The sequence below is a fragment of the Nostoc sp. JL33 genome (assembly GCF_017114985.1).
Classification (GTDB): domain Bacteria; phylum Cyanobacteriota; class Cyanobacteriia; order Cyanobacteriales; family Nostocaceae; genus Nostoc.
In genome coordinates this window covers 1-57,671 of the sequence record NZ_JABXKP010000049.1, presented here as the reverse complement: position 1 = coordinate 57,671, position 57,671 = coordinate 1, and the positions used below count along the sequence as shown (strand labels likewise).

Genomic DNA, 57,671 nt, shown 5'->3' with positions numbered 1-57,671 from the left:
AAATTGATTTAACTTAATTGTGTTGTCTCTGATTTTCTTCATAGTAAATAAAGGTACTTGATCTTAATTGTATCGTGGCGTTATCAAGCCAAAGCTTAAATCTGTTGCACCACATGATCAGCTAAGTACAGCATCTGATAAATTCGTAGCAAATTAAATTTGGCAATACTCTGCAATGGCAATGCGTCTCTGTGCATTTAAAAATGCTACGCTTTTAGGCACTTCCAAATAAAAAAATACTCAACTACTTCTTGTGGGGTGGGCCGAAAAGCCCGCCTTTCTATACGGGCGGGCTTTTCGGCCCACCCCACAATATTGGGTAATTTATTTGTTGGAAGTCCCTTACGCAAAACTTTACTAACGAATGTGAATTTAGAGGAGTTTTTATTTAATTGAATCTCATGTGTTGTAGAGAACATTGCTCATGGGTGTCAACTTAAGCTAAAACTCCTTTAAAACTTCGTTTCTCAGAACTTGCACCAGTCCCCACGGCCGCCTCAAAATGAATTCACCAGGCTTATAGCTAAAGTCTGTCTATTGAAGACTAAGTAAGGGTTGTAGTCCACGCTTAGTGGACTTGGGCTATAAGAAAAGAGAATTTATTCTCAGGCGGGATAGGCAGGTGCAAGATATAACGTTTCCAGTCAGAGGCTGGAAATGCTGCTTATTGGGCTGCTGCGAGTAAGGGAGGCGGAGCCTCAATGAGGAGCGTTCCCAGCCAAAGACTCTTGAGAAAATGATGAGTAGGAGGTGTAGCTTGCTGAGGTAAACTTTTAGAACGAAAATCAACCTTTGGGCTGATTTTACTAATTGGCTGTGGTGGAGCCGCAGCTACGCCCATCGTAGACATCGCCATAACAAAAACTGTAATACCAATTTATTATCTATAATATTGATCGACAAAACTGCCAGATATAGGTGAAGAAACTAGTCTGGAAGGTTCTTTTAGTGTGTTCAGGGGACTGGTTCTATGATTAAGCTCGGTTTATTAGTACAGTCCCAGAATAACTATTTGGGTATAGGAAAAGTTACGGAAATATCTGATACTAATGCGAACGTTGAGTATTTCTGCTCCATAGGCCAACGTCTGCAAAAAACTTTACCTTTAAATTCGCTCTCTCAAGTCAGGCTTGAACCACAAGCTCGATGCTATATCAAGTCCCAAACCCAGGATAAATGGATAGTTGGCAGAATTTTCATCTGGGATGAAGATACAGAAATGTATCAAATTGATTTGCCAGATAAGAAAACTGCGATCGCTACTGAAGAAGACATTTACGTTCGTTGCAATTTACCCAACACAAACCCCATCGAAACTCTGGCGATGAAGGGTCACGAAACGCCTTACTTCCACGACAAAAGGCTGGCTTTCGTGAAATCCTTGATTCAGCAACGCGCTGTCAGTCGCGGGATGACGGGACTGATTTCAGCAAATATTAATCTTTATCCTCACCAAGTTGAAGTAGTGCGGCGGGTACTGGAAGATCCAATTCAACGCTACTTGCTAGCAGACGAGGTGGGACTTGGAAAAACCATCGAAGCGGGTACGATTCTGCGTCAATTTCTTCTCGATGAACCGAAAAAAGGTGCGGTGATCATAGTTCCGCAATATTTGCTCAAACAATGGCAAACTGAGTTAGAAAACAAGTTTTACATCTCCCATTTTCCCAAACGGGTAGCGGTGCTGGCGGTTGAAGATATTCATAAAATTAACCTGAAAGCGAGGATAGGCTGCTTAATTTTAGATGAAGCCCATCACATTGCAGCAATGGCAACCTCTAAGGATGCAGCAGTGCGCCAGCGTTTTGAGACTTGCAAAAATATTGCTCATAAAAGCGATCGCTTACTTTTATTATCTGCCACTCCTGTTCTCAATCATGAGCAGGATTTTCTGGCAATGTTGCACTTGCTCGACCCGACAACCTATAAACTTGATGATTTAGCAGGTTTTCGCGCCAAAGTTGAAAGCCGTCAGCAAATTGGTAAACTTTTACTTTCTTTTAAAGAAGGTGCAGAACCTCTTGTTCTCAAAAGTAACTTGCAGCAATTGCGAAACCTCTTTGCTGAGGATAAGTATTTACTGAAGCTGGCGGATGATTTAGAAAATTGTTTACAAGCAAATTCTACTGAGCAAGAGCAAATCGTCCAAGCGATTCGCGTCCACGTCAGCGATATCTATCGACTACACCGCCGAATGCTTCGCAACCGTCGCGCTGCTGTGGAAGATGTGATATTTGACCGTAATTTTACGCCGAAAGAAGAGTATGATTTAGACGAGCGATCGCCTGATATCCACGAACTCCTCAATCAATGGCGTAGTGTCGCTCCTGGTGAAAAACAATATCAGCGAATCTTTCTGCTGTTATTTCTAGCTTCTGGTACTTGGTTAGGCATTTTAGAGCAGGTAATTGCCGCACGTTTAAGTGGTAAACCTAATACTAAGCTCATCCAGGAGTTTAAAGAAGATGATATTCGCCTATTAACTACAACCCCCAAATTCTCAGGCGAAGAAGAGATTCTGCAATCCTTACTAAAAATTATTCGTCAACCTCAAGAGGACGGTGAACGGACGGAAAATTTGAAAACAGTGCTGCTGAATCAGCTAGGTATATACTTCAAAATTCCCGCAAACGTCCGCAAGAATCAAAACGAATTCATTACGAGAATACAGCAGAGAATCAAGAGACCAATTTCTGGTGATATTCTGCCCAAATTTATTGTATTTACCAGTTTTGTGCAAACTTGTGCAGAAGTTGTCCGGTATTTGTCTAATATCTTTGGTACAGAGACAGTAGCTAGCCATCAATTTGGAGAATCACCAGACAAAGTTGAGGAAGGCTTAAATAGGTTCAAGAATAACCCAAACTGCTTTATTCTAGTATGCGATCGCTCTGGAGAAGAAGGGCGTAACCTCCAGTTTGCCGATTGGTTAATTCATTTTGACCTTCCTTGGTCGCCTAATCAATTAGAACAGAGAATTGGCAGACTTGACCGCATTGGCAGCAAAATTGGCATCCAATCTAGTGCCTTAATTGGCCCCTACTTGGAAGATAGCCCTCACAATGCTTGGTATAAAGTATTGAAAGATGGGTTTGGTATTTTCCAACAATCAATTGCCAGTCTCCAGTTTTATGTGGATGAGAAACTTGCCGAATTAGAAACAGTTTTGTTTGAATCAAGTGCGGCTGGATTATTAGAGATGATTGAGCCAATTCAGTCGCAAATTGAAACGGAAATAGTGAAAATTAGCGAACAAAATACTCTAGATGAAATTGATGCTAACGATGAAATTGCCACCGAATATTTTCAAGATTTAGATAATTACGATGCTCGTCATCTAGAAATTAAACGAGCAATTGAAGGCTGGATTTGTGACGCGCTGGGATTCAGGGGACAAAATAATCCAGATTCATCAGAGATGCGACGTTATCAACCGACAACGCGGACATTGGTTCCCATAAATGAGTTAAAAAACCGTTTTGCTGATAGTTCTTTAGACCAATTTGGTACTTATAATCGCCGGGTAGCAAATCAGAATTCTGGTGTTAAACTTTTTCGGATTGGGGAAGGATTTGTAGAAGCACTCTTAAACTATATAAACTGGGATGACCGAGGTGAAGCCTTTGCGATGTGGCGCACTGATGCATCTTGGGATGCGAAAGAAGGGAAGGAGTGGTTCGGTTTCCAATGTAATTATGTAGTCGAAACAAATTTAAAAAATGTCAAACAAGTTTTAACCGATTACAAACTAGATAATTCTCAATTCAAAATCTTGCAGCGACGTGTTGATGCTCTATTTCCGCCAATTATAGAAACTATCTATGTTGATGGTCGCAACGAGCAAATACGTGTTGTTGAGGATAAAGCAATCTTAAGTATTTTGCAACGTTCATATAAAGATAAAAACAATAATCAAGGAAGAGATTACAATCTGGCAAAAGAGCGCTTAGGAATTATTGACGATTTTGTTGACTCTAGTAAATGGCAAAATTTTTGTTATCAAGTGCGTAACACTTCTTCGGAATTACTCTCAAATCGTCCCGATTTTATTGAGTTATGCCAAAGTTGCGCTACTGTTGCCGAAAAGAAATTAGACAATAGAGTAGAACAATTACGCCTACGTCTAAACCAGCAAAGTTGGGATAATGCACTAGCTGAAGAATTGAAGATAGAAACTGCTTTAAATGCAGCCATTCTAGAGGGAATTCGCCAGCCCCTTCTGAGGCTTGATTCTGTCGGTTTCATTATTGTATCGGGGCGATCGCTTGTGCAATTTGAGTGATATTATGTGCGGTTAAATAGCCATAATATCCTCGTTAAACCTGCCTGCAAAAAGGGGTTAGGTAGGTTTTTATTCTCGTTGTTGTTTTCATGTTCAGCATGGAAATGACAACGAGTTTAATCTTGTTTATTACCGAGAATGATCATTTGCTCTGCCCTTGGTAATGTGTCAGCGATCGCCAGGGTTTACAATAAAATTGTACTAGTGTGAAGCGATCGCTTCAGAATGCTTATGCTAATCCAGTTTCGGTTTCATCCTGAGAAAGCCGTTGAAGCCGCAGCAGTACTCTTAAAGCTGCATGGTAAGCCTATGAAGTATTTAAGCTTACTTAAGATGCTTTACATAGCTGACCGTGTTGCATTGAAACGCATGGAACAACCGATTACTGGTGATCATTATGTGTCGATGGATTACGGCCCTGTACTTAGCGGCGTTTATGACTTAATCAAGGGGAAGCCGGTTGATGATGCCTTACCTCTCTGGTCTAAATTCATTTCTCCTCGTGATGAAAATCATGTTTCCTTATTGCATGATCCAGGAGACGAAGACCTTTGTGAAGAGGAAGAGGAAATCATTCAGCAGGTTTATGAAACTTTTGGGCATCTTGACCCTTTTGAAGTTGCTGAGTGGACTCATGACCTTCCAGAGTGGAAAAACCCTCATGGCTCTGCCATTCCGATTTCGGTAGAGGATATCCTCAAAAATGTGGGCAAGAGTGACGAGGAAATCGAGGAAATTCAGCAAGAAGCTATTCGAGAAGCATATCTAGATGGGGTTTTGAATGGTTAGCATCACCATTAATTTGGGAGATGCGTTTTTGCTGGATACGCCTCCCAACAATGAACACCTCTACATCGCAATTGCACAAACTTCTGAAAGCAACTATCTATTCGTCAATGTCACTACCCGCAGACCCAATTCTGAAACTTCCTGTGTTCTCCTACCAGGTTCAGGTACACCAAGCTTTATAGTCCATGAGTCGGTAATAGCTTATCAGTTTGCTCGTGAGATGGATGCTACTCAACTAGCTGGTTTGATTACCATTGGTAGCCCTATTCCGAAAGGGACTTGTTCGATGGCTGTTATTACACAGATTCAGCAAGGTGGTTTAGTCTCCAAGCGGTTGAAGAAGAGGTATAAAACTGCTCTGAAAGCTTTCTTGGGAATACCGTAATATCTCATAGTTCGCAGTCATATATAGAGAGCGCGTAGTGCTGGGAAACTGAAATAAGATTAATTATATTTTTGACTTTACCTGAAAAATAAGTAAGTATTAACGCTAGTGATACTGAAACAAAGTGATTATAGTGATACTCAAACGCAATGAAACGTTCAAATCGCCTTGCTTGGATAGGAGCGATCGCACTAGGTGCGATCGTTTTACTGAGTTTGTTTGCGGCTCCCAATAATACTAAAATTAACACTGGCTCTACCTATAATCGCGCCTCCGATGGCTATGGTGCTTGGTATGCTTTTATGCAACAGCAGGGAATTTCTATCAAACGCTGGCAAAAGCCTTTTAGTGACATTCAGCCAGATAACAACCCTGTTACCTTGCTACAGGTAAGCGGATATCCAAGGCAGACGACGCTGGATAGTCAAGAGCGTGAATGGGTAGAAAAAGGAAATACTTTGGTAATTTTGGGTGCGGGGGCGCGGGTTACAGAAGCGGAGTTTAGCACCATGCAAAAATCTCCCCAAGGTGATATTAAAATTGATACACGTAGACGATATAAAAAAGCTAACCAAAAGCAAGTTGATTTAGGCGATCGCTTTGGTGCTGTTGTCTGGGAAGAAAATTACAAAAAAGGAAAGGTGATTTTTTCTACAACTCCTTATTTAGCCGCCAACGCCTACCAAGATTATTTAAGTAATTTCAAGTATCTAGCCAGTTTAGTAACTGAAAAAGGTAACACAGTATTTGTCGATGAATACATCCACGGCTATAAAGATGCCGATGTCAGGAAGAAAGAAAGCGAAGGAGATTTATCTAGTTTTTTTGCTAAAACTCCTTTATTTCCAATATTACTGCAAGTAGGTATCCTGCTATTGCTGCTAATTTGGGCGCAGAATCGCCGTTTTGGCAAGCCAGTAGCTTTAAATACAGCAGTTGTAGATAATAGCGAGGCATACATCCAAGCTTTAGCGGGAGTGTTGCAGAAAGCTGATACCGCCGACTTTGTTGTTGAGATGGTGGGTAAACAAGAACAACTACAACTCCAAAAAGCCTTGGGATTAGGGCAAATACTTTTAGAACGTGAAGCCTTGATCAATTTTTGGATAGAAAAAACAGGCGCAAGTGCAGCAGAACTAGATGCAGTTTTAAAGCTACAATCTCGCAAACAACCCATCAGTGAACGAGAACTGTTAAGCTGGTTGGGGAAATGGAGAAACATTAGGGAAATTCATAATTCATAATTCATAATTCATAATTCAAAATTAATTTTTGGAATTATGCATAATATTTGTGCGTTGGTTATTTAAGGACTTCTAAATAAAAAAAATATCCCAAAACCGACGCAAAAATCCTCTCTATTTCTCCTCTCTCTGTGTTCTCTGCGTCTCTGTGGTAGCCTGCGGCAAGCCGCTCCGCGTCTACGTTTATTTGGAAATCCCTTATCAATAAAAAAATATGAGCGAAACCCATCCTATCTTAATTCGCCTTGCTCAAGGTCTTAATCAAGTAGTTGTCGGACAATCTAGCCTAATACAACAAGTCTTAGTAGCGCTGCTAGCGGGTGGACACGTAATTTTGGAAGGAGTACCGGGAACTGGTAAAACCCTACTAGTAAAAGTGTTGGCGCAGTTAATCCAAGGGGAGTTTCGCCGGATTCAACTAACACCAGATGTTTTACCTTCAGATATTACTGGTACAAATATTTTTGACTTGAATAGCCGCAATTTCACTTTGAAAAAAGGGCCAATATTTACCGAAGTGCTGCTAGCAGACGAAATCAACCGTACTCCTCCCAAGACACAAGCGGCGCTACTAGAAGCGATGGAAGAGATGCAGGTAACGCTAGATGGTGAAAGTTTGCCATTACCAGATTTATTTTGGGTAATTGCAACCCAAAATCCTCTGGAATTTGAGGGGACTTATCCCTTACCAGAAGCACAGTTAGACAGATTTTTATTTAAGCTGGTGGTAGATTACCCCGATCAAGCTGCCGAAAAGCAAATGTTGCTCAATCGTCAGGCGGGTTTTGCAGCACGGCGTTTAGATATTAGCCGTTTGAAACCAATCGCAACAGTAGCGGACATTTTGCAAGCACGACAAGCAGTCAAAGAAGTTAAAGTATCAGAAGCGATCGTTGATTATTTGTTGGCGTTGGTGAGAACATCGCGTCAATATCCCGATTTAACTTTGGGTGCATCGCCTCGCGCCGCCGGTGCTTGGTTGCAGACATCTCAAGCCCTAGCGTGGTTAGGTGGAAGGGATTTTGTAACACCAGATCATGTTAAAGCAGTTGCATCGCCACTGCTACGTCATCGTCTCATTTTGAAACCAGAAGCGATGCTGGATGGTTTACAAATGGATGCGGTAATTGCGTCGGTAATTAATCAAGTACCAGTTCCCAGGTGAAAAAATTCCTACGGCTATATGGGCATTTGGGAAGTAGCCGCAAAAGTAAGCTTAAACTAACTGCCTCCAGAAGTTATAAAGTATGTGTAGATCAAACAGTCAGTATGTTGAGAAAAAATCTGTATGACAAGCCCCCAAGAAACCCTAACTAGTAACGAATCCATTAATGAGCTAATCGCCGAGAGGGCAAGCATCAACCATGTGGAGGTAATTGAAAATGTCATCGACTCTCTGGAACAAGATGACAGTGCGATGGTTAGCCACACTCCAGAGAATGGTTATCTCTGGAAATTTAAGTACGGAAGTGTGCAAGTATTTGTCCAACTCAACGGGACAAGCGATGAAAACACTATAACGGTTTGGTCTGCGGTGCTAAATTTACCTGCCAAAGATGAACCTAAGCTGATGCGTTATCTGTTGGAGTTGAACTGCTCCAGTACTTTTGAAGCGCGTTTTGGTATTATTGAAAACCGCGTGGTTGTGATATCAACACGCACCTTAGCGGAGTTATCTCCTGGCGAAGTGTCTCGGCTGATTACCGTTGTGGCAACGATCGCTGATAATAACGATGAAGCTTTACAAACTGAATTTGGTGCGACTTAAGGAATTTTGGATTTTGGACTTTCCTGCGGAACGCTACGCGAACGGCTACGCTCAGTCGAACGATTTTGAATTTTGGACTTTCCTGCGGAACGCTACGCGAACGGCTACGCTCAGTCGAACGATTTTAGATTCGGCTTTTGCTGCATCGGATGCATAGCAATCAGGTTTGGCGACTAATTCCTTTGCTAGAAGCAGACGGCAATGTGCAGATGGCGATTGACCACTGGTTACTAGAACAGCACCAGTCTGGAAAGCATCCGCCAACTCTGCGGTTTTATACCTGGTCGCCACCTGCCATTTCTCTCGGCTATCATCAACGCCAATACCCTGAATATTGGCAACATTTAACTTGGCTTGGGCAAAAACTGGATTTAGTGCGGCGTCCTAGCGGTGGACGGGCGGTGCTACACCAAGGTGATTTAACTTACGCTGTAATCACATCTGGGCTGACGGGTAGTCGCCTCCAGGTGTACGAAAAAATTTGTGAGTTTTTGATTCAAGGGTGGCGATCGCTTGGCGTAGAATTAGATTACGGTACGGCTGGGCGAGGTTACATCCACAACCCTAACTGTTTTGGCACAGCAACTAGTGCAGATTTAGTTTTGCCAGATGGTGCCAAACTCATTGGTAGCGCTCAACTGCGACGTGGTGGGGTAATTTTGCAACATGGTTCAATCCGTTTGCAACCCGATGCTGAACTGTTCAAGCAAGTATTTGGTGCAGAATCTTTTACGAATGTACAACTACCCCAAAACCTGAGTATTGAAAAGATTATTGCAGCTTTGGTTGTCGCAGCTAGTAATTGTTTTGATATCCAGATAGAGGTAAAACCCCTCTCCTCATCTGAGTGGAAGGAAATTTTGACGAAACCGATTTCGGAGGCTGGTTCTCAGTCCATTTGATGGGATAGAAATAGAACAGAATTTCAGCGCGAAAATCTTAAGTAATTAGGGCAGTATCATCTTTCAAATATCCTGCGGCGACAAAACCATCAATTACTTGCAAAACAAACGGCCAAAGTTCCGGCGCACCCGTTTCTACAGGTGCTAATCGTTTCATCACCTGGTCACGTCTAATGCTATGAATATGCAAAGTTCCACCCCCATTTTGCTGATTTTGCAACAAAGGTTGTATACGGTCTAGGGCTACGGCAAACTTGGCGGTGGGTGTTTCTCCTGCTTCAAACTCATCCCAAAGTAAACGCAACTCCCTACCTTGATCTGCTGGCAAAAGGCCGAATAAGCGCAACGCTGCTTGTGCTTCTCGTTCTGCCTTACTCTCATTACCCTGCACATCGTAACAGAAGGTGTCACCTGCATCAATTTCTACCAAATCGTGAATTAGCAGCATTTTGATCGCATGGAATATATCAACACCCTCTGGGGCATATTCTGCTAATGCGATCGCCATCACTGCTAAATGCCAAGAGTGTTCCGCACTATTTTCCCGGCGTGACCCATCAGTGAGTAGGGTTTGGCGCATCACTTGCTTCAATCGATCAATCTCAATGATGAACTGAATTTGTTGAGTCAGGCGATTGATTTGCACCTAGATTTCTGATTGTGGGTGGGGTTGACTGGATTTCTAACTGTAGGTGATTATCTCAATAATTCTGGCGAATCTGCAAGAACTTTTTTCTGCATACCAATTAAAAAGCGCCTGGGAGTGTTGCCGTGTTTCCACCCCAGACGCTTTTTATTTTTAACTTGCTCCTCACACAAATAAATAGTATCACTGCTTCTATCAAAAGGTGGGTATAGTGAGTGACACTTTCAAAACTGCACCGCCAATTTAAGCAATTTCTGGTACAAACACGTTGATAGGCGCATACATTTGTCATTGGTGTCAACTTAACGTAAAAGCCATGTCCCGCAAGGAACTTTAGTTCCTTGCTAATAGCTCAAGTCATCTTCATATGACTGAAATATACCCAATAATCTTTAGTCTACTTCAGTAGACTTTAGCTAAAAGCCAAAGAACTTTAGTTCCAGGCGGGTAAGTCAAGCCTTCAGTTAAGCTACTTTTTGCTTAAGTTGACCAAATAATTATTAATTCATAAGTAAGTCGGTGAGAATAAATCAAACTAGATTAAGTAATGTAAAAAATCTTGAGATTAGTTCGTAGTGAGGACTTTAGTCCTCAAATGATGGCTGAAGCCCTCACTACAAACCTTGAATTATTCACACCGCTCTACTTAATTCATAATTCATAAATTTTATGGCTTGGGAGCCAACAATGAAATTTTTGAATGAGCGTGGTCTACAATCGGTGGTGGGTTCAGAGCCAACTTTTGATAGCGTAGCGTCTCGTAGAGAGCGTCTTGCAATTATGAATTAGTAATTATTAATTATGAATTAGATTGACACCGATGTACATTTGTACGCTCCTACAGCCGATTTTTTTATTGCCAAAATTTTTGTAACTAGTATGGCAAGGAATCCAATTTCTCTGTGCAAATTAAAAAATGCCTGGGAGTGTTGCCGTGTTTCCACCCCAGACATTTCTTATTCTCAACTTGCTCCTCACACACAAATAAACAATATCACTACTTCTATCAAAGGGCAAGTAAATTCTGTGACACTTTCAAAACTGTACAAGCAATCCAATTTCTGACAAATTAAAAAGCGCTTGGGAGTGTTGCCGTGTTTCCACCCCAGGCGCTTTTAATTTTTAACTTGCTCCTCACACACGACTAAAACATATCACTACTTCTATCAGAAAGCAAGTAAATTATGTGACACTTTCTAAACTGCACACCTCACGGTCAATAATTTAGTGTAAAAAATGACGTACACCAGTTAAGACCATAACTAAACCGAGTTCGTTAGCAGCAATGATAGAATCTTTATCGCGCAAACTTCCCCCTGGTTGGACAATGGCTGTAATTCCTGCTGCTGCGGCTGTTTTCACAGAATCATCGAAGGGGAAGAATCCATCGCTGGCGAGAGTTGCGCCTTTGGCTTTATCTCCAGCTTGTTCTAGGGCAATTTTAACTGAGCCGACGCGGTTCATTTGACCAGCACCTACTCCTAGTGTAGTGCGATCGCTCGTCACAACAATCGCATTAGATTTAACATGTTTGCAAACTTTCCAAGCAAACAGCAATTCGGCTAATTCGTCGGGTGTGGGTTGACCGCTGACTATTTGCCATTGACTGCTATCAGCAATCACGTCATCGCTAGCTTGGACAAGAAAACCACCTGCGATCGCTTTCACTGTATCTTTAGGGCCACTGCTCAAATCTGGTAGAGTCAAAACCCGCACGTTGGATTTTTTGGCTAGAATTTCTTGAGCTTCTGGATCACAACTTGGTGCAACCACACATTCTAAAAATGTTTTAGTTAACTCGCTAGCTGTAGCCGCATCAATTGGGCGGTTGAGTGCGACAATTCCACCAAAGGCAGAAGTAGAGTCAGCATTGAAAGCTTTTTGATACGCTTCGGAAATACTGCTTCCCAATGCCGTACCACAGGGATTTGTATGTTTGATAATCGTTGCTGCTGGCGTATCAGTGAATTCAGCAATAATTCGGCGTGCGGCTTCTAAATCAACTAAGTTATTGTAACTAAGTTCTTTGCCTTGTAGTTTTGTCGCGGCTGTCCATCCCGTTGGCGTAGTACCAGTTTGATACCAGATGGCGGGTTGATGGGGGTTCTCGCCGTAACGCAGAGATTGCAATTGTGTACCGCTAAGGGTGTACTGTTGTGTTCCTGCAAGGTAAGATGCGATCGCTTGATCATAGCTAGCAGTATGTGAAAATCCTTTTAATGCCGCCTTTTGGCGAAACTCTAGGGATGCTTCGCCGTTATTTTGGCGCAATTCTTGTAAATACTCGTCATACTGTGCTGGATCGCATAATACAGCCAGATGGGCGAAGTTTTTCGATGATGCCCTTAACATAGCAGGGCCACCGATATCAATTTGTTCAACCGCTTCTAATAATGTCACCCCTGGTTTAGCGATCGTTTCCTCGAAAGGATATAGATTCACCACTACTAAATCAATCGCGCGAATTTGGTTATTTTCTAAATCTGTAATATCTTCGGGAACATCTCGCCGCGCCAAAATCCCGCCATGAATTCGGGGATGTAGGGTTTTGACTCGACCACCTAAAATTTCTGGTGAACCTGTATAATCTGCAACCTTCGTAACAGGGAGTCCCGCATCTTTGAGGGCTTGGGCTGTTCCCCCACTGCTGATTAAATCAAAGTCGAATTCTTCAACCAAGCTACGGGCTAGGTCAATTATACCAGTTTTATTAGATACACTCAGCAGGGCTAGACGCGCCATTGATCAATTCCTTAAAAGTAGGCTAGAAGCGAAGGATCTCAAGTTTTGCATAAGCCTTGGTTTACTTCAAGACCATGAGGAATAATAGCGTTAATTATCATCTAGCCATCACTTTTATCAATTAAGACTGCTACAGATGGCAGGCATTCTGCCAGTGCGACATCTATTCCTCCTCTTCTTCTTGCTCTTCCATAATATCTAATTGACTCTTATAATTAATATATTCTTCATGATATTCGCGTTGTTCTAGTAGCTTGTCTACTCCATCAATATTGATTTTTTGTAAAATCTCTCTTGCCGCTTTCATAGCTTTTTTATTCATTGTCAGAGTTTTTTTAGTTGTTGATAGTTCTAATAATCCTTCTGCCTCTAAAGCATTAATTATCTCAAAATTAAATCCATTCCAACAGTCAACGCCAGTAAAATTTTCTTTAGAGTTTTCACGACTATTGTTAAGGTACTCATTATGTTGACCTCCACTTGAAAGGTATATAATCATTAAATATAAAGGTTTCATAACTGCGTAATGCTCCATAAAAATCCTTAAATTTTCTTGTTGGACTTCAAATTCATCTGCAAGATTACAAGCTTTACGATAGGCTTCTTCTTGATTCTTGTAAAACCAAGTAGTTTTTATTAAGTCTGGTTCTTTAGTACACTCTGCTAGAAAATTTTTGCCAAAAATATCTGATTCTGGAAGTTCAAAAACAGTAATTTTCCAATCTTTTCTGTTTTTACTAAAGATTTCTTTTTTATTTGTCAGCAATCTTTGTGTTTCTGCTTGCTCTTTAGCTTTATTTTCTAACAACAGTTGTTCGCGTTCTGCTTGTTCTCTAGCCTGTTTAATTTCATAAGCATCATCACAAATATTTAGCTTCTTATTAACCTCTTCCCAGAATTCACTATCTTTTGCATATAGACCTTTTTGAGTCAAGCTATCAATAAATTCTTGACCACAGAGTTGAATAGCATTTTTTTTCAATGCTGGTAAGTTAGTAAATGCTTCAAAATTATTTTTATCCATTTTTGCTTTTTAGAAAAAATTAAAATTTACATTAGTTCTGCTTGTAAATTTATACTCATTAATTTTCCCCTTAACTTTTCAAAGATACACATTATCATGTAAAAAATTATTTGTGTAAAAAATCTTAAAAAAAGTATTAGAAACGTAAAACATATTTATCTTGACAGATTAGACACATTTAAGATATTAAAAATACAGAGTCCATTTGCTGAGACTGTAAAGTTCAGACAGATGAAGCAGTCGTAATACTGAAAATTACAAAGGAAATAATTATGCCTTCACAAGGTACTGGCGCTAACGTTGACCCGCGATCGCTTAAGCCGTCTATTGACCTCGCTACAGTCATAGAGCTACTTGCTCAAGCTATTTCTCCTAGCAGTAATCAGGCAAATCCCAACCGGCTGAATCCCAAAGAGATGCAGCTGTTTGAATTTGATGACAAACAAAATAAACGTCTGAGAATATGTACTTCAGCCGTTATGTATCGGCTATTTTTCACACAACAATTTCAAAAAGCTTTTAATCCTGCTCAAGGCGGTGGGTTTATTCAAAACTTATCGATGCCAGCAAATGGGAATAGGTCACGCGTTGGTGGCTGTTTGAGTGATGGCAATGCTACAAAGTTACCGAGTACGATAGACAGATTAATGACTGCTATTGATCAAGCACTGAATACTGCTGTGCCTTCCGATGGCTTATTATCAACATTGCTGTTAGATGACGCTGAGAAGCAACTCGAACAACTTGGCAAAAAAGTAGGTACGTCTTTCCGAAATATGCCCAATACTGCCAACCTCGTACCCATAGCATTTCAAGCTGGAGATACTAAGGCTAACAAGTCGGTGGCGACAGTTATTTCTGCACGCGAACGAGTTGAAAATACTGATTATTTTGAGCAAATGTGCAGTGCTGCCGCAAAATATTTAGAAAACGAACTTGGCAACGATGAAGATGAAGTTAATTCATCGATCGCAACTTTGAAAGAAGAAAAAAATCGATACGATAGCCAAATCCAGCGTTTTTTAAATTTCATAGACGACGAAGCATTGTCACGAGTCCGATTGACAATTAGCTTTCGGATTATGGAAACGATCGCAGACGATGCTCGATCGAGTAACGACGCAGATTACCAACTTTTAGTAGAGTATGTCAATCGAATACGCATTTTAGTTGAATCTGCTAAAGAAGAAGACTATACGTTTGATTTAACGGCTCATTTCGGTAGCGCAGCTGAGTTCGACTTGGCCGATGAACTTAGCAAAGCAACCTTTTATTATTGTCTAGCTGTTTGGCCTGAGTGGACAACTCAAATTTTTGAGAAAAAGACTGAAAATCAAGTTGAGCGTGAAGTCAGCTATCGTTTTCGAGTCAATGGAGACAACCCAGAATTAGGCAAACCTGCTTTTGAAGTACGAATTGAGAAAATTAAAAAATATTTACTCAGTGACGATCAATCTTCCTTACAAAAACCTTGGGAACTTTGTCGTCGTTTAGCTCAACTCATCTTTTTGGCAGTCGTCATTCCTAAACAGGATGAAGTCTCGCTAACTAAAGAATCACTAACCGATGTGGTGAATCAACTCCGAACAAATTTTCAATCGCAGGGTAAGGAAGCTATTAGCCAGACTTTAGACGAATTACAGGAACGCTCCCAGTCAATGAAATCTATTGCTAAGGCTTTGACGAAAGTACTGCGCGACAAGAGCCAAAAAGTCATACTTCAAGCTCAGGATCGCTCCTCAGAACAATTCATCTGTGTTAAAAGCAGTATCATTAATTGGGATCGGCTAGAAGGTGCAACACCAGACGTAAGAAAGTTGCTTGTAGAGCGACAAGAAAATTCCAGCGAACAGGTTGAATGGTTTAAACATATTGAAATTTGTGAGCAACCAGCAACATCAGGACTTCTATTTTCAGTTAAGGTTACTGCCGAGCTTTCGGAATACGACTTAATAACTAAAGGCACACGTAGTCAAATACGGGCAAAGCGTTTATTGCCACAGAAACTCCTCCAAGTTTGTTGGGTTCCTCGTTCTTGGCAAAAGGGACAAGATGGTAAATTGACTTATGAGCTTTCTAACAATGCTTCTCAAGCAGAAACAGAATGGTTATTACCAGCCGCCATCATAGTGGAATACGATGTTGAAACAGTAAAGCGGCGAGCCAATACAAGAGGCTCTGAGGAAAATAAGCAGTATCATGCAGCCGCAGTTACCGCCTTTGCTGTACTAGTTTACTGCTGTTTGTGGAAACTCATTACACGATTGCAAAAACGTGGTCAGAAGGAAAAATCGGTTGATTTTACAACCTTAATGCTGCGACTGCAAGAAACAGGAAAAGAACTAGATGATGAAGATAAGGACAAGAGCGGCGATGCTTATATTTATGCAGCTGCCCAAACCTTGGAAGCCATACTAGGTGAAGATACCCCTATCCGAATGCAGGGACTTATTCTAGAAAATCTGGCGAACCAACCTAAAAAGACACAAGAATTTATTAAATCTGGTACTTTTAATGCATTGTTGAGTGCATTCCAACTTTGCATCAGTAGGCGATATATCCATTCAGCGCCCAAGATTGGTTTAATTTCCTACGCCAGCCGTCCCTGTAACGAAGGGAATTCTCTAAATGATGCTGAAAAGGCTTATCTTTTTCTCACTCAAAGTTATATTGCTACAGCTGTTAGTGAACCGTTCATAGGTTATGAACTCAAGAGAGAACAGATGCAGTCTGATGTGCTTGATTCTCAAGAACAACTGAAAACGCAACGCTCAGTCAAAGAAGAAATTCGTCACCTCAGAGCTAAAGGATGTCAGCACATTATTTTATTAGCTCATGCTTATGGCGATCGCCGCATTAATCGAGCCGCAACTTACAATTCTTCTTTAATACCTACAGAATTTTTAGAAGAAGTCTTTCAAACTTTTCCTGATATCAACATTTACCCAATGGTGCGGGATGTATTTCCTGCTACACGCTTGCGCGATCGCGGATACAATGAAGCAGCATTTGAAATTTTGCAAGCTGGAGATTATTCAGATTTTCAGCGCTCCGTTAGGGCCGACTACTTTCGTGATTTAATTCCGGTTTATACTTTTGCCACACTTTATGCTATTCAACCAGAAGAGCGCCTACAATCTGGTTTCTGCATCTATTTTCTATTATCGGATGCAAAAGTTAGCGATATCAACTGGACTGAACGCGCTCGTCTGCATTTGATAAATCCAGAAGGGAAGTCTCCTATTCATGACTGCTTACTAGATGTGCTGCGGGGCTTGCATTTTCTCGAAGCTGAACGAGGTGTGCAAAAAGGTCAGCTGATCCCAGTACTAGACCCATTTAGTTGGATAGCGCCTACTACAGTTGAAGGGGCTGGCGAAGTGAAAGTTCTCCACACCCGCCGCAAAGGACAGGTATTCCTTAATTATCGCGCTGTACTTACCCACGTTTCTCAAGTTCTGCACAGGAAGTAATGGAATCATCCCTTCTACAACAAGCCTCTATTTGGGGGCAGGTATTTGAAATTGCTGTTAAACGCGGTGTTTTACAACAGTTGATTCACAGAAACTTACTGTTGAACGATCATCCTGTTCTCCAGCCTTGGCAATCTCACAAAAATGCAGATGTCTCCCAGCAACTAGTGAAAGCATTCAAAATAACAGATCCCAATAACAAAGAATGGGTGGAAACAATGCTGCGTCATCTGCTGGTACTCGGCTATGGTTTAGGTTGGACAGCAATGCGTGAGTGTCTCAACCACAGTCAAATTAGACAACCTAAACTAGAAGCAATTTGGTGTCCGTTGACATTGCCAGGACAGCAAATGCAACGGGATGAAGAAAAAGAAGAGACAGCAAAAGCATTTCAAGAAGCTTTCAACCTACCAGGAAAACCAGACGAGAACTTAGTCAAGCGTGGACAACCAGCCAGAGCCGATTTTATTTTATGGCTGTCCAACGAATTTAGCCCTTCCAAAGATGAGAAAACTGCCTCCTCTCAGCCACAAAATCCAAAACACAAAAAAATTGAGAATTTAATTATCTGCCTGGAATTTTCGTATAACGCACCCCTCAAATTTGCAGATTTTCAAAAAGAAGCTCCTCATAGAGAAGAAATTAGTCGCTATGCCCGTTACATTGAATCACGAGGGGTTTTCTCTAGAGTTTGTGCAGAGGTCGAGGGTGAAGATTTTTCACTCTCTAAAAGGTTGGAAAACTTTCTTTCAGCATTTAGTGGTCAAGATAAACCATTATTTAAGCTCTGTCAGGCATCATCATATACCGATCGCCTGATTCATCTGTTGCGCGTGCATAAGCGATTAGAAGGAAGTTGTAACGCTAGAGCGATCGCTGTCACATCCAATGGTATTGAAAGTCTTGCTGCTCAATTCTGGGGGGTGGAACCAGAACCAGATACTAGAGCCAAGTTAATGCAATCATTGGGACAAGCATATCGCCAGGCTAAACATTCAGAGGATGATGTGCCACTCGATCTAGATGCAGAAATTCGTTTGGTGTTCAGAAAGTTAGTGCGATCGCTACCGTCTGCTTTTAAAGAACAAGCACAACATCTAGCTGAAAACCCAACTCTAGGTCAATACTCTCACTTTCTCTTTCAGGAGAATGTGACGGACTTCTACAACCCAATGGGTGAAATTAGCAAGGCTGAGGCGATCGCATCTATTGAAGACAACGACGCATTACTTGAGTTCTTTGGAGGCAACCCTGTTGCACGAATTGCCGATTGTGTCAATGAAATGAATCCCGATAAGGCAACAATTCCTCTGCGACAAGTACACGAGGCAGCAGTATTTGCTGGTATAAGTGCTGCTCAAGTCGGTAAAATTAACGTACTAGCTTTGGAAGGGAATCCAGGTATTGGTAAAACAACTGCTGTGATGAAATTTCTCAAGCAGCAGACTCAAGGTTTCTTATTTTTGTATCTCAGTCCGCGAGTTGTCATTAATCGAGATGTCACCGACAAACTTGCTAGAGACAACAATCGTCCCACTGGGATATTAACCATCACCAGCAATAAAAATTTGATTGTTGCAGCTCCCGAATGGTATACAAAACAGGTTCAGGAAAACAATTTTCCATCTCGCTGTATCGACAGTGCCGTTGTTGTCGATGGTATTGAAAAACTCACACTTCCTGATAGCAATATCTTCTTTCTCAATCCAGAACAAGAACATGACATTGATTGCAATATAGTCGGCTCGACTCGATTTAAACGCCGTCTTAACGAAAGGGATTACAGCGTAGAATCTCTTTACAGTCCTGGTGTATTGGGTACCATAGCAAAGTCAGCCCGAAAATTGCTCGAAGCCAATCCCAAGGTTAATCAACTGGTGATGACTGCTGCTATCCAAGGTTACCGGACGCTTAACGATCAATCAACCACAGTTAATGCCTTCAATAATTTGTTTGCAAAAAAAGCTGATACTAAGCCGGGAAAAAAGGAACGTTCAGCATTTGCAGCGCGGATTCCCACTATAGTTGTCATGGTAGATGAACTCGCTGGTGATGGTGCAGGTGCGCCCTTTGTCCGTAAGTTAGCAGAATGGTTGGAACAGCAATTTATTAAACCGTTTGATACAAATCAATCTCCGTTTAAAATTGTCCTGATTCTGGCTGATGCCTCACTCAGCAATGAAGTTGTGTTGGATAGCTTTTTGAACTCAGGCAATCGCGCTCCTGATAAAATTCTAATAAGTCAAAGTCGAGGTGAAGCAGCGTTTCGGGTAACAGGGACTTGTACAAAAATTGGCCCCAAAAAACACCCAACGCTACACGTCATGACAAATAGCTATCCCGCCAGTAAACTCAGTATTGACTACAGTATTAGGCTGTCACCCATTAAACCAGGTCAAAACAGTGACGGCACAGAGCAGACAATTAGACAAGCAATTCGAGAAAAATCAGAAGAGGAATCGCTAACAAATGCCTACTTAGAAATCAAGGCTGGGTTACAACAGGGAGCAGAACAGTTAATTTTCTTTGCTCAGGATAAAGCTTTTCTACGTCAGTTGCAGGAAAAATTAACCACTGGTAAAGAAGCTCTGGTAAACAGAGAACAGGTGGAGGTTTTGGATCAAAGTGTATCACCCGATCGGCGATTGAAATTAGTCAAGCCGCCACGACGAGATGAAGTCCGAGTTTTTCTCATGACTTCTTCAGGCGCAAGAGGTGTTTCTTTCCCGAAAACAGATTGGATTATAGCTGCAATTCCCCGATTTAATATTGAAGCTGCTTTAATGGAAGTCGCGCAATTAATTTACCGGGGTAGAGGAATGTATACAGATCCAGAAACCGGAATGGAAGTTTCTGGAGATAACAAAGCAAGACGCTTAGTTATGCTAATCAATGATTTCATCATTGAAAGAGAAGATATTGACCCCAAAAGACTATGGCTGCGTCAGTCCAGCGATTTATTGACTTTGCTGGTAATGTTGCGCTCTACAATTCACACCCGCATCAAAGGTGATGCAGGACTTAATAAAAACCGAATTGCATTTGTCCCCGTTGGCTCTGTCGGCGATGAGGAATTGCTGCGTTTAATGTCTGATGATGTCTTAGATTTCTTGCGTGAAGCCAAAATTTTCATCAGCGATAGTCATCCTCAAGAAGCCAAAGCAATTGTGAAAAAAGCCGAGCAGTTAACTGCAAACATCTTTAAACATTTTGACTTGAGAGGTCAATCATTAGAAAAAAATGCCAAATCCTATGCAAATTATCAAACTTTACAAGCTTTGGTCAAAACTGTTTCTAGGATTTCGAGTCGATTATTACCATCTTTAGATAATGACGAGCTAAAGATACCGGATAATCTAACTTGTATCGGCCCTTTCTGGATCGAAGATTGGAGCGATCGCCAAACTGAAGAAATATTTAGCTTTGAAGCATGGAAAGCTGATGTTAAACAAAATAGCACTCGTCTTTTAGGATCGCTAAAAGAAATTGCCGAAAGCAAGAAGTTCAAATTTCCCTCAAAACTCAAACGTCCTGCCAACGAACTGTATAAACTATTGAGTCGAGAACAAGAGGGATTTGTTATTGAATCTTCCACGCGTCAAACATTAAAAACTAAAAACATAGTTATTGGCTTACCTCTAGACTATCCCCATTTCTGGAATGAACAATCAGAAGATGATACTCGCCAACAGGTATTAGAAGATCCGCAAGCTTGGAGAAGTGCGCTAGGACGTTCTCTAACTCCTCAAGGGTTAATCATACCTGTAGTACCTCACTATCGCACATTTCCTTGGATAGCTGTGGCAGGTAGACGGATTTTTACACAATTAGAAACAGTTTTTAGCGATCGCTACTTTATGGCATCCAGTGAATTGAATCTTCTGAACACCATCCTGCTTGAAGATGAAGCAGATAACATTAATGTACGCTTAGGAATTACTTAGCGCAAAGTCGAATTCTTCAACCAAGCTACGGGCTAGGTCAATTATACCAGTTTTGTTAGATACACTCAGCAGGGCTAGACGCGCCATTGATCAATTCCTTAAAAGTAGGCTAGAAGCGAAGGATCTCAAGTTTTACATAAGCCTTGGTTCACTTCAAGACCTTTAGAAATCATTCTGAGATCCGGTAGTGGCATGGAGACAAAAGCATCTGGAGAAGTTCTCCGTAACTCCTTTGACATTGAACAGTTTGGGCAAGCAAGGATAACAGCCGATGGAAGAGAAAATATTGTGGAGATGATACTTGGGGGTGTTTGAATTGGAAAAGATGGGAAAAACTATGTTATTGATAATTAGATCGGCAATTGGTATTCTGTTATGCAACTATTCACTGTTGGTCACTCCAATCACAGCATTCAAGCTTTTATCGAGCTTTTGTAAAACCATGATATAACTGCTCTGGCGGATGTGCGATCGCATCCCTATAGTTATTACTTACCCCATTTTAACCCTCTAGGGTGACATGAAAGTATGCCGAAACGTCAACATTCGGCGAATTTTTGTCTGCTCAAACAGCACTAGCTGCAACTTGAGAACTTAATTTACTCAAAAAATCGATTCAGGTACGAAAAAGTTATGGCAAATATCATTGGAACCAGCGCGAGTGATATCCTATTGGGCACTAACAGCGCCGATACGATTAATGGTAACGATACTCCTATCTCAGCTTTCAATGAGGACAACGATACTCTGACTGGTGGCGGTGGCAAAGATAAATTTGTCTACAGCTTAAACTATTACTACTCTAGTAGCAACATCGATACTATTACTGATTTCGGTGGCGTAGGTAAAAGCGTAACTCCCTCAGCAGCAGTCATCGCCGAAGTAGATACCATCCAATTCCAAGACTATTCTTTGACTGCCAAAAATCTGCTGTTTACTCAGAACGGCAGCAATCTGGAAATAACCTTTGAACCGGAAACCATTTATGAAAATGTGGGCCCTGCAAAAGTCATCCTTCAAAACTTCAAATTAGAAAACCTGAATAATCTGCCAGCAACTTCTTCACGACCTGCTATTGGCAATATCCTGTTTTATGGACAAACCAGCATCACCCACAGTTTTGATGTGTTTAATGCCAACTCCATTCAAACTAACCTGTTCAACAAGAACACTGTTACCTTCCTCAATGACCTTGACAACAACATTATAGGTTTAGACAACTCAGATGATGTGGTGAATGGTCAAGGGGGTAATGACAAAATCGATGGCAAGAGTGGTAACGACCTGCTGCGCGGTGGTACGGGCAATGATACTCTCATTGGTGGTCAAGGGAATGATAGTCTTAACGGTGGTGAAGGGAATGATACTCTCTACGGTAGTGAAGGGAATGACTCCCTCTACGGTGGTATTGGTAGGGATCTGTTGTCGGGTGATGCCGGCAATGACACCCTTTTTGGTGGTAGAGAAAATGACACCCTTCTTGGTGGTACTGGTGACGATCGCTTGATTGTTGGTTCTTCAAATTTTGATTCTTTAGGAGGCAATCAGCAGCTCTCTGGAGACGATGGCAACGATACTCTCTCTGCCTCAGGCGACGAAATCCGCAACTATTCCTCCTTTGGTAACAACACCCTCAACGGTGGCGCTGGTGAGGATTACTTAATTGTTAACTTTTCAAAAGGCAATAACCTGCTGAATGGTGGTGACGGCAATGATACCTTCTCCCATGACGACAGTGACAAAGATACGATAGATGGAGGAAAAGGTGACGATTTGTTCTCCTATGACACCACTCACATTCCCTACTATGTTACCGGGGGAATCACTTCGACTTTTAATCCTACTACTAACATTGGCTCAATTACGCTAGGCACGAAGCGGGTTACCTACAAAAATATCGAACGATTAGAGATCACAGGTACATCCTCCAATGACTTGATTGTGGGGAGCAACGGCAATGATACGCTTGGGGGATTGGCTAGTGGCAATGATACGATAGATGGGGGCAAAGGTGACGATTTGTTGATCATCGATCAGCGGATTAGTAGCGGGAAAATTACTTCGACTTTCAATCCTACTACTAATACTGGCTCAATTACGGCAGGCAGCGATCGCCTTAGCTATAAGAATATAGAGCGATTATATATCACAGGTACACAGTCCGATGACAATATCGTGGGGAACAATGGCAATGATACGCTCGATCCGGGCGGCAGTGGCAATGATACGATAGATGGGGGCAAAGGTGACGATTTGTTGTCCTATAGCTATAACTCCCCTAGCGCAGGAATCACTTCAAGTTTTGATGCTACCACTAATACTGGCTTAATTACGGCGGGCACGAGAGTAGTTAGCTACAAGAATATCGAGCGATTATATATCAGAGATACACAGTACGATGACAATATCGTGGGGAACAATGGCAATGATACGCTTTTTGGTGGATATGGTGGTAATGATACCATAGATGGGGGCAAAGGTGACGATTTGTTGTCCTATGCCAGCAATAGTAGCGAGGGAATCACTTCAAGTTTCGATGCTACCACTAATACTGGCTTAATTACGGCAGGCAGCAATCGGGTTAGCTACAAGAATATCGAACGATTAGAAATCACAGGTACAGAGTCCGATGACAATATTGTGGGGAGCAATGGCAACGATACGATAATAGGAAACTATACTTTCTATGTCGGGCACTTTGGAGATGAGAGCGTTGAGGTTATTCGTGGCAATGACACAATAGATGGGGGCAAAGGTGACGATTTGTTAATCGTTCATGATAGCGGTGATAGCGAGGGGAAGGGAATCACTTCGATTTTCAATGCGACCACTAACCAAGGATCAATTACTGCTGGCACAAAGGGGGTTAGCTACAAGAATATCGAACGATTAGATATCATTGGTACACAGTACGATGACAATATTCTGGGGAGCAATGGGAATGATACCCTCAAGGGTGATTTTGGCAATGATATCCTCACAGGTGGCAAAGGTAATGATACCCTCTATGGAGAATCTGGTACTGATACCTTTGCTTTCAATAGTTTCAAGGAAGGCATTGATAGAGTGTATGACTTCAACGCGACTAATGAACTGATTCGGGTATCGGTTGCTGGTTTTGGTGGGGGATTATCACCAGGTTCACTTAAGACAAGTCAGTTTATAATTGGAGCATCTGCAACCACTAGCACTCAGCGATTTATTTACAATAATGTTACAGGTGCATTGTTCTTTGACCAAGATGGCAGTGCAAGTGCTTTTACTCAGGTACAATTTGCACAACTTTCGAGTGGGTTGTCACTAACCAAAAACAATTTTGTGGTTGTTTAATCGTGATTAGCCCTCTATCACTCTAAGCAGAGAAAATCGGAAATGGTCGGATTGCGAGGTATCTAAAATAGCAACTCGCATCCGATTTTTCAATGCAATTAAAGTAGAATTTTAGGAGTAAACCTCTGCCTTTACAAGTTATCACCGTTCCCACAGCAACTTCTCAACCCCCCGCAGGCTTAATTGTCACTTTGCACGGTTGGGGCGCTAATGCTGAAGATGTAGCATCTTTGTTACCCTTGCTCAACTTACCTGATTACCAGTTTGTATTACCCAATGCACCTTTTCCTTATCCCTATTCGCCTGTAGGGAGGGCATGGTATGACCTGCGGGTGGAGAATATGTATCAAGGATTGGCAGAAAGTCGGCAACTGCTAATAGATTTTTTGAAATCTTTAGAAAGTACCACTGGCGTACCTTTGTCACGCACCATTTTAAGCGGATTTTCTCAAGGCGGGGCAATGACTTTAGATGTCGGCTCAAAATTGCCCCTAGCAGGTTTAGTTGTCATGAGTGGGTATTTACATCCTGACGCAATAACAGCAGGTAAAAGCGGGATTGGGCCGACTTTAATCACCCACGGGAGATATGATGAAGTTGTACCACTGCAAGCTGCTTTGAAGGCACGAGAAACTCTCAAGTCTCTAGGGGTGGCGGTAGAATACCACGAATTTGATATGGGGCATGAAATACATCAACAAACGTTAGAGGTGCTACGAAATTTCGTTGTAAATACAATTGCCTAGTCAGCATTACGAATTTTTTATAAATTCTGGTACAAATTCTGACAATTTTCACGAAATTAATGACTTCTAATGAGTAATATATATTGGGTGGCTGCGAAAGAGCGCAACTTAACCCAGGCTGAAGGCGAGTGCTGCATAAGGGAGGGGCGAGCATTATGACAACTCTAAGCATTTCCAAAAAAGAAATTGCTGCCATGACTGCGGCAGAAGTAGAAGAACTAGCTACACGTCTGGAACTGGATAATTATAGCAATGCTTTTGAGGGTTTAAATGATTGGCATCTATTGCGAGCGATCGCATTTCAGCGTCCAGAGTTAGTTGAACCCTATATCTACCTCTTAGACTTGGAACCCTATGATGAAGCCTAACAATTTTGGATTTTAGATTTTAGATTTTAGATTGGGGTCAACTGGCTAAAATCGAAGATTATCAGGGTTAATGTATCACCTGGTTGCTCCGAGACTTATTATGCCATTAGCACTTAATCCCAAATCCCAAATCCCAAATCCCAAATTGAACAGGGTTCTAATTGGTGTAGGTGGCGGTATCGCCGCCTACAAAATCTGTGCATTGGTTTCGACGCTGTTTAAAACTGGGGTAGAGGTTCGAGTCATCCTCACCCGTTCGGCGCAAGAATTTATCACGCCTCTGACAATAGCCACCCTATCTCGTCATCGTGCCTACACAGATGATGATTTTTGGCAAGCAACTCATTCTCGTCCGTTACACATTGAGTTGGGTGAATGGGCAGATGTGATCGTAATTGCTCCTTTGACAGCTAATACATTAGCAAAGTTAGCCTACGGGATGGCGGATAATTTACTCACAAATACCGTGCTAGCTTCTACTTGTCCTGTGCTGTTAGCACCCGCAATGAATACGGATATGTGGGAACAGCGATCAGTGCAGCGAAATTGGCAACAGCTATTGACAGATAGCCGATATCATGGAATGAGTACAGCATCAGGTTTATTAGCGTGCGATCGCATCGGTGCTGGTAGATTAGCAGAACCTCCAGAAATTTTGGCTCACATCCAATCGCTGTTACACACTCAAGGTAAACGAGATTTAGTCGGTAAACGAGTGTTAATTAGTGCTGGGGGAACGCGAGAGTTTCTTGACCCAGTAAGGTTTATTGGTAATCCTTCCACAGGTAAAATGGGATTAGCGCTATCTCAAGCGGCACTTCACCGAGGAGCAAACGTTACCCTAGTACATGGCCCAGCTAATTGGGATGTACCATTAGGAGTGCAAGCAATTCCTGTGATTAGTGCCCAGCAAATGCAGAACGTCATGCTGGAATATTTACCCAACGCTGATCTAATTGTCATGTCAGCAGCCGTGGCAGATGTGAAGCCACGAGATTATAGTACAGAGAAATTACCCAAGCGATCGCTCCCCCAAGCTTTACCCCTGGAACCTGTACCGGATATAGTCGCCCAATTAGCACAACTCAAACAGCCGCATCAGATATTAATTGGTTTTGCAGCACAAAGTGGCGATATTATCAAGCCAGCATTAGAAAAATTACAGAATAAAAAATTGGATATGATTGTTGCTAATCCCATCGATCAACCTGATAGTGGTTTTGGGAGTGATAATAATCAAGCGATATTTTTAGATAGGCAAGGAAATCAGGTAGCGATCGCACCTTGTTCTAAATTAGAAATGGCGCATCAATTATTTGATTTTGTTCTATTTTGAGCAAGTTCTCTAGTCCCTAGTTCTCCAGTCCTTAGTACCGCGCCAAGACACAAAAATTTTTCTTTGCGTCTTGTTGGTGTATTGACATTCTAAATTACATCATTTAGTGTAAACGTAAATTGATGTAAAAATATCCGATTACAGTTATGTACTTTGAGGACGTGCGTCAGTGGCAGGGAACTGCGGAGGCTCTGACAAAGGAGTTAAAACGGCAGATTAAACAGCTTGAACTGTCTATAGAACCACCTGCGCTGCGTACCGTTCGGTCGTGGAGAGCGAAACAACTTTTATCACAACCTAAAGGGCAAGAATTTGGATTTCGACAAATTTTGGAGGGTTTGGCAACTGCTCTCCTATTGAAGAAAGGTTGGACACTTGCAGCGATCGCTCAAGTTTTGCCTTCCTTTGGTGAAGATACTTTAGAGAGGCAAATTATTGCAGAGGCTCAAGGTCAAGATCCTACATGGCTACCTGCAATTTCAGCAACTTCTTTGCCTTTACCTACAGGACATCGCCCAGCGATGGATTTGGCTGAAGATGCTGTGAGGTTACTTGCTCAGGGAATTCTTCGGCAATATGACCGGGTTCTTCCAGGTCGAGAAATTGTGCGCCAAGACGATAGTATGCTGCCACCAGAACTCTATCAAGCAATGTGCAAATTGGGTCGTCTATATATTGAAGAAGGATTAAGCGATCGCGCTGCTTGCGTGCATACTGTTTTGGATAACGCTCGATACTCTCTTGGTGGCGATCGCTGGCAGTTAGGGGTTTTTAGCCAATCAGACTTTCGCTTTTCTAGCGTTACCTTAATCGATCCAGATTTACGAGTACCTACCTCAGACTGTGCAGAGATTGCCAATCTGAGCGGGGGTTTTGGAGAAGATAATGTGATTGAGCATCGGTTATATACTGACTTATGCCAAGCAACTGAACGATTAGGCGGTCGTCGCCAACACAAAGCTTACACCGCACTACGGGAGTTGTTTGGCAGATACTCTTTAATCGGAGAACGCCAACTATTAGACTACTTGGTTGAAAATGACTTAACCCCTTTACAGGGAATGATCGTTGAGAAATTCTTCGACTTAGTGCCAGATATCTGGCTAGTTGATGGACTAGCACACCGTTGCGCCCACTGTGGAACATTGATGCGATCGCATCCCAACAAAAAACTTTTTTCACAAGGGCGGTGTCCAATTCGCCAGTGCATTGGCCACAACTCGCCAAAAGTATCAGAAAAACTAGATCCCAAAGACATTTTACGAATTGCCGAGCCACGAATTCTTACCTACTGGACAGGCCCAGCAATTGACGAATTAGCCATTTTTGATACAGCCCGACAAAATAAGCTCAATGCTGAACTTTACCCAGAGTCGGATTTATGCGATGTGGCAATTAACGAACGGGCAATTGGAATTGATGCCAAGTCTTACACAAGTCCGGTGACTCTGGCTTTGCGTCTCAATCGCAGTATTGGCGGGCTGATTCACTATCGCCGCCGCATTCTTGCTGTGAGCGATCGCTTAATTGAGGACAACCCAAGCTACATTTCTACCCTCATTTCAACACTCGATAAAAAGGGCGATCCCGCCACTTTAGAAATTATGTCGGTTTCCTCTGTAATTGATTTTTTAAAGAAGATGTTTTAAAAGTCCTCTTCTCGGTAACAAAACGTTTTAGATCCCCCTAAATCCCCCGATAAATTGGGGGACTTTGATTCCGGTTCCCCCCTTTTTAAGGGGAGCCACTGCGGTCTTGGGGTCTCCCCAAGTTGAGCAAGTGGCGTGGGCTAGGGGGGATCAATAAGTGCCTAAAATCACAGCAAACTACTTTTAAAACATCCTCTAAAGAAGATGCCTTATGCGAACCAAACCTAATTTTTGGAAAGGTGCAGACCGAATTTGCTGGTTTTGCGTCTTGATGAAGGAGTTTATTAATACTGATTCACTGGAATACGCGCCACTAGTGATGTCAGGCATGGCAAGCATTTTAAATGCACCTGCATTAGAGCCTGCCCGTCAAGCCATTTTCAATATGCGCCAGATGTCGCTGACTTTTGTTACACAGCAATCAGTTAAACACGCAATTGCTCTCTATAACAATCATCATTACTGCAACCACACTAAAGGGACGTATGAGATTGATATTGAAACACTTGACTTTAAAAGAACAGACCCTTTAGAAGATTCTTTAATTACACAAGCGCGTCAAATTCTTAGTACCCCTCTGCCATACGACTCTTATAGTTTTACATTTGCCGATCCTCGTCAGCAAATGGCGGTTGCGTTAGGTGAAGAGTCAACAGCAGTAAGGATGCCGATCGCTCCAATTACCGCCCCGATTGCTGCACGTCGCACACATTCCCTCAACCGTCAACCAAGAGGAAAAATTCGCATTCCCCTAAGTGAACTGCGCGATCTAGCTATTGAGATGGATGATCGTGAAAAGCAATATCCTGAGCGACGACCTGGTAATTGGGCAGAGCGTTTTAAACGCTTTGACCTCATGGTATCGGAGGCTGGAAAAGGTCTGCAGAAAGAAGATGATGTGTTGGAATTAGAAGACATCAAGCACTTAATTGGTTTGCCAGGGTCAGGTAAAACAACCATTCTTGTATTGATAGCGATCTGGCTGGGACTACATGACTATAAAGCCATGTTTGTGTTTCCCTCCATAGAAGTTGCTAGACAGTACATGGCTGAGTTGGCATTTCATCAAGTTAAGGTGGGAATGCTGGTAGGTCAAGGCGATGAAACTCGTCGTGGCCATGCAGATAATATTGCTGAAGCGATCGCAACACGAGGTAATGGTGGCTTTGCTTACACCTTGGAACAGGCAGAAGTTTTTGGGATGAACTGCGTCCTACCAGCTTTTTCAATTGCCGATATGTCTATGTGGGGCTTTGGTTACGCACCTTGCAACGAGATATTGCAAGGCGGGGGGAAACAGGGAAAGATGAAGAAATGCCTGTGTCCCTTATGGACAATGTGCGGTCGAAACAAAGCACCGCGAGATTTATTGGATGCTAATATTTGGGTTGGTCATGTGCGATCGCTCGATACTCAAATATCACCTCACGCGATTCAGGAACAAGTACGATATTTTGAATTAATTGCCCGTACCTTTGACGTAGTTGTTTTCGACGAAGGCGACATGGTGCAATCAGTGTTAGATGATTATGGGGCAGCAACTTTAAGTATTTCCGGCTCAGAGCGATCGATTCATCGAGTAATTCTAGAACAAATCCATAACCGCTTTGCTCGTGGTGAGAATTATCGATTATTCGATCGGGATGTAGAACTTTACAGTCGTGACTTGTCAGAATTTGGCAACCATAATACTTCCTTAATTACCACCCTTCAGAATATGTCTAAGTCGCGGGTGGGAGAACGCTACGAAAATCAATTATTGACTGTATTACGGATTGTTAGCGAACTATTGAATACTTTAAAGAAATCCTCTCAGCAGAATGACCTTGATGAACAAGAAGCCAAACTAGGCTTTAGTAAAAGTCGGGCGCTGACTGAATTTTGGGAAGCCGCAGCATATAACGCCTTTTACGATCGCACAGGTGTTGAAAACCCTCAAGACTTTAAAGCAGATTTGTGGCCTCGGATTTTAGGCTATAACCGTGAAACCCTTGAAAAGCAATGGAAAACTCTCATTAGTCATTTCCGCCGTTACCTGGCTGAAAATCTGATTAAGCGACGTGATGCGATCGTTGAAGAAATTGCTAAATTATTTCTCAAGCTTTGTTTTCCAGATCATTTACCAACAATAGAAGCAGAAGATTTAGCTAAATTACTTGTGACTGTTACTTTCGTAATTTTGGGCTACCAGCGAATTGTACCAGGAACTAGAACGATGGTTGCAGAGGGATTCATTCGTGAAACCATTGGGGAGTCAACTGCATCACCAGAACTGCGAAAATTTATTCCAGAAAGCATTTTAGGTTCATTTTCTGGAGTGCAATACAGTTTTTTCAAAGCACAAACAACACGTACCGCCGCCAAAAATGTGCAATTATCCTACATTACATTTGTTGGCGCACCTCGAATGTTAATGCATCGCTTTCATCGGTTGTTAGACGCAGATGATGGACATCCCAGCCCAGCCGTTTTAATTACTTCAGCAACTTCATTTTTAGAAGCTAGTCCCGCCTACCACATTAACGCTGGCCCGCATTATTTACTAAAACCGCGTCAGTCAGAAAATAAAGCAGAGCAGAGCGTTTATCGTTTCAAATGGTTTCCAGATAGTGAACGTGGTGATGAACCCCTTAAATATAGCGGTGCTGGCGACCTTCAAAAACGTAATCTTGAGCGGATGGTGAATGCCCTTGTGCGCGGAGGAATTACTAAATCTGAAATTTACAAGTCCATGCGTCATTTTGATGTCAAGTTTGGTATTCGTCGCAAAGCCGCTTTAGTTGTCAATAGTTATGAACAGGCTCGCACAATCAAAAAGTATATTAATGACTATCATCCTGAAGTTGGGCGGCATACAAAGGCAATTGTTAAATCCCTCAGAGATGGAGAACAACCGCAGGATTTTATCACCTCTGCTCAGTGTGAGGCATTAGGAGACGATGAAAACTGTGATATTTTAATTTTTCCCATGTTGGCAATTAATCGAGGTGTGAACATCGTTTTCACCAAAGGAGACAGAAAACTAGATGCGGCAATTGGCTCGATTTACTTCCTGACTCGTCCTCATCCTACCAAAGATGATATGCGGCTGTTGTACAGCTTGGCAGGACGGGCGACACAAGAATTTGATAGTCGAGTTTTTAGTGAAACAGAAGATTTAAATGCGATCGCAACTTCTTGGCAGCAATCAAGAAAAGACCTTTGGAAAACTGCCAATAGATTATTACGTGAACCCTTAATGGCTAGCCGTTTAGGCCCTGAACTTTTCAAATCGTTTACAGCTAATCAAATGGTTGCGATTTTACAAACAATTGGGCGCGGGATGCGGAATGGATGCCCGGTATCAGTTTACTTTGTGGATGCAGCTTGGGCTAAAAATTCAGCAGAAGATAAACCCGACTCTGGGCGAGATAGTATGCTGGTGCAGATGCGAATCATTTTAGAAGAATGTGTCAACCATCCCGATCCTGTAATTCGGGAAATTTATCAAGAACTTTACGGCGCATTTCTAGCACCCTTACAACGTATTAAAGGAGTAATTTACGCTGATGAATTAGCTAATTTACAAGATTTGACGGATGAAGAAGACGGCTTTAATGATTTTTCAACACTATTGGAGATGTAAAAATGAGCGACTATTTTGATAATGACATGGAATTGGAAGAAGATTTATTTGAAGAAGAAGAAGAAACTGATGATAATTTAGTTTCAGATACCTTTTATATTCAGCAAGGTCAAATCAAACCAATCAAACAATTTCCTTTAGCCTTAACTGTGCCAGACGATCTGCGTCCAATTATAATAGAGGGTTCTACTCTTACTTGGACAAAAGCAGGCTTGCTATGTTTTGCCGATATTCTACAAGGAACTAACGTCAAAAATATCCCCTATGCCTCATTGCGAGGTTTTCTCGAAGTAGTCTTAAAAGATGCGGCACGAATTGAACCAGACATAGGTCTTACGAAGTTTGCATTGAATAATGCTAAAAGGGGAAGCGATCCAGAACCTTTTGTTTACCTAAATGGTGGTAATGAAAAAGATATCAATCAAATGCTTCGCCCAATTATTAACGACTGGTTTACAAATCATCTCAGACCTTATGTAATAAAAGAAGACATATCAACGGGTATTATTGACCGCTTGCAAGATTTGCAGGAAAGAAGAGAACTTCTGAAAATTTCTCCATTTAAATCTCAAGTATTCCCTTGGAATTGGTCTAAACAGACAGGTACAACTCAGCCAAAAGATCCCACAGATAAATATGCCTATCGTGCGATAGTAGATTACGTAGCTCGTCAAATTGCTGGACAAGAGATTTTTCCAGAGTTAGGGCCGATAAAACGGATTATTTCCAGCAATTCTGGGATTTTAGAATTGATTACCGATCCGATCGCCTTACCTGGCACAAAAGGGAAATTCAGTTTTGTGGTGAGCTTGGAAGTTGTGACTTATCCATCTTTGCATCAACCTTTGTTGAAAGTTGAAGTTTCCAAACGTCGCTGGTTCACTCAGTTAAAATATCCTAAATATGACCGGAGGAATATTAGCGGTTTCATATTTTCTCAAGACTATCCCGATCGCGCTTTTACCTATCAAGTAAAATGCAAAAAAGATAAAAATAACGAACAAGATAATAATAATTTGCGTTGGGTGACAGATACAGATTTTGAAATCCTGCGGAGAGAATTGAAACTGCCTCTGGAATCTTTTGATGGGCAACAAATCGCTTTGGGCAAAGCCTCTACTGATAGCTGTGAGGTAGTTCTGACTTACCGTAATGGACTTCAAGATAATTCAGAAGAAGACGAAGATAGTTCAGGAAAATACGGTATTGAAACAGGTGTACCAGAGATTGATAAATTAGATGCGTTTGAGGCGATCGCTAAAATTCTTAACCCATTAGGAATCAACATATTTGATGGTTACACAAAAGTACCATCCAAGCACAAACTAGATGATACAGCATCGCGCATGATTAATCTTCCTACACTGCTTGGTGGTGTTTTGGAAGCTCTTGAAACAAATACCAACTTGGAGTTTACCGCGAAATACCTCGATCAACTCGACGAAAGTCAAATCAATAACTTGCTACGCAAACACTTTGACATTCCTTTAGAAGAGATTGAGTGGGGAAGAAAAGCTATTGAATTTAATAGATTTACGCCGAATCAAACGAATGATCTCCAAACTATCATTCAGGCAAACCAAGCAGCGATGCAGCGACTATATCCTAATGAGCAACCGAGACTGTTTATATTTTATGAAGCTGATTTGGAGACAGAAGCAAAGCTATTGCAGAAAATTACTAAAGTTTTGTGGGGAAACACACTCGAAATTCTTATTAACCGCTTGCCAGCAAATACCCACGGGATACGAGAGGTTTTACCTGGAAAAGAGTTGAAAAATAAGGAGCGATCGCGCCAGCGAATTAAAGCATGGGATTCCACTGCACAACAAATTGAAGACCCCAATAAGCCAACTTTCTCCTTGATAATGGCACGGCAGTTTTACCCAGATCCTAATGGTAAAAACACTGTTAAACCTGACGATAAAGTTAATAAACCTTCAACACGCCAAGCACTTGCAAAGGTTGGTAGTGGTGTGCAGTTTCTTCTACCCATTGCAAAGACACGTAAAACAAAGCATCTCAAACTTGCAGATTTCTTCCATCGGATGCAGTCGGCTCTTAAAGATTTGTTCTCTGCTCATTCTGGTCGGATTGATGGTGTAAAAGAAAAGGTTGACAAGTACTTGCAAAATATCCCACCAGAAGCTAGACCAAAAGAAATTTTAGGGTTCACAATCGTCCGTAAACAAAGGGGTCGCGCTCGTGGTGCTATTGAGAATACATTCTTAGCAGTGGTAATGCGCCTCAACGTAGATACAGGAAAATGTGAGCTTTGCTGTGCTTACGAGAAAGGAAATTTAGTAATCAGCCGGTGGTTTAGCTTTTCTGATGCACTAGCTTTTATTGCCCAACTTACTCCAATCAAACTGGCTGATAAGCGTAATGTGTCTAAAACTCGATTCATGGACTTTGTAAAACAGATTATTTCTAACTCTGTGGAAGATGGGATGCAACCATTGGTTATGATTGATTCTTCCAACTGCGTCCAACTGTGGGATTGGCTTGCTGATAGTAGAATTAATGCTAATCAAATTAACCTTGGCCAGCAGTTTGAGAATATGCAGGATGAATGGCAAGGCGCACGTCTAATTCGTATTCGTCAAGAACTCGCCCCCGGAATTATTGAGAAAAAAGCCAGACATTTAATAGAGACTTCTTTAGAAGATACCAGAACTAAAGAAGAACTAAACAAACTACCGCCTACGCTGAAAATCCCTTCAGCTTCTAGTTCGACTGGGTTATTTCGACTCAGCGCGACTAACCAAACTGGATGTGTAGCTTATCTATCTGTGGCGCGTGAATTACCGCAAAGAAAGTCTCGTGGGCAAAGTTGCTATCGCTCAACCTACACCCTAGCAAAACAAACTGGGTTAAAGGTAAGTCAACTCTCTACAAAATCTCCTTTTGTCGGTCGCTGGCCTACTCCCAATCCACTTGAGATTGTTGTTACCTTGAGACAACCAGAAGATAATCCTGATGATCTAGCTGCCCTTGTGGAGTCACTGCGCTATGGCTTTGGTCACTATAGCGATTGGACAGGTTTGCCTGCTCCCCTATTTTTTGAGCGTGTTGTACGGGACTACATCAGTGATTTTGCGATCGCAGATGAGGACATAGAATTAGAGCAAGATTAAATATGCTGCCAGTGTAGAAAGAGGCTACTAATTTATTTACAATCAAACTCGCACAAAGATGACTGTTAGAATGCATCCCGACGCATTGGCATTGCAAGGGCACGCATTAACAATGCGGCCGATGTATTATACCAATTGGAAAAAAGAATGCGACAAATAGACCATTTGTAGAGACGCGATTCATCGCGTCTTTACCCAAGGATGTGTTGCAATCATTAATTGAATTGGTATTAGCATTGCAAAGGGACGCATTGGCATTGCAAGGTATTACCAAATTTAATTCGCTACAAATTAATGAAATGCTGTACCTAACAAGCCAAGGTTAAGACTCGAACCTAAAACTTGAGTTTATTGAGCTTGGTGAAACCCCAGAACAAGCCTAAAAGCTGGTAGGAACAGTGTGATTGACATAAAGATATCAAGCAGCAATTGGGAAAGGAAACTACTACTTTGAATTGGGTATAACCCGTATGGTCTATGGCTTCAAGTCACTTTTCTAGACTTTATAATATAAGTAAGAGTTAAAGATAACGCTTCAATTATATGAAAATACTCTCATCAGAGTTAGTCCATTTGGGATTTGGCAAATATGTGCGTTCTGACCAAGTAACAGCAGTTATACCAATAGAAGAGGAGCGAGGCCCAGGACGACGAACCTTTGTTCACATTCAAGGGCAAAGTGATCCAATTATCGCCTCTCGCGCTGAAGATACCATCGTGCGTGATTTAGTACAGGAACCACGCGAGGTTACTCAAGCCCGTCAGCAGCAAGAAATTCTTCAAGATTTATTGGTTAATTTAGGTAATGTTAATTCGACTGTGCGTCGAATTAACCGTGATGAAGGCAGTTTGGATCTTGATTTGTTAGAGCGACGAATTAAGCAAGTCCTGGAAAATTAATTCCAAAAATCAGCAAACTAAATAACGGAGAAGGATATTGCTGAATACAATTACAGACCAAGTTTCAGTATCAGATACACAAACAAGATCACCAAGGTTGTGGATACCTGAGCGGGTACTGTTTACACCTGCTGCCCTAGATGAGGATTGGGGGCAGCAGATTCTTACGCGTGTGCAGTCACTCAACTTACCAATAGAAGAACTATCACAGAACCGCCTGAAGGGACTGCGCGGTGAGTCTGAGCGGGATACCTACAACATCGCCAAGCGTACCTTAGCGGTGGTTACTGCACCACCCAGTTCTTTTAAACTGAGTCCCATCCCACCTTCTGCGGATTGGCAGTTTCACATTGCCGAAGGTTGTCCGGCTCACTGTCAATACTGCTACTTAGCTGGTAGCTTGTCGGGGCCACCTGTCATCCGCACTTTTGCCAACTTACCGCAGATATTAGAGAATTTAGCTAACTACGAGCAAGAGGGGAAAACCACGACTTTTGAAGTTAGCTGTTATACTGACCCATTGGGTATTGAGCATTTAACTGGAAGTCTTGCCGAATGTATCCGTTACTTTGGCACTCGTACCAATGCACATCTACGTTGGGTATCAAAGTTCGATGCTGTGGATGGATTACTCGACTTACCACACAATGGGCATACTCGCTGTCGGATGAGTGTTAATGCCGCACCGATTTCTGGTAAGTTTGAAGGTGGCACAGCATCCGTAGCATCCAGACTTAATGCATTGCGACGGTTGGCGTTACCACAAGAGCGTGGCGGTGGCGGTTATCCAGTAGGCTTGGTGATTGCGCCAATTATGCCGATAGACGATTGGCGGATGCATTATAGTTGTTTGTTTGACCAGATAAACCAAGCACTGGATTTTGACTGTAACCTTACCTTTGAGTTAATCTCGCATCGGTTCACACCTGGGTCAAAAGAAGTCTTACAAACTTGGTATCCGCAATCCAAATTAGAGATGGATGAGGCAAAACGCAGCGTCAAGCGTAATAAGTTTGGTGGGACGAAGTATGTTTACGATCGCGACACAATGAAGGCGTTGCGTTGCTTTTTTGAGAGTGAGATTACTAGACGCTTTCCAAACGCTGAAATTCTTTATTGGACTTAGAAGACTACTTCGTTCATATAGAGTTTGAGCAAATTAATTATTGAGCGAGAGAGCGATTGATATAGATGCGATCGCTCTCTTTTCAGGTTGCTCAAAAGCTGGTGCCTTAGGCTAAAGCCGTAACACACCCTACAAAAGAATTACTTTTTAAAACCTAGTACGCCACGGCGGAAATAGAGCAACCATTTAAAATCTCTAAAAAGACCATTCCATAATACTTTTGAATGCGTGAATGCGTGACTTCCGCCTTGCGGTACTAGTGGCCTGTCCCAAAAATTTTGATAGGTTTGTAGTAAGCACTTTAGTGCTTAAAAATCTAGGACTAAAGTCCTGACTACGAACTTTTTTACCCCTCGCCTGGTTTTTGCTAGCCCACACAAAGCTGGATAATTTGGGCAGATTGCAAGCGGCGTTATACATTAATAAGTGTATCTGCAATACCGGACTTGTTCTGGCTTAGTCTCAATAGCAAAGGTTTGGAGATGTTTACTTTATCAGAAACTTCTATCCTGGCGGCAATCCTACTGGTAGCTTTAGGCATTTTGGGCTGGGGCTTTTATCGCGCCAGACCTTTTGGTAAGCTGGGAATCTTAGCCTGGTTACAGTCGGTGGTGTTGATGACTCCCTGGCTGCTGTTTTTTGGATTGTTTGCCGCAGGGATTTACATCAACATAGCGGGTATATTGTTCTTAGTGGTAACTTCCGCCGGATTGTATGCCTTCTTGGGCAGACAGTTACGCGCAGCTGGGCAAGATGCCATCCTCAAGCAACGCGCCACAGAAAGACTCGCTGCTGATTCCTCACTTAAAGCAAATTCCTCACAAGTAGCAGTCGCAGAACTGAAACCGGAGATTCCACCACTACCGGAAGAGGACTTAAATGCAATTAAAGGTATTTTCGGTATCGATACATTTTTTGCCACAGAAACGATCGCCTACCAAGATGGAGCCATTTTCAAAGGCAATTTGCGGGGAGAACCAGAAGAGACTCACAACCGTCTAACTGCAAGTTTACGCCAACGCCTTGGTGATCAATATCGCTTGTTTTTAGTGGAAAATACAGAGGGCAGACCAGTGGTAATTGTCCTACCCAGCCGCAATGATCCCCGCCCGATGTTGTTATCGCAAAAAGCTTTTGCAGGTGTGCTATTGGTAGCAACTATTGCCACAAGTTTAGAAGCTGCGGGCTTATTGCTGAATTTTGATTTCTTTGGCAATCCAGGGCGGTATCAAGAAGCTTTACCCATAGGCGCTGGGATATTTACAATTTTAGTAGCTCACGAAATTGGTCATTGGTTACTTGCCCAGCGTCACCAAGTTCGCCTCAGCTGGCCTTTCTTTCTACCTGCTGTGCAAATTGGCTCCTTTGGTGCAATTACCCGCTTTGAGTCTCTGTTGCCCAACCGCAAGGTATTATTTGATATCGCCTTGGCAGGGCCAGCCGCAGGTGGTATTGTTTCTTTGTTAATGCTGGTGACGGGCTTGCTGCTTTCCCACCCTGGTAGTTTATTTCAATTGCCAAATCAGTTTTTCCAAGGGTCGATTTTGGTGGGAAGTTTGGCGCGAGTTGTCCTTGGTTCGGCGTTGCAGTCATCCCTGGTAAGTGTTCATCCCTTAGTGGTAATTGGTTGGTTGGGGTTAGTTATCAACGCTTTGAACTTGATGCCCGCAGGACAACTAGATGGTGGGCGCATTGTCCAGGCGATTTATGGACGCAAAACCGCAGGACGGGCAACGATCGCAACTTTAATTTTACTAGCGCTAGTGTCTCTCGGTAATACTCTTGCCATGTACTGGGCGATCGTGATTTTCTTTTTGCAACGCGATCAAGAACGCCCCAGCTTGAATGAAGTCACTGAACCCGATGATGCTAGAGCCGCTTTGGGGCTTTTGGCTCTATTCTTGATGATTACCACACTTCTACCACTGACTCCCGGTTTGGCTGGGCGTTTGGGAATTGGATAGTGTTTATGGAGCCAACACCTAAACAAGCAATATCCGCAATTCGGGTGTGCGCCCAACTTACCAGGGTTTATAAACGAATAGACCTTGTAAGATTGGACGAGCGCACCAGAAATATTTATATCTTGGCGAATAATTCAATCGAAGCTGAGGTAACACCAACTGGAGAAATTCTTTGGTTATGACAAAACCTAACTTTCAACAAATGCCTTTAGAGCAGCTAAAAGCTTATATTTTGGAGCATCGTAACGACGATGAAGCATTCCATATTTACATCGACAGAAGACGCGCCCAATCTCCAAAACAGGTTCCGATGACAATTGAGGAAGCGGAGGCTGATTTACAGAGACGGTTTGGACAGCAAGCTAGTTAAAAGCCCATGACAGATTTTTAAGGGATTGTCGGTGAAGCATCACTTAAAATTAAGCGATGTGTTCACCGACAGATTGCTAGGAAAATTAACTGAACGGTTTCCAACCTCCTAGCAAATTCGGGTAAGTTGTTGGTGTGGCGAAAATTTTCTGGAAGCCAGCTTGACGCTCTTGGGGCTTTTCTTTGCTCATGTTCCAGAGGGTTTCATAGAAAAAGAAGGAGACTCCCGCAAAATTGCGATCGCGGACTTTTTGCACTTGTGTCTGAATCTGTTGGATTGGTACAGATTTATTTTTCAACCCAGCCATAATGCCCACACTCACTGGAATATGGCTCTTGGCTGCTTTCACTTCTGGATACTCTAATTCGCTGATAAAAACATTCAAGTCATCCCGATATATCTGCAAAACTAAGTCTTCAATGATTCCCAGCCGTTCCCACTTTTGCCAGTCTGCTAAAAAGAAGTCGTAGGAAAAACGTTGAGGATTCGGAGCAACGGAAACCAAGCAATCTTTTTTAGTGGCTTTGATGCTTTTAAATACCCGTTTCATAAACTCAGTAATTTTGTTAGCTCTCCATCTCACCCATTCTGGATCTTGAAAGTTTTTGGAGGGAGCTTGACCACGGTGTTCTTTTTTGTAAAGTGCCACTGTATAGGCATCGTAACCTAATTCTGATGGTAAGCCAAAATGGTCATCAAATTGAATACCATCAATATTGTAGTTTCTGACAATTTCAACGATTAAATCTTGGATGAACTGTTGTACTTCTGGGCGAAAGGGATTTAGCCAAACGCGATTATGTTTGCCTTCTTTGAGAATCCGAGTTCCATCGCTGCGATTGGTGAGCCATTGAGGGCGATTTTTAGCTAATAGAGAATCTGCTGGTGCCATGAAGCCAAATTCAAACCAGGGAATCACTGTTAACCCTTTTTGATGCCCCACATCGACAATTTCTTTGAGGATATCTCGTCCTTTTAGTCCGGGTGTGGGATCAAGCGATCGCCCGATAACTTTGGCTGCAACTTTGCTAGGATACAATGTATATCCCCAATTCCAAACCGCCGGATATATCGTGTTAAAATTGAGTTCGTCAAGGCGTTGCAAAGATCCCTTGAGGCGATCGCGCTCAAATAAAACATCACTATCAATATTTGTTAACCATACTCCCCTTAACTCAGATGCTGGCGTTGGCGGCAAATTAATTTGAGCGTTCAATGGAAATGATAGCATCACCGTAGCAACCACACTCAAGGTAACGATAACGGCAAACAAAAGAGACTTTCTGGTTTGGCGAATATTCCACCAAGAAGCAAACTCAACACACCACTTTACAAACCTTTTTATCATTTGGCTACAGACATAATCAAATTATGAACAATCAGCATGAATAGCGATCGTATCGATTGTAAGCGCTAAAACAATCGCTATTCACGCTGAGGTTTATTATTTGGCGCTGGCTATAAGATCATTCCAGGCTTTGACTGCTGCTTGTAAATCCTTTGGCAGGTTATTTTGAGAAATATCGTTGTATTGAACCGTACCCCGTTGGCTGGTGAGAGTGTAGGTGATATAATCAGCAGATCCGTTGGGGGCTGGGTAACTCAGATTCTGGAATTTACTAAATTTAGAACGTTCTAAAAATCTCTGAAATTGTTGCACCTGTTGCACAGAAACGCGGCGAACACTACGCTCAGAATCATTGGCATCACCAATCCGCACACGAGTCAATCCGCCATCTTTGAGTAAAATAGTCTGGTAGGTTCTGCCAGCAAAACCACCACTGGAGATTTGCCGAAATACTACATCTCTATCTAACGATGGTGGTAACTCGCCTACTGGAATTTGCACAGGGGACAGTGTATTGTTGCTAGCTTTTTCATTCAGCCTGACTGCGGAACCTGTTTGATTGGTATGATAAATCCACTTTTCTTTGCCATTAGATACCACAACCAGCCAACCCGGAACTAACGCTTGGCTACAGACTTGATCAGGTTGAGGCAGTTCTAAGCAACCATTGCGCCAAGTCTGTTGATTATAATCAATAATTTGCAGTTCTCTGGTTAAAATTCCCTGCCTGCGGGCTAAATCTCGCAGTACCGCGTTAGCTACTGGACGTGGCAAGCGGTTTGGCTTAACATTGTCTTTAAGAACTTCATTGCTTGTTTCTAGTGAGAAGTCCGCAGAAGCAGCTGTGGCCTCTTTCACAAGTATTGAACTGCTCGCAACAGACAAAATTCCAGTCAAAATCAAAGCAGTGAAAATCCGCCCTTGATTGGTGTTAAAGTAGTTTTTCTGCATGATTTCCATACTAATATAGGACTAAGAAATACTATCCAACTACAAATGGACAATAAAGCACATAATTCCAGACCTTCACCAGTTGGAATTAGTTTAGTATCTGTCTTCTAAAACAGATATAAAGATAGACGCTGATGTACTAATTGTTTGTTCCTTATATAAATTCTGGATGATAAATGTTGGGTTACCCTGCGGGAGGAACGAAATCCAACATAAGCTAAAACACATCTAAGAAAGCATATTAAAATTTTCTCAATATCTTGTGGGGTGGGCCGAAAAGCCCGCCCTGATGGGAGCAACTTAAATGCCGATTAGCTTATTATCGAACAGAATTCAGGAGTCAGGAGTCAGAATTCAGAATGAATTCTGTACGACTGGCGGATGAATAATCGGCGTTTTTGCACCCCCACCAAATTGAAAATTTGGTGGTCTTCAATCAGTCGCGGGTCTGAATCCCCGACTGATTGATTCTGACTCCTGAATTCTGACTTCTGAATTCTTCTTCAAGGGGTTTGTTGGGTTTCGTTCCTCAACCAAACTACAAATATTCTTAACCGAACCGTATTATATTCATTATCCAGTCTACAGAATTCAATTCTGAATTCTGACTGCTGAGTTCTAAATTATTCTTAATAAAAGTAATTTCAGAAAAGAATGGGCAGAACCGTAGCTGAGATTTTGTAATCCCAGACAATATTAGGCGCTAATGGCTTGTTGTTCAGATTCAACGAACTGATTGTGAGGTATATCAAATCTAATAGTACTGGCTGCCCAGTCTTTGAAATCGGGCGCTAGCCAGACTAGCTTGCAGAGAATTTCATCATTGACCCACAACACCAAGGGAAACCGAAACTGTTTCCGAAACTCATCTCGCATGATATTGGTACTGATGATTAGTTGGTTAATCGCCACTACAGATTCTAAACCCCTTACCATCAAAGCTTCTGGTTGAGTAGTACCAATTTCAGTTGTAATAGCTGTGTACAGTTTGTCAGCCGCAGGTGAAAGATGGACTTGGTGGATATCTGCTGATGAAAATTCTGTTAACAAATTCAGCACTTGCTGCTGCTTTTGAACAGAGTTACAACAGGCTAATAACAGTGAAAACTCCCCACCAGAAACCATCATCGCCCTTGCCAGCCTCTTAGTGGCTGCTGTGCTGCTAACTGTGCCGGTTACCGAATTACTTAAGCTGATCATTAAAAAATCCTACTTCTAATTTTCAAAATGTCTGAGTAATATTCAGTTATTCCACCCTATCAATTTTTACTCAAAAGTGTTAATCGGGTAACTTGGATGAGTTTTCTCTGTAATACTAAGCATTATATGATGAACAAGTATATAGTGTATTATCTCATATTTACAATTAAAGGATAATCTAAAGGTAGTATCAACACAATGTAAGTAAAAGGGGGCAGGCGAAGAATTAGCAATTGAATTATTACTGTATTCTCATAGATTTTCCCATCTCCCAGTGATTAAGTAATTATTTCTTAAGATTAAGTAAAAAAAATGTTCAGTAAAAGTTTAACAGCAAACATTGGGAAGTGGGAGAAAACTTAACTTGCGACTGGTTTACTGTCGCCTACAGGAAGGAAGCTAGCTAGAAATCATTTTTCCTTGGCAAACCACTTCGGGGCGGGTTTAGAGTGTGGAGTAGTGAAATGGTATCAGCCCAAGATGCGAAAAGCCCCCTTCATTAAAATTAACTAAAATTAACGTTTCTTCACCATCTCCTATGCTTGCTAATTTGCGGCATTATTATCCAGGACAAACTACTGGCAAGCCTTTGGGTCACTATTAGTTGTTAATGTCACATTTAATAGGCTTAAATCTTTAGGAAAAGGACTTTGGGAGGCGACAAGCTAATAATTAGCATAATAGGGACTGAAGACCCAAATTAACTCATCCATTTGATATAACTGTAGATCGAAGATGTCGCCTCGTTAGTCAGAGGACACGGAATTTTTAGCTTTCTAAGATCAGTTCAGAACATCTGGAATATAACAAGTTATGCATTAAGACAAATCTAGAGGGCAAAGAACGGTGAACCAATATCTCTGGGCAGATATTTTATATTAATAAATAATATCCTCTACAGAAAATACTACTCTAAAGCCACAAATCCTCAGTCCACCGTCTGACTCATTCCAGCTACGACTGGCGCTGCGACAAAGTTCTGCACTGAAACTCCAAGAACCACCGCGTAGCACCCGGCGATGAATATCACCGCCAACTTCCCAAGCTGTGCCATCTGAGGGTGCATAGTTGTAATTGTTGTGCCACGAATCAGCGCACCATTCCCAAACTAGCCCGTGCATATCGTACAATCCAAAGGCGTTGGCGACTTCAAAACTACCGACGTTTGTTGTTTCTTTACGAAATTTGCTTTTTGGTTCGATAGTGCAACTGACTAACTCAGAGGTAATCGTCTCGCCAAAGTGAAAAGATGTTGTAGTTCCAGCACGACAAGCATATTCCCATTCAGCTTCACTCGGTAAACGATAGTCGCGTCCAGTTTTTTCTGATAGCCTGAGACAGAATTCTACAGCCTCATACCAAGAAACATTTTCCACTGGTCTATCTAGACCTTTGAATTTTGATGGATTGGGATTTAAAGCTTGTTTGATTTTGGGTAAAGCTGCTACTACTCTCCACTGTGCTTGAGTTACGGGAAATTTTCCCATAAAAAATGGTTCAACGGTAACTTTATGTCGAGGACGTTCGTCAGCATCCCCTTCAAACTCTGGTGAACCCATCATGTAAGTACCACCAGGAATCGATACCATTTCTAATGTGACAGACTTACCCAATTCTTCAGCAAAGAAGTTTGCATTACAACTCATGCGATTTACTTCTCTACCACTTGTGTCTACTGTCACTACGTCAAATTCAAAGGTTTCTAAGGGGGGTAATGGTACTATTATTTTTTCTGGTAGCGGCGGTAATATGCGTTGAGACATCGAAACAATTTTCAGGGCAACAGGTTGAATGTTCGATCTTGTAAACTTCAAATCGTTGATAACTTCTACTGCTGTTTGATACCTTTCACTAGGTAGATGTTTTAGTAATTTATCTAAAATTTTTCCTAATTCGTCGCTGATAGTAATACCTTTTTCCTGTAACCGTTCGCGCCACAACCACTTAGCGTTCATGGCATCATAAATAGGGTCATGAATCTGTCCAGAAACATCCTGCAAAGGCAAACATTGAGTTAAAAGACGCACACAAGTTACACCCAAAGCATACAAATCACTGCCGTGACAAGCAAATCCAGCCATTTGTTCAGTTGGGGCATAACCAACGGTATAAATTACTGTAGCTTGTCTTCCTATACTGGTTTGTGTTACCTGTTTAGCACCGCCAAAGTCAATCAAGACGGGTTTTTCATCACTTGCACGGCGGATAATATTTTCTGGTTTGATATCGCGATGAATAACATTATGAGTATGAATAAATTCTAGAACTGGCAATAAATCAGCTAAAAGTTCCCAAACTTGTTTTTCACCATACATTTGTTGGTAAACTTCTTGTAAGAGAGTTTTTCCTTGAATAAATTCTTGCACAAGATACAAGCTAGTACCTTGTTCAAAATAAGCTAGTAATCTGGGAATTTGGGTATGATTTTCTCCCAGTTCATACAACCGGAAAGCCTCTTCTTTAAAAAATTCTGCTGCTTTAGTCCGTTGTCCTGTTCCTTGAAATTGTGGGAAAAATTGTTTGATGACGCAAGGCGCATTTAGTCTGTCTACATCTTCTGTAGCATAGGTTCTACTAAACCCACCTTCACCTAAGAGTCTCAATACGCGGTAACGGTTTCTGAGAAGTTTGCCAAAGTTGCTTTGTCCGCAACTCACGCAAAATCTATTGCTATCAGAGTTGAATGGATTTGAGCAATTGGGATTTTGGCAGATTTGCATAATGAGGGGGAAATAGCATCTTCTCCAAAGTTAGCCCCAATATTATCTAATTGAAAACGGTTATGTAGAGAAGCGAACACGGAAATTTATTCATGTGCTTAAAACTATCTTTCACACGAGGGTAGAAGGATGAATAACAATTCACGCATTCAAAATTCTTCGCCTCCGGTCTCGTAGACAAGAGAGTTAGATAAGGGGATTTAAACTGATATTGGTGCGTTAGGCGTAACCGTAACGCACCCTTTAATATAGCTGTTGTTCACTATCCAAAAAAGTTCGCAAAGAACCAAATCACCCGTAATTTTTATTGCCAATTGCGACTATTATTTGAAAGCTTTATTCTCTCCAGAAGCGCGGATTAATTCAGCTACCAAAGCAACGATCGCAGATACTGAAATTAGCATCACACTCAGAGCATTAATATCAGGTTTAACTCCGGTTCTAATGCGGCTAAAAATTTCCATTGGCAGGGTGTTAGAACCGCTACCAGCAGTAAAACTCGCAATGAGAAAGTCATCTAAGCTGAGAACAAAAGCCAAGAGACAACCAGCTACAATACCAGGCATTAATTGAGGTAGCAATACTTTGATGAAAGCTTGCGTTGGTGTAGCGCCTAAATCTAGTGCTGCTTCTTCTAAGTGGGGATCTAAATTGGTAAGCCGGGAAGCAACCACAAGTCCAACATAGGCCAAACAAAATACCACATGGGCTGCAACTATCGTCCACAAACTTAAAGGTATTGCAAAGGCCGCTAAACATACTAGGGTAGCCACTGCGATCGCAATATCGGGAATAATCAATGGTAGGTAAGCAACACCCAGATACAATTTCTTAAGCGGAAATTCGTAACGCGCCAACCCAACCGCCATCAAAGTTCCCAGCACTGCTGAAATTCCCACTGCAAAACCAGCAACTATCATACTGTTTTGGAAAGCTGATAAAATGCGATCGTCACTGAACAACTTGCCATACCAATCGAGAGTGAATCCTTGCCAAGTTGCACTGTAGGGCGACTGATTGAAGCTATAAAAGCCAAGTACCAGTATAGGCAGGTACATGAACACAAATATCAGCAGTGAGAAAACCGCCTGCCATGAGACACGCGGTTTTTTGAGAGATGGAGAGATATTCACGTTTATATTCGATTTTTATTGGTAGCAACACAAAATATCATATTTAATGTAATAAGTCAATATTTTGACTCTCTTCTCTAGCCCTTTCAAGGTGACTTGTATAGCAGGGGACTCTTAACAGGCTTGAAAGTCTCTTGGTATCCGGGTCTTAAGCTATCTGGCGACAGATGTAAAATCTTTTTTTCTCTGGGCGCCACGGACACTTTGATGCCAGTTGCTTCCCCGCAGGGAAGTCGGTAAACCCGCCCACGTAAGTGTTTTCCTGTGGGAGTCTGCGGTTGTAAAGTAATTTATTCAACCTTATTAGGCGCAGAGAACACAGAGATAAGAGGTTATAAAGGAATTCATTATTGGACTCAACTGAAAAGCGCTATGAATTCTTGTGATCTCCCCATTGCTCTTAAGGTTAGCAGGGATGGAATTGATTGTTAACGTTAAGAATTTGGATAGAATTTCTCATAAAACTTTGCCGCTTCTGATTTTAAACTACCTCCTTTAGGAAAATTTACCCATTGGGCAGCTACGGATTATCTTTTAAGTACGGAAAGCCGCCCAAAGAGTGTCTACGCAGTTTATTCTTTAATTAACATTTGAAAATAAAATAATTGACAGGCGATAGTAGAGCTTTTTCGCCCAATATCATCATTTAGCTTAGATTTTGACGATTTATAAAGTTACTATTTAGAAAATAATCTGTATTTAAAATTGCACAAAATTACACAAAAATTAATAAATTAGAATGTATTTACCTCTTTAGGAGTGGGTAACTTCCGTACTATGATAGACGAAAAATATAGAAAAAAGAGCATAAGATTTGAGAGGAATTGTAAATAAGTTTAGTATCTGAAGTCACTTTCTGATGTAAAGTAAATCAATTCCAAGCACTACAACAACAGAAAGAAAGAACTTCTAATTCAATTTTTAATTTGTTAGGAGGTTTGTGATGCGAATTGCTCAAGTAGCTCCCTTGTGGGAGAGAGTTCCACCTCCAGCTTATGGTGGTATAGAGTTAGTAGTTGGGTTATTGACCGATGAATTAGTCCGACGCGGACATGAAGTAACTTTATTTGCATCGGGAGATTCTATTAGTCTGGCAACACTAACGTCAGTTCATCCCCGTGCCCTCAGACTCGATCCGACTATCAAAGATTACGGCATTTACGAGATGCTAAATTTAGCTTCGGTGTATGAACGCGCAGAAGAGTTTGATATTATTCACTCCCATATCGGGCATGGGGCACTGGCTTACGCGAATCTTGTCACAACCCCTACGGTTCACACGTTGCACGGTATTTTTACCCCTGACAACGAAAAGATGTTTAGTTTTGGTAAAAAACAACCCTACGTCAATATTTCCAATGCACAACGAGAACCAAGGTTAGGGTTGAACTCTATAGCAACGGTCTACAACGGGATTGATGTCAGCAGTTATAAGTTTCATTCCCAACCAGAAGATCCGCCCTACCTGGCCTTTTTAGGTCGGATGTCTCCAGAGAAGGGAGTGCATTTAGCAATAGAAATTGCAAAAGTTGCTGGTTGGCATTTGAAAATGGCAGGTAAGGTGGATGCCGTTGATGTGGAATACTTTGAGAAGGAAATTAAACCGCATATTGACGGGAAGCAAATTGAGTATTTGGGTGAAGCCAACCATGCTCAAAAAAATGCTCTGATGGGAGGTGCAGTAGCAACTCTGTTCCCCATCACTTGGCGAGAACCCTTTGGGTTGGTGATGATTGAATCAATGGCTTCGGGTACGCCAGTGATTGCGATGAAATTGGGGTCTACTGAGGAGGTAATTGCCCACGGCAAAACGGGTTTCCTCTGCAATAATACTCAAGAGTGCATCAGTGCCATTGATCGGGTAATAGAGTTAGACCGCTATGCCTGTCGTCAGCATGTCGAAAACCTTTTCAGCATTGAGCACATGACTGATGGCTATGAAGCAGTTTATCAACAAATAATAAAAGAACGATTTTCTCAGAATGGGCGTTTTCGGAGTTTGACTGGTTTAGCTAGCTAGCGATCGCATTTAAATATCGCATTTGTGTAATCTTACATGCTTTTAACTACGTAGAATATAAACCATACTAGGGGCGCACAGCTAGCTGTGCGCCCCTACCAAGTTACGCGCCCACTCCATTTTTCTAGCGTCTTCGCACTAACTCCTGAAACTCGTTCCAAGTCTTCTAAAGATGTAAACTTTTGCTGTTGACGGCTAATAATTATCCTCTGTGCTAACTTCTTACCCACACCAGCAAGAGTTGCTAATTATTCTACACTTGCGGTGTTGATATTTACTTTTTTAATTTCTTTAAGTTCAGTTGATCAAGAAGTTTTTATCTGGGGACACCGTGTTTGTTCTAATTTGATTTTCTTTTGAATTCCTGGTGGTAAGCCAGGTTTTATTTTGGCATAAAGACGAGCAAATTCTCGCACATAATGGGCAGCCACTATGGGACTTTCAATCACTACAAGCGTCTCATCGTTACCACTATTAGCAGCATTTGACCAATTATGAGAACCTGTAATTACTGTTTGACTATCAATAACACCAAATTTGTGATGCAATAAATCGCCTTTGGGTAACACAGGTACGCCTACAGTCGTAATTGGATTTTGCCAAGGGTGGTTATCAACTTCATATTTACATTTGTTACTGAGAGCAACCCCCATCATATCTAATGCTTCGCTGTAAGGACGATAAGCAAATTGTGGTTCAATTAAAGCGCGAATTTGCACACTTTGTTGATGGCGTTTTTCTAAAATATTGGCAAGACGCTGTTCGGAAAAGACAAATAACGCCATATCAATAGATTTGGTTGCTGAATCTAAAGTTTTACCAACTAAACCATTACTACTATTACTCCAAGGTTGAGTTGGAGAAGTCGGTGAAAATTGCACAGTAATTTGGGTGTTACCTAAAGTTATTTGTTTAGGTAAACGCATCGGCTTTTGCAAACCAAATTGACTATCTGGCTGACCACCCGGCCCATCTCCCCACATGATGTTAAACTCTTGTGTAAATAAAGATGCTAATTCCGGGCTGTCAATCTGCAATAAGTTATTTGCATTGCCTAAACTGCTAGAATTTGTAAAATCACCAGAAGTATCACTTAAAGTAAAATTGGCGGAAGTGATAATTAGAATGCGATCGTCCACAATCACAAATTTGTGATGCATCAAACTGCTACCTGCCGAACCATCGGCTCGATCATCTATCCAAGGAATTTTGGCATTTTGCAAAATTATCAAAGCATCTCTTTGATTTATTTCGGCTGGACTGAGTTGATTATCTTGGTTAATATCGATAAATTTGCGAAATTCTTGATAGCGTTCCTGTTCCCTTTTATCTAACTTACCTATTTCAGTAGATGTAAAGCTACTCCAAGGTCGGCTATAGGTATTTTCTAAAATGATTCTGACTTTTACCCCAGCTTTTTGTCTATCAACCAATGCTTGGGCAACTCTGGGTAAACGTAATTCTTGCACAGCTACATCTACTGTAGATTTAGCGTCCGTAATAGCATCGACAATCTGTTTTTCTAAATCATCCCCCAGGCGAGTTTGCTGACGGTAAGCTTCTTTGTATTCCGAAGACTCAGAATGGTTAAAGTAAACTTGAACTAACGGATCTTGTGGTAAGGGTGCTGGACGCTGATTGTAGGACTGGACTCGTTGACAACCAGTCAGGGAGAATATCAGTAAAAAGATAGATAAAAAATATCTTTGTCTAGAGATAAATTGCACTGTAATCTGGTAGAAGTGAATTGAGAGTGGATATAAGGCGGTTTTCACTTAAGTTAAATACAAAACCTAACCCCCAACCCCTTCCCTTGTAGGGAAGAGGAGTAAGACTCAAAGCCTCTACCCTTTTAGGGGAAAGGTTTAGAGAGAGGTTAAAACTCTACTGCACGCAATTGAGAACCGCTAGATTTATCATTCCCAAAATTTTGTGTTCTGAATTAAGTAGAGAAATAGCTTTGCAAGTAAAGGGAAAAATCCACTGCTAGAGGCAGAATTACAAAGGTTTTTTCAGGATTTGTCCACTCAAACTGTATATACTGACAAGATCAGCAGTCTATTTCCAGCGTGTGTTCTCACCATTATTCGGTTGTATGCAAATTTATCTAGATTACAGTGCCACTACTCCGACTCGAAAAGAAGCGATCGCAGTTATGCAAACAGTCCTCACCGAACAGTGGGGCAATCCTTCCAGCTTACATGAGTGGGGACAACGCGCTGCAACGGTTGTGGAACAAGCCAGAGTCCAAGTTGCTGGTTTAATTAACGCCGCCAGCCCTGAATCGATCATCTTTACCTCTGGTGGCACTGAAGCAGATAATTTGGCAATTATGGGTGTGGCTCGGTTGTATGCTGTTCCTCAACATCTAATTATCTCAAGCGTTGAGCATTCCGCAATTTCTGAGACAGTGCGATCGCTAGAAATGTGGGGTTGGGAGGTTACGCGCTTGTCTGTAGATGTGAAAGGCAGAGTTAACCCCCTAGATTTAAAAGCCGCATTGCGACATAACACGGCCTTAGTTTCTATAATTTACGGTCAAAGTGAAGTTGGGACAGTGCAACCGATCGCAGAACTGGGTAAAATTGTGCGATCGCATGGGGCTTTGTTCCATACAGATGCGGTACAAGTTGCCGGACGCTTACCTATAGATGTGCAAGAACTATCAGTAGACTTACTTAGCCTTTCCAGTCATAAAATATATGGGCCGCAAGGTGCAGGGGCGTTGTATGTGCGTCCTGGTGTGGATTTGATGCCCTTGCTGGGTGGTGGTGGACAAGAAATAGGGCTGCGTTCTGGTACACAAGCAGTACCGATAATTGCGGGATTTGGTGTAGCAGCAGAATTAGCAGCGCAAGAATTGGCTACAGAAACACCACGGTTAATTGAGTTACGCGATCGCGCCTTTGCCCAACTAGCTGAGATTCCTGGTTTAATTCCTACAGGGGATTCTTGCGATCGTTTACCTCACCATATCAGTATGTGCTTAGAAAACGCCGACGGCGAAAAACTTAGCGGTAAAACCTTGGTACGGCAGCTAAACCTTGCTGGCATCGGCATCAGTGCTGGTGCTGCCTGTCACAGTGGTAAACTTAGCCCTAGTCCGATATTGTTAGCGATGGGTTATTCAGAAAAAGCTGCATTGGGGGGAATTCGGATCACATTGGGGCGTGATACGACGGAAGCTGATATAGATTGGACAGTGATGGTATTGAAGCAAGTTTTGCAAAGGCTGACACCGGATTTATCTTTAGTTAAGCGTTAAATCAAATGTGACAAATTAAAAATTGCTGGTTGTGTTGGTAGTTTGTACCCGCAAATGTATGATTTCTTATGCGCTTCCTCAGCCATCAGTTCTCAGGGTAAGAGAGCCAAGCACGAGATGAGCTAAATCGTCAGCTTTTTTGGACTGTTCTACTGCCAAAGTTCGTAGCGTGAACTCTTGCTCAACAGCGTCCCCAATTGTATTTTGAAGTTCCTCTGGCGGTACAATAATTTTTAATTCTAATAGCTTTGATGGACTGATTCGCTGTCGCCCTGTTGCTCCGGTAACATTTGCTGTGGCTTGACGGGTAAAATGGTCAGAACGTAAGGCTCGAAACAAGTAATAGAGATTTATTTCAGCTTGCGGTTTCTTTCTTAAAACTATAAACTCAGTCGATGCAACTGCGTTTGTCAAATCTTGTGTTACCAATGCTATCTTTTTGTTTGCCAAGCTAGGCATAATCTTTGCAAATAAAATGTCGTGTTTTTGGAAACGATGTTTTGTGCTTCTTATATCTCTACCTTTGCTAGCTCTAAAGGTTAAGATATGTCCATAAATATCATCGACTTCTCTTAAGTCTATATATTCAAATATTTGCTCAATGTATCTATCAGATTGAGTGTTAACACTTCTTGACACTATTTGTACAAAATTACCCAACGGATATTGCTCAAATTCGCCTATTTGCTCATGCAGATATTGTGTATACGCAGCACCAGCATCAATAGTATCAATATCATTTGCGGCTTCTTCCGTGATTATTAAAATTAGAGGTTCTGTTTTGATTAATTCTATGCTCATTGCAAATTTTGCTTCACATTATAATAGGCTTCAGCTATTACAGGTAAATCATTCCAATCAATTTCCCTGTAGTACTTTGAGGTGATATCATATCCAACACGCTCCGCTTGAGCTAGAAAACGCTTCTTATTATCTTTAGGTGTTTTCATTAAGTACAAAACACAAGTCCTAGCATTAGAACCTCCAAATGGTTTGAATGACCCAACAGGCAAACTTATACAAGCATGAATATAAGTATTAGCCTTCATAAAATTTCGGACTTCTGTTTCCGAAACGCCACTTGCAACACCATGAGGCAAAATTACAAGTAATCGACCAGTTTCTGGTTTCAACAGGCTAATAGCTCGCTCTAGAATTAGATAATCAGAGCCTTGAGCAGCTTTACCTCGACCTAAGACATACCTGTTGAGAGAAGTAAAATCTTCATAGGGTATATTAAATGGTGGGTTAATAAGAATCACATCAAATTTTGTAGCATTATTGTTCTCAATCGCCGCCAAGTCAGTTCTCCGACCATCCGTATTTTCAAAGAAGTCATCCCGAATTGAATCACCTGTATAAATGTGTTCGTATCCATCCCCATGCAAAATCATATTGATCCTGCACAGCGTAGCTAAACGTGGATTTATTTCAATTCCCCATAAATGATTTGTTACAAGATTGCTAACAAGCCGATCTTTCTCATCTTTGCTAATATCAAGGGAGCGAATTTTTTTGCGGACATGAACAAAAGCTCTGATCAGAAACCCACCACTACCACACGATAAGTCAAGAACTTTTTCGCCAATCTGTATATCAGCAATTTCAACCATGAATTCAACCAATTGTCTTGGGGTTAAATACTGCCCTAAGTCGCCACGAAGTGTTCCTGTAAGAAAAGCCTCATAAACAGAACCAACTACATCACCACCAGCGCCAGCCAATCCCAGAGGAGTTTTGAATCCATAAAGTCCAAAAGGCTCTAACTCACGAACAATTTTATCAACTGTTTCATTGCTTCTAATTTGGATTTGAGTACTAGTAGGAAAAACATTAAATGTTTGCTTTGCATCAGAGAACATTTGCTGCAAAGCGATAAGCGGACTGCTACCCAACAGCCATTGAGAAGTGAAGCGATTTGTCGCAAGACCTTCAGAGGCTCTTTTTTCCTCATTGAACTTGCATGTAAGAATTTTAGTTAATTCATCAAAAGCAGACTCAGCAATAAGTCCTTCCTTAGCAAGCTCCTTCCGGCATTCCCTAAAAGCAACTTCTAAATCAGCTTTATTTTCAATAGTTACTAGGAGTCGTTCAGCAGCTTGACGCTTTTCTGTTTGGATTGCAGTACCAGAAATTGTAAGTATTATACTTTCTAATTCTTGTGGTTCTGGTACAGCTTCCAAACCACCAATATCATCTTTCTCAAGGTAATACACCTCCCAATCACGCCCATTAGTCAGAACCGCAATTGGGGTAGGTGGTTCTAGAAGTTGAGCATACGAAAGCACCTGATTAACGTCCTCTTCTTTAAGTCGATGTTGAATTCGTTTTGTTTCAATAACAAGAGCAGGTCTTTGATTAATGTAAACAACAATATCAGCTTGCTTTCTAAACCGATGACCTGAAGTTCCTGTAATAGATACTTTTCGCCCTATTTGGTGTCTGGTATAACCAAGTCTTTGCAGGAAAGGAATAACGACGTTTTCAGCACAATCATCTTCCGAGTTCAACGGTGGTGCGTTTCGGAATATATCTTGAAGAATGGCTTGTTTATTTAGTGGCATAGCCTATTTGAATATCTGTTGACATAGGAGTGCAACCTACTGCAAAGCTAGGCAATGCATAAGTACTTAATATATCCCAGTTTTGAGCGATCGCAAAATCCAACACTTATTGATTCTTTCCTCATCGTCACATTCCTTAGCAGAACTGCTAAAGCGATGTCTACGACGGGCTACGCCGAAGCAGCATCCCACATCACAGTTGTCGAAATTATCACCCCAGTTTTTTACAAATAGGTAAAATTTTGAGTATGTCTTATATGCGATGGCTCCGCCCCCCGCAGGCATCGCACTTCTTCAATTAAGATGTGAAGTAGCTTTGTGTTTACTCCTATGAACTTTCCTCCCCAACTCCAACAGAAGAATTGAAAAATGGGCAAGCAATCAGGGAATCTCGACTGAGGAGTTTATTTTGCAAGCGATCGCCTTTATCGTGCAAGTTCTTGAGTAAGTACGATGTCTACGACGAGTTGATCCCTATGTTACTGCTGCCGAAAGGGTTAAACAAGTTTTTTCCCAAAAGGTAATATTTTGAGTCATAAAGGAGTTCAATCATGACTTATTTTCATTACTTTTAATTAAGGCTTTTCTGGAATGAGTAAAACCATCATTGGAATTGGGATGTTTCTTGGCTCTACGATTGGCAGTTACATCCCTGCATTGTGGGGTGGAAGTTTGCTATCGTTCACCTCGATCTTCTTGGGCGTCATTGGTGGCCTTGTGGGGATTTGGCTTGGCTATCGCGTATCAAAATATCTAGGTTTTCTCTGATTGGCGCTCTATGTTACTGTCGCTGAAAGCCTGAAACGAGTCTTTTACTAACAGGTAAAATTTTGAATGTGTCTTATATGCGATGGCTCCGCCCGCCGCAGGCATCGCACTTCTTCAATTGAGATGTAAAGCACCTTTGTGTTTACTCCGATAAACTTTCCTCCTCAACTTCAACAGCAGATCGAAAAATAGGCAAGCAGTCAGTGAATCTTCACTGAGCAGTTTATTTTGCTTATTTTCTCTGCTACCCTCTAGAAACAACGCTGAGAAATAAACCTACCAGTCTTTTTCCAAAGAAAAGCCAATCCAACCAAAATATCAGATGAATAGCTACTATTATCCAAAATACAACTTGGTATGAAACCTTCCTATTTTTGTGGCGTAATCTTCGTTGGGCGATGAATCCCCCCAACCATCCACCCATGAATTCACACAAATGTAATCTCTTTTCTGGTATTCTCCAACGCCCCTGCTTTGCACGAGATTTATCATCCGCGTACAGTGCAAAGGTAATAAAATTCATTACAGGATACAGAATCAGAGGAATTGGGTTGAAAGTCGTCAATGCAAAATGTATTGCTCCTAAAGTTGGTAATAAAGATAAGAGCAATACCTCCAACATTAAAGAAGATTTTGCTTTAGGCTGGAATGTTTCTTTCTCGATTGCCAAAGATGAGGTTATCGGCATAGATTTGGATACAACTCCCTCAATGAAGGCGTTGCTAGCATGTATTCTGCCGTCTTTACCAACCGTTAGCTGATAGCAAATCACATCACCCACTTGTGGACGATGATTTGTTTCTTTGAGTGCAGTGATATGAAGAAAAACGTCTTGACTGCCATCACTGGAGCGGATGAAGCCAAAACCTTTGTCATCCTTCCATGTTGTTAATTTACCTTTACGCAGAACAGGTTTCATAAAAGACCCTGATATCAATACTTTATTTTTAAGGTTCCCATATCAAGATGAAATGATTCATATTCAAATTTAGCAACGTCAAAATCAGAGCTAATACTGAAACAATGGAACTAATGCTAGAGTGAGATATAAACTATGAGTGAACTACCTAACAGTCTTGAAAATGCGATCGCCCAATCTCGTGTAGCCGTCCAAGCTGCCCTTGCAGATGGTTGCACTCGCCTACAAGTTGAGTTCCTGTTCCCAGAACTCAAGTTTATGCCGGTGGCGGAACAATTTCTGCCCGCGTTTACCGAATATGATTCCCGTTTGAAGATTTTCTTTGCTGACGCTGGGGCTGCGGCCTTAGCCCGCCGCGATTGGGCTGATGCACCATTTCAAGTTTTGGATATCGGGACAGGTAGGGTTGCTTCCTTGCAGACAAAAATTCAGCCAGAGGATGAAATTTTCTTATTTATTGCCCCCACTTCCGTAGAAGTGCCGCAGTTGGAAAAGTTGTGTGAAGTAATAGGCGATCGCCCTGTAGTCTTGTTAAATCCGCGCTTAGAAGATTCCGGGGTTGTGGGCATTGGTTATACAGCGAGAAAAGTCCGCGATCGTTTTATCAGTACGATTGAATCCGCCTATTACCTGCGCCCCATAGACGATGAAAGTGCCCTATATCGCTGCTACCCAGGACAGTGGGAAGTTTGGCTGGAAACCGATGGCGAATATCAAAGAATTGCCGAATTACCTACAAAACCATCGGGTGATGATTTGGATCTGATCCTTTTAAAAGGACAACCGCAAACAACAACAGATGCGACACCTGCAAGAAACCCCAGTGTGTTTAAGAGTTTGCAACGGTTCTTAAAGGCGTTGAGTAGTTAGGAGAAGGGAAATAAAGCAGAGGTAGCAGCAGGAAACTTGATCATCTGCTGCCTCATTTTGAGTTTTTTATTACCTACTTACTTACGCACTCAGAACTTACGCATTGACAAATTAGACAAGAAGTGGGGTATGCAAAAGAAGAAAAAATATGCGATCGCTAATC

Annotated in this window: 39 protein-coding genes and 2 pseudogenes (1 of these 41 running past the window's edge); 27 read left to right on the top strand and 14 right to left on the bottom strand. The window is 41.7% G+C overall.

The window, feature by feature from the left end; genetic code table 11:
• Positions 1 to 42 carry the start of an RNA-binding S4 domain-containing protein gene (locus tag HWQ23_RS12870; protein WP_292828745.1) on the bottom strand. The gene continues 213 nt to the left of window position 1, outside the view, so the window shows 42 of its 255 coding nt (coding positions 1-42); the start codon lies at positions 40 to 42; its stop codon lies beyond the left edge, outside the window.
• 622 nt (positions 43 to 664) lie between these two features.
• Positions 665 to 856 carry a hypothetical protein gene (locus HWQ23_RS12865; RefSeq protein ID WP_292828742.1) on the bottom strand — a complete coding sequence of 64 codons (192 nt, stop codon included), beginning with the start codon at positions 854 to 856 and terminating at the stop codon, positions 665 to 667.
• 114 nt (positions 857 to 970) lie between these two features.
• On the opposite strand from HWQ23_RS12865, the gene dpdE reads away from it, so the two are divergent.
• The 8 genes from dpdE to HWQ23_RS12825 all read left to right on the top strand — a co-directional run bounded on the left by dpdE (position 971) and on the right by HWQ23_RS12825 (position 9,370).
• Entirely contained in the window at positions 971 to 4,282 is a 3,312-nt protein-coding gene (gene dpdE / locus HWQ23_RS12860; RefSeq protein ID WP_292828739.1) for a protein DpdE, read from the top strand.
• Positions 4,283 to 4,513: 231 nt separating this feature from the next.
• Positions 4,514 to 5,071, top strand: a complete 558-nt coding sequence (locus tag HWQ23_RS12855) for a Panacea domain-containing protein (protein WP_292828736.1) — start codon at positions 4,514 to 4,516, stop codon at positions 5,069 to 5,071.
• Complete coding sequence (locus tag HWQ23_RS12850) at positions 5,064 to 5,456, top strand: hypothetical protein (RefSeq protein ID WP_292828733.1); 393 nt, start codon at positions 5,064 to 5,066, stop codon at positions 5,454 to 5,456. Before HWQ23_RS12855 ends, HWQ23_RS12850 begins: the two co-directional genes overlap by 8 nt.
• Positions 5,457 to 5,605: 149 nt before the next feature.
• Complete coding sequence (locus HWQ23_RS12845; protein WP_292828730.1) at positions 5,606 to 6,700, top strand: DUF4350 domain-containing protein; 1,095 nt, start codon at positions 5,606 to 5,608, stop codon at positions 6,698 to 6,700.
• Between the two features lie 214 nt (positions 6,701 to 6,914).
• A complete protein-coding gene (locus tag HWQ23_RS12840) occupies positions 6,915 to 7,865 on the top strand; it encodes an AAA family ATPase (RefSeq protein WP_292828727.1) in 951 nt (316 codons plus the stop codon).
• A 123-nt stretch (positions 7,866 to 7,988) separates the two neighbouring features.
• Positions 7,989 to 8,468 (top strand): YbjN domain-containing protein, encoded by a 480-nt coding sequence (locus HWQ23_RS12835; RefSeq protein WP_292828724.1) that lies wholly within the window; start codon positions 7,989 to 7,991, stop codon positions 8,466 to 8,468.
• Positions 8,434 to 8,625, top strand: a complete 192-nt coding sequence (locus HWQ23_RS12830; RefSeq protein ID WP_292828721.1) for a hypothetical protein — start codon at positions 8,434 to 8,436, stop codon at positions 8,623 to 8,625. The genes HWQ23_RS12835 and HWQ23_RS12830 overlap by 35 nt, the downstream gene beginning before the upstream one ends.
• Complete coding sequence (locus tag HWQ23_RS12825; RefSeq protein WP_292829040.1) at positions 8,618 to 9,370, top strand: lipoate--protein ligase family protein; 753 nt, start codon at positions 8,618 to 8,620, stop codon at positions 9,368 to 9,370. The genes HWQ23_RS12830 and HWQ23_RS12825 overlap by 8 nt, the downstream gene beginning before the upstream one ends.
• A 37-nt stretch (positions 9,371 to 9,407) precedes the next feature.
• On the opposite strand, the gene HWQ23_RS12820 is transcribed toward HWQ23_RS12825, so the two are convergent.
• The 3 genes from HWQ23_RS12820 to HWQ23_RS12810 all read right to left on the bottom strand — a co-directional run bounded on the left by HWQ23_RS12820 (position 9,408) and on the right by HWQ23_RS12810 (position 13,782).
• Positions 9,408 to 10,016, bottom strand: coding sequence for an HD domain-containing protein (locus HWQ23_RS12820; protein WP_292828718.1), 609 nt, complete (start codon positions 10,014 to 10,016; stop codon positions 9,408 to 9,410).
• A 1,224-nt stretch (positions 10,017 to 11,240) separates the two neighbouring features.
• The gene (purH, locus tag HWQ23_RS12815) at positions 11,241 to 12,758 is read right to left on the bottom strand and encodes a bifunctional phosphoribosylaminoimidazolecarboxamide formyltransferase/IMP cyclohydrolase (RefSeq protein ID WP_292828715.1); all 1,518 of its coding nucleotides are present in this window, start codon (positions 12,756 to 12,758) and stop codon (positions 11,241 to 11,243) included.
• 163 nt (positions 12,759 to 12,921) lie between these two features.
• Positions 12,922 to 13,782: a hypothetical protein gene (locus tag HWQ23_RS12810; protein ID WP_292828712.1), complete on the bottom strand. Its 861-nt coding sequence runs from the start codon at positions 13,780 to 13,782 to the stop codon at positions 12,922 to 12,924.
• A 272-nt stretch (positions 13,783 to 14,054) separates the two neighbouring features.
• On the opposite strand from HWQ23_RS12810, the gene HWQ23_RS12805 reads away from it, so the two are divergent.
• From HWQ23_RS12805 to HWQ23_RS12735, 15 genes and pseudogenes are all read left to right on the top strand, one after another.
• Positions 14,055 to 17,255: a hypothetical protein gene (locus HWQ23_RS12805; RefSeq protein ID WP_292828709.1), complete on the top strand. Its 3,201-nt coding sequence runs from the start codon at positions 14,055 to 14,057 to the stop codon at positions 17,253 to 17,255.
• Positions 17,255 to 21,199, top strand: a complete 3,945-nt coding sequence (locus HWQ23_RS12800) for a helicase-related protein (RefSeq protein ID WP_292828706.1) — start codon at positions 17,255 to 17,257, stop codon at positions 21,197 to 21,199. Before HWQ23_RS12805 ends, HWQ23_RS12800 begins: the two co-directional genes overlap by 1 nt.
• A 192-nt stretch (positions 21,200 to 21,391) precedes the next feature.
• The gene (locus HWQ23_RS12795) at positions 21,392 to 21,514 is read left to right on the top strand and encodes a hypothetical protein (RefSeq protein ID WP_292828703.1); all 123 of its coding nucleotides are present in this window, start codon (positions 21,392 to 21,394) and stop codon (positions 21,512 to 21,514) included.
• 318 nt (positions 21,515 to 21,832) lie between these two features.
• Positions 21,833 to 24,529: pseudogene (locus HWQ23_RS12790) on the top strand (hypothetical protein); the annotation flags it as partial.
• 140 nt (positions 24,530 to 24,669) lie between these two features.
• Positions 24,670 to 25,275 (top strand): alpha/beta hydrolase, encoded by a 606-nt coding sequence (locus tag HWQ23_RS12785; protein ID WP_375466453.1) that lies wholly within the window; start codon positions 24,670 to 24,672, stop codon positions 25,273 to 25,275.
• Positions 25,276 to 25,430: 155 nt separating this feature from the next.
• Positions 25,431 to 25,643, top strand: a complete 213-nt coding sequence (isiD, locus tag HWQ23_RS12780; protein WP_190877921.1) for a protein IsiD — start codon at positions 25,431 to 25,433, stop codon at positions 25,641 to 25,643.
• A gap of 100 nt (positions 25,644 to 25,743) precedes the next feature.
• Positions 25,744 to 26,979, top strand: coding sequence for a bifunctional phosphopantothenoylcysteine decarboxylase/phosphopantothenate--cysteine ligase CoaBC (gene coaBC / locus HWQ23_RS12775; protein ID WP_292828693.1), 1,236 nt, complete (start codon positions 25,744 to 25,746; stop codon positions 26,977 to 26,979).
• A 146-nt stretch (positions 26,980 to 27,125) separates the two neighbouring features.
• Positions 27,126 to 28,628, top strand: coding sequence for a restriction endonuclease-related protein (locus HWQ23_RS12770; RefSeq protein WP_292828690.1), 1,503 nt, complete (start codon positions 27,126 to 27,128; stop codon positions 28,626 to 28,628).
• A gap of 211 nt (positions 28,629 to 28,839) precedes the next feature.
• The gene (locus HWQ23_RS12765) at positions 28,840 to 32,253 is read left to right on the top strand and encodes a pPIWI_RE_Z domain-containing protein (protein ID WP_292828687.1); all 3,414 of its coding nucleotides are present in this window, start codon (positions 28,840 to 28,842) and stop codon (positions 32,251 to 32,253) included.
• A gap of 2 nt (positions 32,254 to 32,255) precedes the next feature.
• A complete protein-coding gene (locus HWQ23_RS12760) occupies positions 32,256 to 35,390 on the top strand; it encodes an RNaseH domain-containing protein (RefSeq protein WP_292828684.1) in 3,135 nt (1,044 codons plus the stop codon).
• Between the two features lie 543 nt (positions 35,391 to 35,933).
• Positions 35,934 to 36,290, top strand: a complete 357-nt coding sequence (locus HWQ23_RS12755) for a hypothetical protein (RefSeq protein ID WP_094345345.1) — start codon at positions 35,934 to 35,936, stop codon at positions 36,288 to 36,290.
• Positions 36,291 to 36,393: 103 nt separating this feature from the next.
• Positions 36,394 to 37,416 (top strand): spore photoproduct lyase family protein, encoded by a 1,023-nt coding sequence (locus HWQ23_RS12750; RefSeq protein ID WP_292829036.1) that lies wholly within the window; start codon positions 36,394 to 36,396, stop codon positions 37,414 to 37,416.
• Positions 37,417 to 37,898: 482 nt separating this feature from the next.
• Complete coding sequence (locus HWQ23_RS12745; protein ID WP_292828680.1) at positions 37,899 to 39,380, top strand: site-2 protease family protein; 1,482 nt, start codon at positions 37,899 to 37,901, stop codon at positions 39,378 to 39,380.
• A 5-nt stretch (positions 39,381 to 39,385) separates the two neighbouring features.
• A complete protein-coding gene (locus tag HWQ23_RS12740; RefSeq protein ID WP_292828677.1) occupies positions 39,386 to 39,562 on the top strand; it encodes a DUF6888 family protein in 177 nt (58 codons plus the stop codon).
• A complete protein-coding gene (locus HWQ23_RS12735; RefSeq protein ID WP_292828674.1) occupies positions 39,559 to 39,750 on the top strand; it encodes a DUF6887 family protein in 192 nt (63 codons plus the stop codon). Before HWQ23_RS12740 ends, HWQ23_RS12735 begins: the two co-directional genes overlap by 4 nt.
• An 85-nt stretch (positions 39,751 to 39,835) precedes the next feature.
• On the opposite strand, the gene HWQ23_RS12730 is transcribed toward HWQ23_RS12735, so the two are convergent.
• The 5 genes from HWQ23_RS12730 to HWQ23_RS12710 form a co-directional block, all read right to left on the bottom strand.
• Positions 39,836 to 41,098: a glycoside hydrolase family 10-like protein gene (locus tag HWQ23_RS12730; RefSeq protein ID WP_292828671.1), complete on the bottom strand. Its 1,263-nt coding sequence runs from the start codon at positions 41,096 to 41,098 to the stop codon at positions 39,836 to 39,838.
• Between the two features lie 96 nt (positions 41,099 to 41,194).
• On the bottom strand, positions 41,195 to 42,058 hold the full coding sequence (locus tag HWQ23_RS12725) for a hypothetical protein (protein ID WP_292828668.1): 864 nt from the start codon (positions 42,056 to 42,058) through the stop codon (positions 41,195 to 41,197).
• A gap of 687 nt (positions 42,059 to 42,745) precedes the next feature.
• Entirely contained in the window at positions 42,746 to 43,249 is a 504-nt protein-coding gene (locus tag HWQ23_RS12720; protein ID WP_292828665.1) for a hypothetical protein, read from the bottom strand.
• 878 nt (positions 43,250 to 44,127) lie between these two features.
• Positions 44,128 to 45,969 carry a bifunctional serine/threonine-protein kinase/formylglycine-generating enzyme family protein gene (locus HWQ23_RS12715; protein WP_292828662.1) on the bottom strand — a complete coding sequence of 614 codons (1,842 nt, stop codon included), beginning with the start codon at positions 45,967 to 45,969 and terminating at the stop codon, positions 44,128 to 44,130.
• A 323-nt stretch (positions 45,970 to 46,292) separates the two neighbouring features.
• Positions 46,293 to 47,102, bottom strand: coding sequence for an ABC transporter permease (locus tag HWQ23_RS12710; RefSeq protein WP_292828659.1), 810 nt, complete (start codon positions 47,100 to 47,102; stop codon positions 46,293 to 46,295).
• Positions 47,103 to 48,045: 943 nt separating this feature from the next.
• Here HWQ23_RS12710 and HWQ23_RS12705 point away from each other — a divergent pair.
• Positions 48,046 to 49,122 (top strand): glycosyltransferase family 4 protein, encoded by a 1,077-nt coding sequence (locus HWQ23_RS12705; RefSeq protein ID WP_292828656.1) that lies wholly within the window; start codon positions 48,046 to 48,048, stop codon positions 49,120 to 49,122.
• Positions 49,123 to 49,217: 95 nt separating this feature from the next.
• Here the strand turns inward: HWQ23_RS12705 and HWQ23_RS12700 are convergent.
• Positions 49,218 to 50,849: pseudogene (locus tag HWQ23_RS12700) on the bottom strand (phospholipase D-like domain-containing protein).
• Positions 50,850 to 51,217: 368 nt separating this feature from the next.
• On the opposite strand from HWQ23_RS12700, the gene HWQ23_RS12695 reads away from it, so the two are divergent.
• Complete coding sequence (locus HWQ23_RS12695; protein WP_292828653.1) at positions 51,218 to 52,387, top strand: cysteine desulfurase family protein; 1,170 nt, start codon at positions 51,218 to 51,220, stop codon at positions 52,385 to 52,387.
• A 78-nt stretch (positions 52,388 to 52,465) separates the two neighbouring features.
• Here HWQ23_RS12695 and HWQ23_RS12690 read toward each other — a convergent pair whose 3' ends face one another.
• The gene (locus HWQ23_RS12690; RefSeq protein WP_292828650.1) at positions 52,466 to 53,188 is read right to left on the bottom strand and encodes a restriction endonuclease subunit S; all 723 of its coding nucleotides are present in this window, start codon (positions 53,186 to 53,188) and stop codon (positions 52,466 to 52,468) included.
• Positions 53,185 to 54,951, bottom strand: a complete 1,767-nt coding sequence (locus HWQ23_RS12685) for an N-6 DNA methylase (protein ID WP_292828647.1) — start codon at positions 54,949 to 54,951, stop codon at positions 53,185 to 53,187. The genes HWQ23_RS12690 and HWQ23_RS12685 overlap by 4 nt, the downstream gene beginning before the upstream one ends.
• A gap of 54 nt (positions 54,952 to 55,005) precedes the next feature.
• Between HWQ23_RS12685 and HWQ23_RS12680 the strand changes: the two genes are divergently transcribed.
• The gene (locus HWQ23_RS12680) at positions 55,006 to 55,185 is read left to right on the top strand and encodes a hypothetical protein (protein ID WP_292828644.1); all 180 of its coding nucleotides are present in this window, start codon (positions 55,006 to 55,008) and stop codon (positions 55,183 to 55,185) included.
• Between the two features lie 778 nt (positions 55,186 to 55,963).
• Here the strand turns inward: HWQ23_RS12680 and HWQ23_RS12675 are convergent.
• A complete protein-coding gene (locus tag HWQ23_RS12675; protein ID WP_292828641.1) occupies positions 55,964 to 56,638 on the bottom strand; it encodes a DUF1294 domain-containing protein in 675 nt (224 codons plus the stop codon).
• A 135-nt stretch (positions 56,639 to 56,773) separates the two neighbouring features.
• Between HWQ23_RS12675 and HWQ23_RS12670 the strand changes: the two genes are divergently transcribed.
• On the top strand, positions 56,774 to 57,508 hold the full coding sequence (locus HWQ23_RS12670) for a DUF1995 family protein (RefSeq protein WP_292828638.1): 735 nt from the start codon (positions 56,774 to 56,776) through the stop codon (positions 57,506 to 57,508).
• The last annotated feature ends 163 nt before the right edge of the window (positions 57,509 to 57,671 follow it).

Bases quoted from the DNA above. Each gene is read 5' to 3' on its own strand.
- isiD (WP_190877921.1), top strand. From the start codon at position 25,431: ATGACAACTCTAAGCATTTCCAAAAAAGAAATTGCTGCCATGACTGCG.
- HWQ23_RS12730 (WP_292828671.1), bottom strand. From the start codon at position 41,098: ATGATAAAAAGGTTTGTAAAGTGGTGTGTTGAGTTTGCTTCTTGGTGG.
- HWQ23_RS12670 (WP_292828638.1), top strand. From the start codon at position 56,774: ATGAGTGAACTACCTAACAGTCTTGAAAATGCGATCGCCCAATCTCGT.
- HWQ23_RS12765 (WP_292828687.1), top strand. From the start codon at position 28,840: ATGCGAACCAAACCTAATTTTTGGAAAGGTGCAGACCGAATTTGCTGG.
- HWQ23_RS12690 (WP_292828650.1), bottom strand. From the start codon at position 53,188: ATGAGCATAGAATTAATCAAAACAGAACCTCTAATTTTAATAATCACG.
- HWQ23_RS12740 (WP_292828677.1), top strand. From the start codon at position 39,386: ATGGAGCCAACACCTAAACAAGCAATATCCGCAATTCGGGTGTGCGCC.
- HWQ23_RS12850 (WP_292828733.1), top strand. From the start codon at position 5,064: ATGGTTAGCATCACCATTAATTTGGGAGATGCGTTTTTGCTGGATACG.
- HWQ23_RS12755 (WP_094345345.1), top strand. From the start codon at position 35,934: ATGAAAATACTCTCATCAGAGTTAGTCCATTTGGGATTTGGCAAATAT.
- HWQ23_RS12865 (WP_292828742.1), bottom strand. From the start codon at position 856: ATGGCGATGTCTACGATGGGCGTAGCTGCGGCTCCACCACAGCCAATT.
- HWQ23_RS12725 (WP_292828668.1), bottom strand. From the start codon at position 42,058: ATGGAAATCATGCAGAAAAACTACTTTAACACCAATCAAGGGCGGATT.
- HWQ23_RS12810 (WP_292828712.1), bottom strand. From the start codon at position 13,782: ATGGATAAAAATAATTTTGAAGCATTTACTAACTTACCAGCATTGAAA.
- HWQ23_RS12825 (WP_292829040.1), top strand. From the start codon at position 8,618: ATGCATAGCAATCAGGTTTGGCGACTAATTCCTTTGCTAGAAGCAGAC.
- HWQ23_RS12720 (WP_292828665.1), bottom strand. From the start codon at position 43,249: ATGATCAGCTTAAGTAATTCGGTAACCGGCACAGTTAGCAGCACAGCA.
- HWQ23_RS12795 (WP_292828703.1), top strand. From the start codon at position 21,392: ATGGAGACAAAAGCATCTGGAGAAGTTCTCCGTAACTCCTTTGACATT.
- HWQ23_RS12830 (WP_292828721.1), top strand. From the start codon at position 8,434: ATGAAGCTTTACAAACTGAATTTGGTGCGACTTAAGGAATTTTGGATT.
- HWQ23_RS12760 (WP_292828684.1), top strand. From the start codon at position 32,256: ATGAGCGACTATTTTGATAATGACATGGAATTGGAAGAAGATTTATTT.
- HWQ23_RS12680 (WP_292828644.1), top strand. From the start codon at position 55,006: ATGCATAAGTACTTAATATATCCCAGTTTTGAGCGATCGCAAAATCCA.
- HWQ23_RS12840 (WP_292828727.1), top strand. From the start codon at position 6,915: ATGAGCGAAACCCATCCTATCTTAATTCGCCTTGCTCAAGGTCTTAAT.
- HWQ23_RS12675 (WP_292828641.1), bottom strand. From the start codon at position 56,638: ATGAAACCTGTTCTGCGTAAAGGTAAATTAACAACATGGAAGGATGAC.
- HWQ23_RS12835 (WP_292828724.1), top strand. From the start codon at position 7,989: ATGACAAGCCCCCAAGAAACCCTAACTAGTAACGAATCCATTAATGAG.
- HWQ23_RS12705 (WP_292828656.1), top strand. From the start codon at position 48,046: ATGCGAATTGCTCAAGTAGCTCCCTTGTGGGAGAGAGTTCCACCTCCA.
- coaBC (WP_292828693.1), top strand. From the start codon at position 25,744: ATGCCATTAGCACTTAATCCCAAATCCCAAATCCCAAATCCCAAATTG.
- HWQ23_RS12735 (WP_292828674.1), top strand. From the start codon at position 39,559: ATGACAAAACCTAACTTTCAACAAATGCCTTTAGAGCAGCTAAAAGCT.
- HWQ23_RS12745 (WP_292828680.1), top strand. From the start codon at position 37,899: ATGTTTACTTTATCAGAAACTTCTATCCTGGCGGCAATCCTACTGGTA.
- HWQ23_RS12685 (WP_292828647.1), bottom strand. From the start codon at position 54,951: ATGCCACTAAATAAACAAGCCATTCTTCAAGATATATTCCGAAACGCA.
- HWQ23_RS12805 (WP_292828709.1), top strand. From the start codon at position 14,055: ATGCCTTCACAAGGTACTGGCGCTAACGTTGACCCGCGATCGCTTAAG.
- dpdE (WP_292828739.1), top strand. From the start codon at position 971: ATGATTAAGCTCGGTTTATTAGTACAGTCCCAGAATAACTATTTGGGT.
- purH (WP_292828715.1), bottom strand. From the start codon at position 12,758: ATGGCGCGTCTAGCCCTGCTGAGTGTATCTAATAAAACTGGTATAATT.
- HWQ23_RS12845 (WP_292828730.1), top strand. From the start codon at position 5,606: ATGAAACGTTCAAATCGCCTTGCTTGGATAGGAGCGATCGCACTAGGT.
- HWQ23_RS12800 (WP_292828706.1), top strand. From the start codon at position 17,255: ATGGAATCATCCCTTCTACAACAAGCCTCTATTTGGGGGCAGGTATTT.
- HWQ23_RS12695 (WP_292828653.1), top strand. From the start codon at position 51,218: ATGCAAATTTATCTAGATTACAGTGCCACTACTCCGACTCGAAAAGAA.
- HWQ23_RS12770 (WP_292828690.1), top strand. From the start codon at position 27,126: ATGTACTTTGAGGACGTGCGTCAGTGGCAGGGAACTGCGGAGGCTCTG.
- HWQ23_RS12715 (WP_292828662.1), bottom strand. From the start codon at position 45,969: ATGCAAATCTGCCAAAATCCCAATTGCTCAAATCCATTCAACTCTGAT.
- HWQ23_RS12855 (WP_292828736.1), top strand. From the start codon at position 4,514: ATGCTAATCCAGTTTCGGTTTCATCCTGAGAAAGCCGTTGAAGCCGCA.